We start from the raw sequence: 53,996 nt of genomic DNA, 5'->3' as shown, positions 1-53,996 counted from the left end.
GGCCGTGCTGCCGCTGCTCGATCTCGTCGGCCTCACCACGCACAAGGACAAGTATCCGGCGCAGATCAGCGGCGGGCAGAAGCAGCGCGTGGGCATCGCGCGGGCGCTCGCGAGCAATCCGAAAGTGCTGCTTTCCGACGAAGCCACGTCCGCGCTCGATCCCGAAACCACGCGCGCCATTCTCGACCTGCTGCGCAAGATCAATCGCGAGCTGGGGCTCACCATCGTGCTCATCACGCATCAGATGGAAGTCATCAAGCAGGTCTGCGACCGCGTGGCCGTGCTGGATGCGGGACGCGTAGTCGAGGAAGGCAAGGTCGTCGATGTCTTCATGCAGCCGCATCACGAAGTCACGCGCGCGCTCATTGGTGATGTCATCGCGCACGAGCTGCCGCCCGCGTTGAAGGCGCGCGTCGCCGAGCGCCTGAAGAGCGGCAGCGGCCATTTGCTGCGGCTCGCGTTCACGGGCTCGGGCGTCGATCAGCCGATTCTTTCCGAGACCATCCGCCGCTACGAACTGGACTTCAACATTCTGCACGGCCAGATCGACGAGATTCAAGGTCAGGCGTTCGGATCGCTCGCCGTTCTCGCGGGCGGTCAGCCGGTCAAGGTCGCGGAGGCGATCGCTTATTTGCGCACGCAAGGCGTGGTGGTGGAGGAGTTGTCCCATGTTGAGTGAAATGTTCGACATGTTCGTGCAGTCGTTCTGGGAAACGCTGATCATGGTCGGCATCTCGGGACTCGTCGGCGCGGCGGTGGGCCTGCCGCTCGGCGTGCTGCTCTATCTGACCGACCGCGACGGCGTGCTGCGCAACATGGCCGTGAACCGCGTGCTCGGCGGCATCGTCAATGCGGTGCGCTCGACGCCGTTCATCATCCTGCTCGTCGCGGTCATTCCGTTCACGCGGCTCATCGTCGGCTCGTCGATCGGCACGGCGGCGGCGGTCGTGCCGCTCACCATCGCGGCGGCGCCGTTCATCGCGCGGCTCGTCGAAACGGCGCTGCGCGAAGTGGATCGCGGTCTCATCGAAGCGGCGCAAGCCATGGGCGCGACCACGAGTCAGATCGTTTTCAAGGTGCTGCTGCCGGAGTCGCTGCCGGGCGTCGTCGCGGGACTCACCATCACGTTCGTCTCGCTGGTCGGCTATTCGGCGATGGCGGGCGCAATTGGCGGCGGCGGTCTCGGCGATCTCGGCATCCGCTACGGTTATCAGCGGTTCCTGCCGGAAGTGATGCTGGCGGTCGTCGTCATTCTCATCGTGTTCGTGCAGCTCGTGCAGTCGTTCGGCGACTGGCTCGTGCGCCGTCTGAGCCACAAATAATTCCACCGAAAAAAGGTCAGCACATGCAACGTCGATTCATTCTGAAGTTCGCCGCAGCGCTCGGCGCGGCATCGCTCATGAGCACGCTCGCGCACGCGGACGACAACGCCATCAAGGTCGGCGTGACGGGCGGCCCGCACGCGCAAGTCATGGAAGTCGTGAAGCAGGTCGCCGCGAAAAACGGGCTGAAGATCACGGTCGTCGAGTTCTCGGACTACGTGCAGCCGAACGCGGCGCTCGCGGCGGGCGATCTCGACGCCAACAGCTACCAGCATCAGCCGTATCTGGACGCGCAGGTGAAAGATCGCGGCTACAAGCTCATCAAGGTCGCCGATACGGTCACGTTTCCGATGGGCATCTATTCGAAGAAGGTGAAGTCGCTGAGCGAGCTGGGCAACGGCGCGCGCATCGCCGTCCCGAACGATCCGACCAACGGCGGCCGCGCGTTGCTGCTGCTGCAGAAACAGGGCTTGCTGAAGCTGCGCGCCGATGCGGGCCTCAAGGCGACGCCGCTCGATATCGTCGAGAATCCGAAGAAGCTGAAGATCGTCGAACTGGATGCCGCGCAGATTCCGCGCTCGCTCGCCGATGTCGACGCCGCCGCCATCAACACGAACTTCGCGATGGAAGCGGGCCTGAAGCCGAAGTCCGACGCCATCGCCATCGAAGATCCGCGCGGCCCGTACGCGAACGTCATCGCCATCCGCGCCGCCGACAAGGACAAGCCGTGGGTCGGCAAGCTCGTGGCCGCCTATCATTCGCCGGAAGTGAAGCAGTTTATCGAGGGCAAGTACGCGGGCGCGGTCATCGCGGCCTGGTGAGGTTTCCGAGCGCCTCCGGGTTTTTTGGGATGGAAAGCGAACGACCGTTCTTTTAAAGTAGCCTCAAATGTATTGCACGCTGACCCGGCTCGCTCGTCGATGGCCGAAGCGCAAACGGGCCGCTCGTATAATGAGACTGGGTTGACGTAATCGTAACTTTGGAGCGTGTGGATGAAAATTCTGGTGCCAGTCAAGCGCGTGGTCGACTACAACGTGAAGGTCCGGGTGAAATCGGACAACACGGGCGTCGAACTCGCCAACGTGAAGATGTCGATGAACCCGTTCGACGAGATCGCCGTGGAAGAGGCGGTGCGTCTGAAGGAAGCGGGCGTCGCAACGGAAGTGATCGCGGTGTCGTGTGGCGTCACGCAATGTCAGGAAACGCTGCGCACGGCGCTGGCGATTGGCGCGGATCGGGCGATTCTCGTTGAAACGTCAGAAGAGTTGCAGCCGCTCGCAGTGGCGAAGCTGCTCAAGGCTTTGGTCGATCAGGAAAAGCCGGAACTCGTGATTCTCGGCAAGCAGGCCATTGACGACGATTCGAACCAGACCGGTCAGATGCTCGCCGCTTTGGCAGGGCTGCCGCAGGCGACGTTCGCATCGAAAGTCGTGATCGCCGATGGCCGCGCGACTGTCGCGCGTGAAGTGGATGGCGGCGCGGAAACGCTGTCGCTCAAGCTGCCCGCAGTCGTGACGACGGACCTGCGCCTGAACGAGCCGCGCTACGTCACGCTGCCGAACATCATGAAGGCGAAGAAGAAGCCGCTGACGACCGTGACGCCCGCCGATCTCGGCGTCGATGTCGCGCCGCGTCTGAAGACGCTGAAGGTCACCGAGCCGCCGAAGCGCAGCGCGGGCGTCACGGTGCCGGACGTCAAGACGCTGGTCGAGAAACTGAAAACCGAAGCGAAGGTGATCTAACGTGACGACTCTCGTAATTGCGGAACACGACAACGCGTCGATCAAGGCGGCGACGTTGAACACGGTCGCGGCAGCGGCCAAGCTGGGCGGCGATATTCACATTCTCGTCGCGGGTTCGAACGCGCAGGGCGCGGCGGATCAGGCGGCAAAGATCGCGGGCGTTTCGAAGGTGCTGCTGGCCGATGCGCCGCAACTCGCGGAAGGACTCGCGGAGAACGTCGAAGGCACCGTGCTGAACATCGCGAAGGATTATTCGCACATCGTCGCGCCGGCGACGGCTTACGGCAAGAACATCGCGCCGCGTATCGCCGCGCATCTGGATGTCGCGCAGATCAGCGAGATCACGGCTGTCGTCAGCGCCGATACTTTCGAGCGTCCGATCTACGCGGGCAACGCGATAGCGACCGTCCAGTCGGCTGATGCGATCAAGGTCATCACCGTTCGCGCGACGGGCTTCGATCCGGTGGCGGCGGAAGGCGGCAGCGCATCGGTCCAAAAGATCGAAGCAGCGGCCGATGCGGGCGTCTCGCAGTTCGTCAATCGCGAAGTGACGAAGCTGGACCGCCCGGAACTGACGAGCGCGAACATCATCGTGTCGGGCGGGCGCGGCTTGGGCAGCGGCGAGAATTACACGCAAGTGCTGGAGCCGCTCGCGGACAAGCTCGGTGCGGCGCTCGGCGCATCGCGTGCAGCGGTCGATGCGGGCTATGTGCCGAACGATTATCAAGTGGGCCAGACGGGCAAGATCGTTGCGCCGCAGTTGTACGTGGCCGTCGGCATCTCGGGCGCGATTCAGCACTTGGCCGGCATGAAGGACAGCAAGGTGATCGTCGCGATCAACAAGGACGCCGAAGCACCCATCTTCAGCGTGGCGGATTACGGCCTCGTCGGCGATCTGTTCTCGGTGGTGCCGGAGCTGGTCAAAGAACTCGGCTGATCGCGTGCGTCGCGAGCGGCGCCTGCAATAGAAAAACAAAGGGGCGCGACAACCGTTGCGCCCTTTTTGCATCCGGAAACGATAGAGGAGACAAACGATGAGCTACCGCGCTCCGGTGAAGGACATGCTGTTCGTCATGAAGGAACTGGCCGATATCGACAGCATCGCGGCGCTGCCGGGCTTCGAGGACGGCAACCTCGACACCGCGCAGGCTGTCGTCGAAGAAGCCGCGCGCTTCTGCGGCGAAGTGCTTGCGCCGCTGAACGTCACGGGCGACCGGCAACCCAGCACGTGGGCGAACGGACAGGTGACGACGACGCCCGGCTTCAAGGACGCGTTTCGCCAGTTCGCGGAGGGCGGGTGGCAAGGCATCGTGCATCCGGCGGAGTTCGGCGGACAGAACCTGCCGAAGCTCATCGCGACCGCCTGCATCGAAATGCTCAACTCGGCCAATCTTTCGTTCGCGCTCTGTCCGCTGCTGACAGACGGCGCCATCGAAGCGTTGCTGACTGCGGGCAGCGAAGAGCAAAAGGCGCGCTATCTGCCGAAGTTCATTTCCGGCGAATGGACCGGCACGATGAACCTGACCGAGCCGCAAGCCGGCTCGGATCTCGCGCTCGTGCGCACGCGCGCCGAGCCGCAGGGCGATGGCACGTACAAGCTCTTCGGCACGAAAATCTTCATCACGTACGGCGAGCACGACATGACAGAGAACATCGTGCATCTGGTGCTCGCGCGCACGCCGGATGCGCCGGAGGGCGTGAAGGGCATCTCGCTCTTCATCGTGCCGAAGTTTCTCGTCAACGACGACGGCTCGCTCGGCGCGCGCAACGACGTGCAGTGCGTGTCCATCGAGCACAAGCTCGGCATCAAGGCGAGCCCGACCGCCGTGCTGCAATACGGCGACCACGGCGGCGCGATCGGCTATCTGATCGGCGAGGAGAATCGCGGCCTCGAATACATGTTCATCATGATGAACGCCGCGCGTTTCGCCGTCGGCATGCAGGGCATTGCCGTGTCGGAGCGGGCGTATCAGCAGGCCGTCGCGTATGCGAAGGAACGCGTGCAGAGCCGCCCGGTGGACGGCAGTGCGAAAGCCGCGGTGCCGATCATCCAGCATCCGGACGTGCGCCGCATGCTCGCCACGATGCGCGCCTACACCGAAGGCGCACGCGCGCTCGCGTATGTCGCCGCCGCGCATAGCGACCTGGCGCACGCGCATCCCGAGGAATCGGTGCGCAAGCGGCATCAGGCGGTGTATGAATTTCTCGTACCGATCGTCAAGGGCTTCAGCACTGAGATCTCGGTGGATGTCGCGAGCCTCGGCGTGCAGGTGCATGGCGGCATGGGCTTCATCGAGGAAACCGGCGCCGCGCAGCATTATCGCGATGCGCGCATTCTGCCGATCTACGAAGGCACGACTGCGATTCAGGCCAACGATCTGATCGGGCGCAAGACCGTGCGCGATGGCGGCGCGACCGCGCAGGCGCTGCTCGCACAGATCGACCAGACCATCGCGGCGCTCGCCGAGGTCGACGGGCAGGCCTTCAAGTCGATGCATCGTCATTTGAGCGCGGGCAGCCTGTCGCTTGCGCGCGTCATCGAGTTCGTCGTTGCGCGGTTCAAGAGCGATCCGAACGCGGTGTTCGCGGGCAGCGTGCCGTATCTGAAGCTCGCCGGCATCGTGCTTTCGGGCTGGCAAATGGCCCGCGCGATGCTCGTCGCGCAAGCGAAACGCGCCGAGGACGAACCGTTCTATTCGGCGAAGATCGCGACCGCCGAGTTCTTCGCGGAACACATCTTGTCGCACGCGCCTGGCTTCGAGGCGGCGATCGTGAGCGCCAACGGACACGAAGGCGTGCTCGCCCTGAGCGAAGATCAGTTCTGAAAACGACGACGGCGCCCTTGCAGGCGCCGTCGTTCAATCAGCCGGTCAGAACGTCAGACTTTGGCGTAGGCCGGTCGCCCGGTGACGCTGGCATCGCCGAAGTAGCGATGCACCGACAAGTCGTCCGCGCGGATAGCGGGCTGTCTGCCGGACATCAGGTCCGCGAGCAACTGGCCCGAACCGCACGACATCGTCCAGCCGAGCGTGCCGTGACCGGTGTTGAGGAACAGATTCGGCACGGGCGTGCGGCCGACGATCGGCGTCCCGTCCGGCGTCATCGGGCGCAGGCCGGTCCAGAAGCTCGCGCTCGCGGTATCGCCGCCGCCGGGGAAGAGGTCGTTCGCGCACATTTCGAGCGTCTCGCGGCGCGCCTGCTTCAGCGTCTTGTCATAGCCGACGATCTCCGCCATGCCACCGACCCGAATGCGGTCGTCGAAGCGCGTGATCGCGATCTTGTACGTTTCGTCGAGCACCGTGGAGACCGGGGCGCGGTTCGCATCGACGATCGGCGCGGTGATCGAATAGCCCTTCAGCGGATACACGGGAATCTTGACGAGATCGCCGAGCAGCTTCGGCGAATACGAGCCGAGCGCGACGACATATGAATCCGCCGTGATGAGCTCGCTGCCGCATTGCACTCCGGCGATGCGGCCGTTGCTCACGCGCAGCGCGTCGATCGGCGTGTTGTAGCGGAACTGGACGCCGAGCGCTTCGGCCATGGCGGCCAAGCGCGTGGTGAACATCTGGCAGTCGCCGGTTTCGTCGTTCGGCAGGCGCAGGCCGCCCGTCAGCTTGTGCGACACCGCAGCGAGCGCGGGCTCGGCCTTCGCCAGTTCCGCCGCCGACAGCAGTTCGAACGGCACGTTGGCGTCCTTCAACACCGCGATGTCTTTCGCCGCGCCGTCCAACTGCTGCTGCGTGCGGAACACTTGCAACGTGCCGCCGGTGCGGCCTTCATATTGGATGCCGGTGTCCGCGCGCAACGCCTGCAGGCAATCGCGGCTGTATTCGGCGAGGCGCACCATGCGGCCTTTGTTCACCGTATAGCGCTCTTGCGTGCAGTTGCGCAGCATCTGCCACATCCACTGAAGCTGGCTCATCGTGCCGTCGAGGCGGATGGCGAGCGGCGCGTGCTTTTCGAACATCCATTTGACGGCCTTGAGCGGCACGCCCGGCGCGGCCCACGGCGACGCGTAGCCCGGCGAAATCTGTCCCGCATTGGCGAAACTGGTTTCGAGCGCGGGGCCGGCTTCGCGGTCGATGACCGTGACTTCGTGCCCTGCGCGGGCGAGGTAATACGCGCTCGTGACGCCGACGACGCCGCTTCCCAGAATAACGATTCGCATGTGATCTCCGTTTCCGATCCGACTGGACAGTCGCGAATCGCACGAGGTCTGCGACGGATTGTCCGGCTAGTGTTATCGCCTATACTATTTGCAGTAAGGCAGTTTTAGTTATTGTATTTTGCGGATTTTCAGGAATTAGACGATGAGAACGCAGCGAAATCCGCTTCGGACGCTGGATAAACTCGATCACAAGATTTTGAGCATCCTGCAGCAGGACGGACGCATCGCGATGAAGGATTTGGCGGAGCGTGTCGGCCTGTCGGTGACGCCGTGCATCGAGCGCGTGCGGCGCATGGAACGCGACGGCGTCATCACCGGCTATTACGCGCGCGTGAACCCTGCGCAACTGGGCGCGGCGCTGCTCGTTTTCGTCGAAATCACGCTGGATCATAAAAGCGGCAACATGTTCGACCAGTTCCGGCGCGAGGTTCAGCGCATTCCCGAAGTGCTCGAATGTCATCTCGTTTCGGGCGATTTCGACTATCTGATCAAGGCGCGCATCGGCGAAATGGCCGACTACCGCAAGCTGCTCGGCGACATTCTTCTGCAACTGCCTGGCGCCGTGCAGTCGAAAAGCTACGTGGTGATGGAAGAGATCAAGGAGACGCTGACCATTCCGGTCGACGTCTAAAAAACCGCTTGCGGTCGCGGCGAGATACTGTATATTTGTACAGTACTTTACGACGCAATTCTGTGACCGCAATGCCCACGCCGCACGATGAATTTGCTGTCGCGCCGCCTTCGCCGCTGAAGGGGCGCGGCGCTGTGTCCAATCTTCAGGGGCGCTACGAGAAGGACGAGCGCGAGCGCGTCGACGACGGCTGGACGCACGAAACCGACGACGACGAAGGCTCGCCGCCGCTGCGCACGCAGGTTTTCGAGGAACGCGCGAAGAGCATTCTCACGCGCAACAACTCGCCGGACATCCCATTCACGGTTTCGCTGAACCCGTACCGCGGCTGTGAACACGGCTGCATCTACTGCTTCGCGCGCCCGACTCACAGCTATCTCGGCCTTTCGCCCGGGCTGGATTTCGAGAGCCGCATCTACGCGAAAATCAACGCAGGAGAATTGCTCGAGCGCGAACTGGCGAAGCCGAGCTACCAGCCGGATTCCATCGCGCTCGGCGTGAATACCGACGCGTATCAGCCGGTCGAGCGCGATCTGAAGCTGACGCGGCGGGTGATCGAGATTCTGCACGACTGCGGGCATCCGTTCGGGGCGATCACGAAGTCGTCGCTGATCGAACGCGATATCGACCTGCTCGCGCCCATGGCCGAGCGCAAGCAGTTCATGGCGGCGATCACCGTCACGACGCTCGATGCCGACATCGCGCGCACGCTGGAGCCGCGCGCCGCCACGCCGTCGCGCCGGCTAAGGACCATTCGCACGCTCGCCGACGCGGGCATTCCGGTCGGCGTCAGCATCGCGCCGGTGATCCCGTTCGTCACGGAACCCGACCTCGAGCGCGTGCTCGAAGCGTGCGCGGAGGCGGGCGCGACCACGGCGAGCTATATCGTGCTGCGCTTGCCGTGGGAAGTCGCGCCGCTTTTCAAGGACTGGCTCGCCGCGCATTTCCCGGATCGCGCGGACCGTGTGATGAGCCGCGTGCGCGACATGCGCGGCGGCAAGGACTACGACTCGGACTTCGCCACGCGCATGAAGGGCGAGGGCCTGTGGGCGGACATGCTGAAACAGCGCTTTAGTCAGGCGACGAAGCGGCTGGGTTTGAATCTGCGCAATCGCGGCATTCTGGATATGTCGGAGTTCCAGCGGCCAGCGAGCGGCAAGGTCCAGCGGGCGGCGCTGCCTGCCGCTGGCGGCCAGCTGGATCTATTCTGACCTTATTGCGACAACGTCTTGGCGGCTTCCACCTGGCCTTCGAAATACGTCTGGAACGTCAGGGCGAGGCCGGTCATCAACAGGAACGCGCCGATCAGCAGCGAGAAGATCACCACGAAGATCACCGTCCAGCCCGAGTGGCTTTGACGGCCGGTATGGGCGTTGAACTGCGCGTCCCACTTCGCGTCGGGCCGCAGTCCGTAGACGATTGCCGAGAGAAACGCCGCGAGCAGCGACACCGCGCCCGGCAGGGCGAGCGCCCAGCCGAGCACCGACGTACGCTCGGTCGCGGCGAGCAGCAGATAGCCGACCGCGCCCATCGCGATCCCGACGATATGCGCCCAGCCGTACTTGTCGCGCATGCCATATAGATAGAAGCGGTGCAGGCCGATGCTGCCGAACAGAAACGCGAGCGCGGCGGTCAGCGTTTTCGAACGGAAGTAGGGCGGAGCCGCCTTGCCGGCAGGCTTCGAGTCGGACGGCGCGGCAACGGACGAGGAAGTCATCTTGGAGAGCGGTAATCAGTGCAGATTCGCCATTTTACGATGCGGCGCGCGGCGTAGACAGAACGCGACATTTGGCTCGCGGCGGCTCCCGGCGCCGCCCGTTGCCAGCAAAAAATGCGTTAAGTGTTTGTTAGGGCTTCGGATTCCCGTTATAATCGCGTGTTCTGGTAGTTCCGAACCCCGGTTTTCAAGGATTTCAGCATGGTCATCATCCGCTTGGCTCGTGGCGGCTCGAAGAAGCGCCCGTTCTACAACATCGTCGCAACCGATTCGCGTAGCCGTCGTGACGGCCGCTTCATCGAGCGCGTGGGTTTCTACAACCCGGTCGCCACGAAGGGCGAATCGCTGCGTATCGCTCAAGATCGCCTGACCTACTGGCAAGGCGTCGGCGCGCAACTGTCGCCGACCGTCGAGCGTCTGGTCAAGCAGTCGAAGCAAGCTCAGCCGGCTGCTTAAGCTGTCTCGCTGCTTTTCGATTGGGGCGACGCGTCACGCTTTCAAGCGTAACCGGTCGCCCGAGTCGCACATATTTGCCCAAAGGTTCGCTGATGCCCGCGCGTGATCCCCAAAACGGCCACGAGTCCGGTTCCGCCAGTCAACCGAAGCCGGGGCAACAGGAAGGTGCCGCCACGTTCGGCGCGTTCGTCCGCAAGCCGGGCGCGCGCCGCGTGGCGGCCGGCGTTTCGGGCGCAGGCAAGTCTGAAGGCGGCATTGAAGGCATCGAACCGGCGGAGAGTCTGCCGGAAGATGCAGTCGAAGTCGGCTTCATTGTGGATGCCTACGGCCTGAAGGGCTGGGTCAAGGTCATGCCGCATGCGCACGGCAAGTCGGGCGGCGACGCGCTGCTCACGGCCAAGCGTTGGTGGCTCGTCAAGAATCGCGACCGCAAGTCCGCGCGCCGTTTGCAGTCGAAGGTGCACGGAGATTCGATCGTCGCGAGTTTGGCGGGTTGCGACGACCGCGACGCCGCGCTGACGCTGAAAGGCTGCGCGGTGCATATCGCGCGGAGCGACTTTCCGAAGCTCGACGACGAAGACGAGTTCTACTGGGTCGATCTGATCGGCCTCGATGTCGAAAACGAAGCGGGCGTGGCGCTTGGCCGCGTCGCCGACATGATCGACAACGGCGCGCACTCCATCCTGCGGGTCGAGTACCCGGCCACGAACAAGGATGGCGAGCCCGTCACCGGCGAGCGGCTCATTCCGTTCGTCGGCGTGTACGTGAAGACGGTGGATCGGGCGGCGAAGCGTATCGTCGTCGACTGGGACGCCGATTATTGAAAACCATCGGCAGAACACGGAGAGGGCGATGCAGTTCGATGTCGTGACGCTCTTTCCCGAGATGTTTCGCGCGCTGACCGACTGGGGCATTACCAGCCGGGCGGTGAAGCAGGGGCGGTTCGGTCTGCGCACGTGGAATCCGCGCGATTTCACCACGGACAACTACCGCACCATCGACGACCGTCCATACGGCGGCGGCCCCGGCATGGTCATGCTGGCGCGCCCGCTGGAAGACGCGATCAATGCGGCCAGGACAGCGCAGCGCGAGCAAGGCATCGAGAACACGCGCGTCGTGATGATGTCGCCGCAAGGCGCGAAGCTCGACCATGATCGCGTGATGCGTTTCTCGCAGGAACCCGGCCTCGTGCTGTTGTGCGGCCGGTACGAAGCGATCGACCAGCGTTTGATCGATCGCGTGGTGGACGAGGAAGTGAGCCTCGGCGACTTCGTGCTCTCGGGTGGGGAATTGCCCGCCATGGCGCTGATGGACGCCGTCGTGCGCCACTTGCCCGGCGTGCTGAACGACGCGCAATCGGCGGTGCAGGACAGTTTCGTCGACGTATTGCTCGACTGTCCGCACTACACGCGCCCGGAGGAATACGAAGGCGTGCGCGTGCCGGATGTGCTGCTCGGCGGCCACCACAAGGAAATCGACGCCTGGCGCAGGCGCGAAGCATTACGCAATACGTTCATCAAGCGGCCCGATCTGATCGAGCGGGCGCGCAGCAGCAAGTTGCTGAGCCGTGCCGACGAGGCGTGGCTCGCGAGTCTCGCGAAGGACGCGTCGAAGCCGCAATAAGGTTTCGGGCGACGAGCGGGACAAAAGGGGGCGCCGACCAACATCGGCGCCGGAAGTGAACCCATCCTCTACCGGGGCCTCATTACCAGAAGTCGAGGCACACAACTCCGGCAAGATGGCACAAGGAGTCAGTAATGAATCTGATTGAACAACTCGAGAAGGAAGAGATCGCACGCGTGCTCGGCGAGAAGGCCATCCCCGACTTCGGTCCGGGCGACACGGTCGTCGTCAACGTGAACGTCGTCGAAGGTACGCGCAAGCGCGTGCAGGCTTACGAAGGCGTCGTGATCGCAAAGCGCAATCGTGGCCTGAACTCGAACTTCATCGTCCGCAAGATTTCGTCGGGCGAAGGCGTCGAGCGTACGTTCCAGACCTACTCGCCGCTGCTCGCGAGCATCGTCGTGAAGCGTCGCGGTGACGTTCGTCGCGCGAAGCTGTACTACCTGCGCGAGCGTTCGGGCAAGTCGGCTCGAATCAAGGAAAAGCTGGTCTCGAAGGACCGTGCCGCTACCGCCGCCGAGTAAGTTCTCAGCAGCGCAGTCGCACCGAAAAAAGCACCCCTCGCGGGTGCTTTTTTCTTTGCTGTGTTCAAATCGTATCTTCCTCATTCAGGCTTGAGACCGTGTCCACTGGCAAGACATCGACTCCGCGCATTCTCGAACCCGAACAGATGCCCGTCGTCTCAACGGGCGAAGCCATGCCGTCCATTCCGCCGGAGCGCCTGACGCCCGACGGACTGCGCGAACGCTTCACGAAAGAACTGGAGTGGACGCAGGAGCCGCCCGAGCAGCGCATCAAGGCGATCGGCGGCGATCCGCGCGTCGCTTCGGTGCTCGTGCCGCTCGTCGTGCGCGAGGGCGGGCTCACTGTGCTGCTGACTCAGCGCGCCGATCATCTTTCCGACCATGCCGGCCAGATCAGCTTCCCCGGCGGACGCCGCGAACCTGAAGACGCCGATGCCGCCGCCACCGCGCTACGCGAAGCGCGCGAGGAAGTCGGCCTTGGCGCGGAGCATTGCGAAGTCATCGGCGCGATGCCCGACTATCTGACCGGCACGGGCTTTCGCGTGACGCCGGTCGTCGCGCTCGTCTATCCGCCGTTCACGTTGCAGGCCGACACGAGCGAAGTCGCCGATATCTTCGAAGTGCCGCTCGCGTGGCTCATGAATCCGGCGAACCACGAAGTGCGCGTATTCCGCTGGGAGGGCGGGGAGCGTCGGTTCTTCGCCATGCCGTACACGCCGAGCGAAGGCAAGGCGCCGTACTTCATCTGGGGCGCGACGGCGGGCATGCTGCGCAATTTTTATCGCTTCCTCGCTGCACGTTAGCCACGCTCGCAACGCGCGCAGCGACCGATCGTACAAAACGCGCAGGGCGCTGTGCTATCGTTACGCGAAACTCGAATCAACCGACTGTTTCGGCGCTTCGCATGACTTTTTTCTCCGTATTGCTGGCTCTCATCATCGAGCAAGTGCGTGCCCTGTCGCCGCACAATCCTGTGTCGTCGTTGCTTCACTATCATGCGGAATCCACCGCGCACGGCTTCGATGCCGGCAAGCCGAAGCATGGCGTCGTCGCGTGGCTGCTGGTCGTATTGCCGTGGACGCTCGCGGTCGGCCTCGTCTATTACGTGCTGTATCGCATCAACTTCATTCTGGCGTTCTTGTGGAACGTCGTGATCGTGTACTTCACGCTCGGCTTTCGCCAGTTCAGCCACTATTTCACCGACATCCATCTCGCGCTCAACAACGACGACGTGCCGCGCGCGCGCGAAGTGCTGACGGAGTGGACCGGGCTCGATACCGTCGACATGCCCGTGAGCGAAATCGTGCGGCACACGCTGGTTCATGCGGTAGTCGCGTCGCATCGGCACGTGTTCGGCGTGTTCTTCTGGTTCCTTATTCCGATCGGTCCGGCGGGCGCGGTGTTCTATCGCATCGCCGAATATCTGGCGCGTGCGTGGGCGATGCCGAGCCCCGAGCGCACGGCCGAGTTCTCGTCGTTCGCGCAGCGTGCGTTCTTCGTAATCGACTGGATTCCGACGCGCCTGACCGCAATGGGCTTCGCGATTGTCGGCAACTTCGAGGACGCGATCTACGCATGGCGCAATCACGCGCGCCAGTGGCCGGACTCGAACGACGGCGTGCTGCTTGCAGCGGGCAGCGGCGCGTTGGGCGCGCGTCTCGCGGGGCCGCTCGCCGAACCGTTGAGCGTGGAAGCCCTCGCTGTCGGCGATGCAAGTCCGCTTCCTGTCGGCGACGACTGCACGCCGCGCACGCTGCAATCCGCGGTCGGGCTCGTGTGGCGCGCCGTCATCTTGTGGATGCTGCTCTTGCTGATGCTCACCATCGCGGTGTGGCTAGCCTGAGCGTCAGCCGTCGAGCGGATCGCGCTCCGTCTGACATTGCCAGCACACGGTGAACTGCGGCTCCAGCCGTTCGCCGCAATGCTTGCAGAACCAGGGCCGGGCGTTCGCGTCCGGCCCTTTTTGCGCGCGATCCAGCAGACGGCGCGCCAACGCTTCGTCGCGATCGTCGACGATCCAGATCTCAGGCGCGCACTGATCGGCCGGGATCTCGCCTAACGCACCGTTGAGATAGCGGTTGTGCAGCTCGCACGGCACGCCCGCTGTCGCCAGCACGTTCACCCAGTGTTGTGCCGTGATCAGGTTGGGCGCCCAGGTGAGCCGTTTCATCGCACGATCTGGCTGGCTTCGTGGACGAGTTGCGCGTAGAGCGCGTGGCGCTCCGGCCGGATCTTGCCGGCTTCGACCGCTTCGAGCACCGCGCACCCCGGCTCTTGCAGATGATGGCAGTTGTAAAAGCGGCAGTGGCCCAGATACGGGCGGAAGTCGGCGAATGCGCGTTCCAGCTGCCCTTCCGACAGGTGATGCAGGCCGAACTCCTGAAAGCCGGGCGAATCGATCAGCGAGCCGCCGCCGGGCAGCGTGTAGAGTCGCGTGAACGTGGTCGTGTGACGGCCGCTGTTGAGCGCCGACGAGATCTCGCGCGTGGCGGCGTCCGCATCGGGCACGAGCAGATTCACGAGCGTCGACTTCCCCATGCCGGATTGCCCGAGCAGGATCGTCGCGCGGTTGTGCAGATGCGCATCCAGTTGCGAATGCACTTCGCCCGGACGCGCCTTCGCCGATAGTTCGATCACCGTGTAGCCGAGCTCGCGATACGGCGCGAGACGTTCTCGCGCGAGCGGCAGGGCGTCCGTCACGTCGGTCTTGTTGAGCACGATGAGCGCGTCGAGCTCGTGCGCTTCGGCTGCGATGAGCGCGCGCCCGAGCAGGTCTTCGCTGAAATGCGGCTCGGTGGCGAGCACGATCAGCAATTGATCGAGATTCGCCGCGAAGAGCTTCGACTTGAACTGGTCGGAGCGGTAGAGCAGATTGCGCCGCTCGCCGATCTCGACGATCACGCCCTGATCCGCCGACGACTGTTCGTACATCACATGGTCGCCGACCGCGACGTCGCTCTTCTTGCCGCGCGGGAAGCATTGAAGCATTGCGCCGCCGTCGTCCGGCAGCACCAGATAGTGCCGGCCGTGCGCGGCGATCACCGTGCCGCGCAGGCGCGCGGCGGACGACGCGCCGGTCTTGCGCGTGGCGCGCGTCGTCATGCGGCGTGTTGCATCAGACGGTCGATGCGCTGCGAGGCGGGTGGATGCGAATAATAGAACGCGGTATAGATCGGATCGGGCGTCAGCGTCGACGCATTGTCCTCGTAGAGCTTCACGAGCGCGTTGACGAGATCCTTGGGATCGGTCTGGCTCGCGGCGAAAGCGTCGGCTTCGAATTCGTTCTTGCGCGATGTGAGGCTGCCGAGCGGCGTCACGAAGAACATGAACACGGGCAGCACGAGCATGAACAGCACGAGCGCGAGCCCGTTGTTGCCGCCGATGAGCGACGGCCGCACGCCGAGGCCTTCGTAGAACCAGACCGTCTGCACGAGCCAGCCGAGCAGCGCGAGCATCGCGAGGCTGATGCCGAACATCACGATCATCAGCTTGAGCACGTGACGGCGCTTGAAGTGGCCGAGTTCGTGCGCGAGCACCGCTTCGATCTCGCTGCCGGACAGCCGCGCGAGCAGCGTATCGAAGAACACGATGCGCTTGGCCGCGCCGAAGCCCGTGAAATACGCGTTGCCGTGCGCCGACCGGCGGCTGCCGTCCATCACGAAGAGCCCCTTGGCCGCGAAGCCCGTGCGCGACATCAGGTTTTCGATGCGCGCGCGCAGCGCCTCGTCTTTCAGCGGTTCGAACTTGTTGAAGAGCGGCGCGATGAATGTCGGGTAGATGATCATGGCGAGCAACTGGAACGCGACCCACACCATCCACGTCCACAGCCACCAGTAAGCGCCCGCGCGATCCATGAGCCACAGCGTGAGCAGGAGCAGCGGCGCGCCGATCACGACGCCGAGCAGCGTGCCCTTCACCAGATCGACGAAGAAGAGCTTCTTCGACATGCGGTTGAAGCCGAACTTTTCTTCCACGACGAAGTGGCGGATGTAGTCGAACGGCAGGTCGATGAGGCTCGTGATCGCGACGACCGACGCCACCAGCGCGATCTGCCCGAGATAGCCGCGCCCGAGCCAGCCGGAGATGGCGTTGTCGAGCGCCTGCACGCCGCCGAGCAGCGTCAGCGCGACCAGCACGACGGCGCTCGTCACGACTTCGATCATCGTGAGGCGCGTGCGCTCGATCGTGTAATCCGCCGCCCGCTGATGCGCCGCGAGCGGAATGGTGCCAGTGAACTGCGGCGGCACGCCGTTGCGGTGCGCGGCGACGTGGCGAATCTGGCGCGACGCGAGCCAGAGCTTGGTCGAGACCATCGCGGCGAGCGCCACGACGAAGATGGTCGAGAAGGCGAGCGAGAGGTGGGTCATCCGGGCATTCCGATTGAACTATGCGAGAATTATAGGTTCTTGGCCGTGTCGCCGTTGTCACATCATGCCATCGCAGTGGCTTAGCAGATGCCTTCGGCCCGCGCCTCATTCTCTTCTCAGGCGGCATCCATGACCGACTCTTCCGACCGTCCCGCAAGCGCCGACCTCGCCGCCGAATCCGCACTCGCGCGCAGCGACATGAATCTCATCTGGCTCGACATGGAAATGACCGGGCTCGATCCGGACAACGACCGCATCATCGAAATTGCCGTGGTCGTGACGAACTCGACGCTCGACAAGATGGTGGAAGGTCCGGTGCTCGCCATCCACCAGACGGAAGAAGCGCTCGAACGCATGGACGAGTGGAACCGCAACACGCACGGCCGCTCGGGGCTGATCGAGCGCGTGAAGGCGTCCTCGGTGGATGAAGCCGAAGCCACGCGGCAGATTCGCGAGTTTCTCGGCCAGTACCTGCCGCCCGGCAAGTCGCCGATGTGCGGCAACTCCATCTGCCAGGACCGCCGTTTCATGGCGCGCTGGATGCCGGAACTGGAGACGTTCTTCCACTACCGCAATCTGGACGTCAGCACGCTCAAGGAACTGTGCCGCCGCTGGCAGCCGGCCATCTACAAGGGCTTTCAGAAGCGCGCGATGCACACGGCGCTCGCCGACATTCACGAGTCGATCGACGAACTGAAGTACTACCGCGAGCACTTCCTGATTCCGGCGGCGGCGAGCAGCGCGTCTTAAACCTTCGGCGGCCGGATCGCGCTCTTCGGACGAAACGCGGCGACGACTTCCGGCAGCGTGTCGATATACGGCCCGCCGATCAGGTCGATGCAATACGGCACCGCCGCGAAGATGCCGGGCACTGTCGTCTTGCCGTCGGCGTCCTTCACGCCTTCCAGCGTCTCGCGAATCGACTTCGGCTGGCCCGGCAGATTGATGATGAGCGCGGCGTGGTCGGCGGTTTCGCGAATGACTGCCACTTGTCGCGAAAGAATGGCGGTCGGCACGAAGTTCAGGCTGATCTGGCGCATCTGTTCGCCGAAGCCGGGCATTGGCTTCGTGGCGACGGCGAGCGTGGCTTCGGGCGTCACGTCGCGGCGCGCGGGGCCGGTGCCGCCGGTGGTCAGCACGAGATCGCAGCCGAGCGTATCGACGAGTTCGATCAGCGTCGCGGAGATGGTGGCCGCGTCGTCCTGAATCAAGCGCGTTTCGGCGCGCCAGGGCGATGCCATCGCGCCGCCGAGCCACGCCTGCAGCGACGGCAAGCCCTTGTCCTCATACACGCCTTGCGACGCGCGATCGCTGATGGACACGAGCCCGACGATCAACTCATCCGGATGACTGCGCTCAGGCTTCATCTTTGCCTTCCTCGTCGCCCTCGTTGCTCTCGTCGATGTTTTCGTCTTCCTCGTCTTCCACGCCCGCCGCGTTCTTGATCCACTGGAACAGCTCGCGGTAGTAGCGCGGCGGCTTCTGCTGCTGGCGCTCCTTGCGCGCGTTGCGAATGAGCGTGCGGCCTTCCTGCGGATCGACGCCCGGATGCTCGCGAATGAAGTCGGTGAGCGCGGCGTCATCGGCGAGCAACTGCTCGCGTGCGCGCTCGATCCAGTGCAGCCGCGCCGTTTCCGCCTTGTTCACGCCGCGATGCGTGTCGAGCGCGGTGCGCAGCGCAGCGACTTCCTCTTCCGAAAGCGAGCGCATCACGCGCCCGACATACTGCAACTGGCGGCGCTTGCCCTCGTGATCCGTGATGCGGCGCGCTTCGCGCACGGCGCTGTCGAGATCTTCGTTCATCGGCATGCGCTTGAGCGCGTCTTTCGGCAGCGCGATGAGCGCTTCGCCGAGCTCTTGCAGCGCGTGCATCTCGCGCTTCAGTTGCGATTTGCTCGGGCGGTCGTAGGCCTGATCGGGCGCGTCGTCGCGATCGGCTTCCATCGGTTGAATGCGGGTTTTACGGTTCATGGCGACATTGTAGCCTGCGCTCGCGCGCGAGCCGACGCGGTCGCGACGGGTGAACGCCCGCTGTCCTTGCTATGATCGCGTGGAGAGTCGGAGCGCGTCTTGAGCGACTAAAGGCCAACAACGGGGCCAACCACAGGCGCAACAACGGGCGCGACGACAGGCGCGACATTCATGACACGGAGCGCGACGGGCGCTTGCGCGGTCAACAAAACCGAAGGCAACGACACATGGCAGCAGACATCGACGTCAGGCAACGCTTTTTTCCGCACACGCAAGACGAGTTGAAGGAGATCGCGTCGGACATCCTGCGCTACGCGAAGGAACTCGGCGCGAGCGATGCCGCCACCGAAATCTCCGAGGGCGACGGCCTCTCGGTGAGCGTGCGGCGCGGCGAAGTGGACACGATCGAGCATAACCGCGACAAGATGGTCGGCGTCACGGTGTTCATCGGCAAGAAGCGCGGCAACGCGAGCACCGCCGACTTCACGCGCGAGGCGTTGCGCGACACGGTCGCGGCGGCGTACAACATCGCGCGGTTCACGGCGGAAGACAGCGCCGCCGGGCTCGCCGAGGAAGAACTGCTCGAGAAGTCGCCGCAGGACCTCGATCTCTATCACCCGTGGGAGATCGACGCCGAAGAGGCCGCCGACATCGCGCGCCGCGCCGAGGCCGCGGCGTTCGCGGTCGACAAACGCATCACGAATTCGGAAGGCGCGAGCGTCTCGGCACAGCATTCGCAATTCGTGCTCGCGACCTCGCGCGGCTTCATGGCAGGCTATCCGTACTCGCGGCACTACATCGCATGCGCGCCGATCGCGGCGAGCGGCCGCGACATGCAGCGCGACGACTGGTACACGTCGAAGCGCGACGCCTCCGAGCTTGCCGATCCCGAAGCGGTCGGCCGCTACGCCGCCGAGCGCGCGCTCGCGCGACTGAACGCGCGCAGCCTCGACACGCGCAAGTGCCGCGTGCTGTTCGAAGCGCCGCTCGCTGCGGGCATTCTCGGCGCGTTCGTGCAGGCCGTGAGCGGCGGGGCGCTGTATCGCAAGACGACGTTTCTGGTCGACAGTCTCGGCAAGCCGGTGTTCGCGCCGCACATTCAGATCGTCGAGGACCCGCACGTGCGCGGCGGCATGGGCAGCGCGCCGTTCGACGAAGAAGGCGTGCGCACGCAGCGGCGCAACGTCGTGGAAGACGGCGTGGTGCAGGGTTATTTCCTCTCGACGTATTCGGCGCGCAAGCTCGGCATGCAGACGACCGGCAACGCGGGCGGCTCGCACAATCTGTCGATGAAAAGCACGCACACGCAGCCCGGCGACGACTTCGAAGCCATGCTGAAGAAGCTCGGCACGGGCCTTCTGCTGACCGAACTGATGGGGCAGGGCGTGAACTACGTGACGGGCGACTATTCGCGCGGCGCGTCCGGCTTCTGGGTCGAGAACGGGCAGATCCAGCATGCCGTAGAGGAAATCACGGTCGCGAGTACGCTGCAGGAGATGTTCCGCCATATCGAAGCCGTGGGCGCGGATACGGTGGTGCGCGGCACCAAGGCAATCGGTTCGGTGCTGATCGAGCGGATGACGGTGGCGGGGCAGTAAGCGCTTCCCACGCTGCTGCTGGCTAAATGAAAGGCCCCGGACGATGAACGATCGTCCGGGGCCTTAGTCGTTGAGTCGCTGCGTCGTTGTTATGCGCGACGCTCGTAAGTGACGAACGCGAACTCGAAGTCGTTGGGCGCCGCCGCGCGATGCCGCTCGCGCGACACTTCGCGCCACTGCGACGCGTCGGGCGCGGGAAAATGCGTGTTGCCGTCGAAATCGGCGTCGATTTCCGTGACGATCAGCTTGTCCGCCCGGTCGATCGCATCGCCATACAGCTGCGCGCCGCCGATCAGGAACGCTTCGGCTGCGCCGTCGGCCGTTGCAAGAGCGAGGGCTTCGTCGATGCCCGTCACGGTGTCGCAGCCTTCGAAGCGGCGGCTGGCGTCGCGCGTCACGACGATATTGCGCCGCCCCGGCAACGGCCGCCCGATGGACTCGTGCGTCTTGCGTCCCATGATGATGGGCGCGCCCATCGTCGTGCGTTTGAAGAAGGCGAGGTCTTCGGGCAGGCGCCACGGCAGTTGGTTATCGCGTCCGATCACGCCGTTGCGTGCGCGGGCGACGATGAGAGTGAGCGTCGTCATGTGCAGTCAGGAGAGTGGCGGCGCGCGCCGCCGGGCCGGGCACGAATTCTAACCGACGCGCTCGCGGCGCGGCCCGCTGCCTTCGGCAAGCGCGGGCTTCAGCCTCCGGACGCATCCTCCGCGCTGTCGCGGTGGGCAAGCGGGAGTTCCGGCGCGATCTCGTCCCACAGCGTCACGCTCGGGGTCGATGCGGGTCCGCGCCAGAAAGAGGCGTCTGAATCATTGGCCGCGCTGTCGTTGATGCGAGACCAGTTGATCGCTTCCGTCTCGCTCGCGTCCGACCGTGCATTAGCCATTGATTCAAGGCGCGGTAAATTGTGATCGAGAGCCATTGTGGACAAAGAAAATTCGAGTAATTAGTTCCGCAAGTCGGTGCAGGGAATAAAAACGCTGGGCAACGAGTATCGAAGACATTCTCACCGCACCATAAGCGTAGTGCAGGTTATAGCTAAATGCATGCCATTCTCATCAACGCCTTGTCGGGCAATGCGTCGCGGGCGAGAAGTCTGCCTGAATCAGCTAAAACTTTCGGAAAACGTTTCATGCGCGAAACGTGGGGCAAGAAAAGCCGAAAGGGCGGGCAGAATCGGTATAAGCTCTCGTCGTATATAAAGCACGACTCGAACTTGCAATAAATCCGTGCGAAGCTGGTCGCAAGCCTTAGCCAGCAAGGTTTCGCGACCAGTCAAGCCGTTTGCGACGGTATTTGTTTGCGGTGATTCTGGGTTATAGTAGTCTCTTCAATGCGGTGCTGAATCAAACCAAAAGGGTTTCGCGGAAGGCTGCCGGCGCTGTGCGCGGCACGTTCCAGGGGGCGAGGTATCGAATTGCAAGTCCGGACGCATCACCTGCGAGGGCCAAGAATTCTGCTTGAAGCGAAAGCCTGAACTACGCGACCTTTTCAACGAACGTTGAACCAAGGATCTGAATAATGGACGTCGCTCGGCGGCAACTGATCTATGTGACTCGGGACCCCAGCGAAACGCTATGCGCGCGTTTCGAGGAACGCGGCTGGCAAATCGAGATCGTGGCAAGCGCGCGAGACACGCGCAAAGCGCTGCGCAGCGACCTCGCAATGGGCGGGCTGCTCGATTTATCGGGACATTTCGAATCACACGAACTGGCGGCGTTCGAATCGTCGCTGACCATGACCAACGTGGGCTGGGTGGCGGCAACCGTCGCCGGCCAGCTCGAAGACGCTGCAGTGCGCCGGTTGATCCGCGACTACTGTTTCGACTACGTCACGCTTCCCACTTCGAACGACCGCGTGGTCGATTCGGTCGGCCACGCCTACGGCATGGTCGCGCTGCACGACGCCGCCTCGAACGACGCGCGCAGCGAAGGCCGCGCCGAGGGCGAGATGGTCGGTTCGTGCGACGCCATGCTGGCGCTCTTCCGCTCGATCCGCAAAGTCGCGATGACGGATGCGCCCGTCTTCATCTCGGGCGAATCGGGCACCGGCAAGGAACTCACCGCCGTCGCCATTCACGAGCGCTCCGCGCGCCGCGATCAGCCGTTCGTCGCGATCAACTGCGGCGCGATTCCCGCGCATCTGCTGCAATCCGAACTTTTCGGCTACGAACGCGGCGCTTTCACGGGCGCGAACCAGCGCAAGATCGGTCGCGTGGAAGCGGCCAACGGCGGCACGCTGTTCCTCGACGAAATCGGCGATCTGCCGCTCGAAAGCCAGGCGAGCCTGTTGCGCTTCCTGCAGGAGCGCAAGGTCGAGCGTCTGGGCGGCCACGGTTCCACGCCGGTGGACGTGCGCATCATTTCGGCGACGCACGTCGACATGCAGACCGCGATGATCGAAGGGCGTTTCCGCGCCGACCTGTATCACCGTCTATGCGTGCTGCAGATCGACGAGCCGCCGCTGCGCGCGCGCGGCAAGGACATCGAACTGCTCGCGAAGCACATGCTCGACCGCTTCAAGAAAGACGCGAGCCGCCGCCTGCGCGGTTTTTCGCCGGATGCGATCGCCGCCATTCACAACTACGGCTGGCCGGGCAACGTGCGGGAACTGATCAACCGCGTGCGCCGGGCCATCGTGATGTCGGAAGGGCGGCAGATCACCGCGCGCGATCTCGAACTCGGCGAATATGTCGAAGTGGCGCCGGTCTCGCTCGCTCAGGCGCGCGAAGCGGCGGAGCGGCAGGCCATCGAACTCGCGCTTCTGCGGCATCGCGGGCGGCTCGGCGACGCGGCGCACGAACTCGGCATCTCGCGCGTCACGCTGTATCGGCTGCTGAGCGCGCACGGCATGCGTCACATCGAAGTGGAGGCGCCCCCGGAACACGCCACGCGCGGCTGACCGGCGCATTGTTTCTGCTCACCGCAACGGGCGCCGCATGGCGCCCGTTCTTCTTTTCGCGAACGCCAGCGCCGAGGCGGGCCGCTTGATAAAATCGGTGGTTTCCGCCTATCTTCGCGTGGCCCGTGCCCGCATTCAAGGAACATCGAATGAAACAGTATCTCGAGCTCGTCCAGACGATCCTCGATACCGGCACGTGGCAGGAAAACCGCACGGGCATCCGCACCATCAGCATTCCGGGCGCGATGCTGCGCTTCGATCTGCAGGAGGGCTTTCCCGCCGTCACGACGAAAAAGCTCGCATTCAAGTCGGCGATCGGCGAGATGATCGGTTTTCTGCGCGCGTCGAAAAGCGCGGCGGACTTCCGCGCGCTGGGCTGCAAGGTGTGGGACGCGAACGCGAACGAAAATCCGCAGTGGCTCGAAAATCCGTATCGCCGCGGCACCGACGATCTCGGCGACGTCTACGGCGTGCAGTGGCGCAACTGGCCGGCGTACAAGCTGATCGACGCCGGCGCGGGCGACCAGATCGCCGATGCGACCAATCGCGGCTACGAACTCGTGACGAGCTTCGTCGAAAACGGGCGCGAGCAGGTGCTGCTGTACAAGGCCATCGACCAGTTGCGCCAGTGTCTGGACACCATCATCGAACGGCCGACTGACCGGCGCATTCTCTTTCACGCGTGGAATCCTGCGAAGCTCGACGAAATCGCGTTGCCCGCGTGTCATCTGCTGTATCAGTTCATCCCGAACGTGACGAAGGGCGAGATTTCGCTGTGCCTCTACATCCGCAGCAACGATGTCGGCCTCGGCACGCCGTTCAATCTGACCGAGGGCGCGGCGCTGCTGCACCTCGTCGGGCGGCTCACGGGCTATAAGCCGCGCTGGTTCACCTACTTTATCGGCGACGCGCACATCTACGAGAATCAGCTCGACATGCTCAACGAACAGTTGAAGCGCGAGCCGTATCCGCTGCCGCAGTTGATCATTTCCGATCGCGTGCCGGATTACGCGGTGACGAAGCGCTATGAGCCGGAGTGGCTGGAGAAAGTCGAGCCGAAGGACTTCGCGCTGGAAGGCTATCGGCATCACGATCCGATCAGCGCGCCGATGGCGGTCTGATCGAATCGAGAACCTTTGCAACGCGCGGCCTCGGTCGCGCGTTTTTGTTTCTAGCGTCCCGATAGAAAGCCTTCGAAATGCCGCTGTCCGGCGGGCGTCACGCGCAACACGCGGCGTTTCGCCGTGTGCTCGATCCAGCCGTGCGTTTCGCAGGCTTGGAGGTACGCCGCGCCGAGCGCGCCGCCCAAGTGCGGACGCCGCTCGCTCCAGTCGATGCACGTGCACGCAAAGCGCCGCCGCCTCGCGCGCTGCGCGGTCACGTCGATGCCCAGTTCCGCGAACGCCTGCGCCCCGTCGGGCGTGGTATCGAGCGCGGACGATTCGCGCGTCGCCGGATCGTCTTGCGGCGCCGCGAGCCAGCGCCGGGCGAGCATGCCGTCGAAGAGCCGCACGGCCAGTTCGCCCGCGAGGTGGTCGTAGCAGGTGCGCGCATAGCGCATGTCGAGCGGCACGGCGCTCGCCGGACGCTGCGGCGCGGCTTGCGGCGCGCTCGCGCGCGCGAGATTCGCGAGCGCCTCGATGGCGGCGGCGATATCCGGCGTCGCGATGCGGTAGTAGCGATGCCGCCCGCTGACTTCGAGCGCGAGCAGCCCGCCCTCGGTCAGCCGCGCGAGATGCGCGCTCGCGGCGGACGGCGAGAGGCCCGCGATCATCGTCAGTTCGCCGGCGGGACGCGCGGTGCCGTCCATCAGCGACCAGAGCATCGCGGCGCGGCCCGGATCGGCCAGCAGCGCGCCGATGCGCGAGAGGCCGGGACAATGCCGCGAACGGACGTCATCGAGAGCGGAATTCATGGCAAGGGCACGCAACGGTCGATGCCGCTACTCTAGCGCGCCCGCGCACCCGACGTTTCACATCCGCGTGAAATGTCGATGCGGCGCTCGCGGCGCTAGAATGGTCGCTCGTATCACCACGCAGCAGGAACTCGTATGTCCAAGCTCATCATCGCCGCCGCGCTCGCCGTTCTCACCCTGTGCGCGGGCTGCGCGGGCGGGCCGTCGTCATCGTCGGCGGGCGGCGGCAGCATCACGATGTACGGCACCATCGATCAGGGCGTCACCGTCCACGACTAGCCGCCAATTTTCGCGGCCTATAATCGCGGCTTCTTTCTTCGCTGCGAGCCGCCATGACCACGCCGACCCCGCCCGCCGCCTTGCGCGCAGGCCGCGCCGAAACCACCTTCCGTTTCCTTGCCGAGCCGATTTCCGTCAACTTCGGCGGCAAGGTGCACGGCGGCGCGCTCATGAAATGGATCGACGAAACGGCCTACGCCTGCGCCGCGATGTGGAGCGGACGCTACGCGGTGACGGTGAGCGTCGGCAACATCCGTTTCAGGCGGCCGATTCTCGTCGGCAATCTCGTCGAGTTGCGCGCGCGCGTGGTGCTGACGGGCCGCACCAGCATGCACATTCACGTCTCGGTGCACGCGGGAGATCCGAAAGTCGGCGAACTGGAGCAGACCACCGACTGCCTGATGGTGTTCGTCGCCGTCGACGAAAAGGGGCAGCCCACGCCGGTGCCGGCGTTCGTGCCCGAATCGGAAGAAGAAAAACGTCTCGCGAAATACGCGATGGACGTGAAAGACGCGCTCGATGCAATCGTCGAACTGAAGCCGGAAGAAGTGGCGGCGGGCAAGGTCTGACGCCGCCGCGTTCCTTCACGTCGTACGCGCTTATTTGCTGCCCACCATCTCGTGCGGCTTCACCCACTCGTCGAACTGCTGCTCGGTCACGTGTCCGAGCGCGAGCGCCGCGGCCTTGAGCGTCGTGCCTTCCTTGTGCGCTTTCTTCGCGATCTGCGCGGCCTTGTCGTAGCCGATGTGCGGATTGAGCGCCGTCACCAGCATCAGCGATTCGTTGAGCAGGCTGTCGATGCGCTGCTGATTCGCCTCGATGCCCACCGCGCAGTTGTCGTTGAAGCTCTGCGCGCCGTCCGCGAGCAGGCGGATGGACTGCAGCACGTTATGCGCGATCATCGGCCGGAACACGTTCAGCTCGAAATTGCCGCTCGCGCCGCCGAAGTTCACCGCGACGTCGTTGCCGAACACCTGGCAGCAAAGCATGGTCACGGCTTCGGACTGCGTCGGGTTCACCTTGCCGGGCATGATGGAACTGCCCGGCTCGTTCTCCGGAATCGATAGTTCGCCGAGGCCGCAGCGCGGGCCGCTCGCGAGCCAGCGAATGTCATTGGCGATCTTCATCATGCTCGCCGCGACGGTCTTCAGCGCGCCGTGCGCGGCGACGAGCGCGTCGGCGGCGGCCATCACTTCGAATTTGTTCGGCGCGGTTTCGAACGGCAGGCCGGTCAGCTTGCCGATGGTCTGCGCCACTTTCACCGCGAACTCCGGATGCGCGTTCAGACCCGTGCCGACCGCCGTGCCGCCCTGCGCGAGTTGATAGAGATGCGGCAGCGTCGCTTCGACGTGGCGGATGCCCTGATCGAGCTGCGCGACGTAGCCGGAGAACTCCTGACCGAGCGTGAGCGGCGTCGCGTCCTGCAAGTGCGTGCGGCCGATCTTCACGATATCCGCGAACTGCTTCGCCTTCTTGTCGAGCGTCTCGCGCAGCGTCTTGAGCGACGGCACCAGATGCTTGACGATCGCATACGCGGCGGCGACGTGCATCGCGGTCGGGAACACGTCGTTGGACGACTGGCCGCGGTTCACGTCATCGTTCGGATGCACGAGGCGCTCTTCGCCGCGCGGCCCGCCGAGCAGCTCACTCGCGCGATTGGCGATCACCTCGTTCAAGTTCATGTTCGTCTGCGTGCCGGAACCCGTCTGCCACACGGCGAGCGGAAATTCGTCCGGATGCTTGCCGTCGATGATCTCGTCGGCGGCCTGCATGATCGCCTGCGCCTTCTTTGCGTCGAGCACCTTCAGGTCCTGATTCACCTCGGCGGCGGCGCGCTTGATGATCGCGAGCGCGGTGATGAGTTCGGGCGACTGCTTTTCCGTCGATATCTTGAAGTTCTGCAACGACCGCTGCGTCTGCGCGCCCCAGAGCTTGCCGTTGGGCACGGCGATCTCGCCGAACGTGTCCTTCTCCATGCGTACATCGCCCTGTGCGTTCTGTGTCATGGCCTGATGTTCCTTTGAAGTGGTCAAAGCTGTTCGTCGACGGGCAGCAGCTTGAAGAGGCCCGTCATCGCGTTACGGTAAAAGCCGGCGTCGGGATCGAAGTTATAGGTCACCGTGCCGATGTCTTCCTGGCTGGTCCACACGAGACCGGACTGCGGCGAGCCGGTGCGGCGCAGTTCCGCCATCACCGCCGCGCTCGCCAGTTGCACGCGCCAGCTCGCTTTCGGCGAGATGCCTCGGTCGAACAGCGCCGCGACCTGCTCCGCGATCGGTTTGCTGTGAATCACGAGCGCCAGTTCGGTGTTGAGCCGCGCCGAGCGGGGATCGAGATTCATCGATCCGATCACGAGGATACTCCGATCGATCACATACGCCTTGGCATGCAGACTCGCGCGCGACGAGGAGCCGAAGAGGCCGGGCGGCGGGCGGCTCTCGCCTTCGGGCTGAAGCGGCTTGAATTCGTACAGCTCGACGCCGTTTTGCAGAAGCGGAATGCGATACGGCGCATAGCCCGCCTGAACCGCGACGGCATCGGTGGCGGCGAGCGAGTTCGTCAGCACCGCGACGCGCACGTGGCGGCGCGTCAGGTCGGCCAGCGCCTGCACGCCCACGTCGTGCGGCACGAAGTACGGCGACAGAATGAGAAACTCGTTCTGCGCGTTCTTCATCAGCTCGGCGAGCCGCGTCATCGGCGGGCTTTGGTAGTCGTCGCTCGGATGCTCGATTTTCCCGGGCGAATCCGCTTCGAACTCCGTCGGCGCCCAGACGAGGCCCATCTCGCCGCGCGAAATCTGCTGGGCGAGCGGCGTCGCGTTGAGCGGCTTGGCGTTCAGCGGGTCCGCTTGCTCGCGCCAGTGCTTGCGCAGATCCTCGCGCGTCTTGTCGAGTTCGGACGGATCGAACTTCTGCTTGTTCAGCACGCGCAGCGGGTAGGAGAGCGTGCTGTTCCAGTAATCGTCGAAGCTCGCGGAGACTTTGTGCACGACGGGGCCGGCCGTGAACATGTCGAGGTCGCGGAATTGCAGCGTGGGACTCGCGTTGAAGTATTCGTCGCCGAGATTCCGGCCGCCGACGATCGCGATCTGGTTATCCGCGATCATCGCCTTGTTGTGCATGCGGCGCGTGAAGTGGTTCAGGTTCGTGAAGAAGTTCTGCGTGCGCTCATAGAAGCTGCGCTGCGCGCTGCCGTACGGATTGAACACGCGTATTTCGATGTTCTCGTGCGAGTTCAGCGCCGCCATGATGCGGTCGATGTCCTTGAAGTTCAGGTCGTCGACCAGCATGCGCACGCGCACGCCGCGGTCCGCCGCGTAGAGGGCCGCGCCCAGCAGCAGCTTGCCGGTGTTGTCCTCTTCGGCGATGTAGTACTGCATGTCGAGCGTCTTCGTCGCAGCGCGAGCCAGCGCGACGCGCGCCTGAAGCGCGTCCGACCCGGTCGGCAGAAGACGCACGGCGGATTCGTCCGGATGCTGCTTTTCGAGCGGCGCGAGCGCCGTTTGGAGCGGCGTCGGCTCCGTCGCCGACAGCGCGTGCGTCACCGGACGATCGAACGCGGTGGCGGGCGGGCGCGTCGCGCATCCGGCGCAGAGCGCGGCGATGACCGCCATGACCGCCATGCGGCGCGTGCGGCTCACCCATCTTGTTGTTTTCGTCGCGACCGATGTATTGTTCCGAACGCGCGCGACCTCCCGCCCAGCTTGGCGAATTCCCCGGATTTCCGACACTTCGCTTCCTCTTTTTTGTTTATCTCGATTCGGCTGCTTCCGTGCGACGCAGCAAGAAGCGTTCTCGCCGATACGGCATCTCGAAATCATTCTAGGGGAAATGGCGCGTGGGCCAGGCGAGCGAACGCACGGTGCGCGGGAATCGGAAGCCGAAAAAAAGCCCGCTCGGCAGAGCGGGCTATAACCCCTGTTACTGGAAGTCTCAAGGAGGAGACGGGTTCATCCTAACAACCCGCGCCACGAGCACCAACCAAGCATTCTTGCTTTGCATATGCGTGACGCCTTGAACTCGTCAGGCGACGCTTTTCGAAGCTGCATCGACGCTTTCGTCGGCACGCGCGACGCCCGTTTCCACCAGCCGCCTGCTGATTCGATGAAAGCGCAGCGTCATGAGCACGGCGACGCTCGCCAGTCCCGCAGCGAGCCCCCACCACAAGCCTTTTGCGCCCAGCTCGAAGTGAAACGCGAGCACATAGCCCGTCGGAAAGCCGACGCCCCAGTAGCCGAACGCGGCGGCCAGCATCGGCACGCGCGTGTCTTTCAGGCCGCGAAGGCAGCCCGAGCCGACCGTCTGCATGCCGTCGACGATCTGGAACACCGCCGCGACGCTCAAGAGCGATGCGGCAAGCGCGACGGTCCGCGCATTGGCGGGATCGTCGAGATGCAGATAGAGGCCGACGATCGCGCGCGGCGCGATAATGAGCACGAGCCCCGAACACATCATGAAGCCGACGCCGAGCGCCAGCGCGACGAAGCCGGCGTGACGCGCCGCGACCGGCACGCCCGCGCCGGCCCAGTAGCCGACGCGCACGTTCGCGGCCTGCCCGATGGCGAGCGGCACCATGAATGCCGCCGACGCCACGTTGAGCGCGATCTGATGCGCGGCGAGCGGCGCCTCGCCGAGCAGGCCGACCATCATGCCGGTCGCGAGAAAGAGCGTCGATTCGACGCCATACGTGATGGCGACCGGCCAGCCGATGCCGAAAAGTTCGCCCATGAGCGGCAGATGCGGCCGCGCGGCCGCGACGAAATGCCGGTAACGCGGGCGCAGATGCAGCAGACCGACGAGCGCGAAGGCCGTCAGCCAGACGGTGATCGCGGTGGCCGCCGCCGAGCCGAGAAAGCCTTCACGCGGCAGGCCGTATGCGCCGTGAATCAGCCCGTAGTTCAGAAAGCCGTTGACGAACACGCCGCCGATGGACACCCACAGCAAGCGCTTCGCCGCGCCGATGGCCGGCAGGAACGCGCGCATCATGCCGATGCCGATCAGGCTGCCCGGCGTGCTCCAGCGCAGCACCGCGCAGTATTCGCCGACGTTGTGCGCGAGCGTCGCGGGCTCGTGGAACGCGAGCAGAATCGGCTCGGCATACGACAGCAGCACGAACGCCGGCACCGCGAGCAGCACGGACAACACGAGCCCCGTCCAGTAGATGCCGGGCACGCGGTGTTCCGCGTCCGCGCCGCGCGCATGGGCGACGGCCACGCTCACCGACGTCAGTACGCCCTGAAGCAGCGTCACCACGACGAAGAACATGTTGGCGCCCAGACCGCCTGCCGCGAGCGCGTCCGGCCCGAGCGAGCCGAGCAGAATCGTGTCCGTGACGCCCATCGCCATTTGCGACAGTTGCGCGATGGCGAGCGGCGCGGCGAGGCGCGCGGTATCGACGGCATGGCGAGACAGACTCACGTGTCCCGAATGCGCGCGGGTCGCGCGGCTGGTGTGCGATTGCATGATCGAGAGAAAGAAGCGACAAGCGCGCGCGGACGCGTCCGTGTCGTGCGCTGAAACCGGAACGAAAGACGCCTAGCTTATTGCCTCGCGCGCGGCATGTCGATGACGCGCCCTGTTATGGCCGCCTTTTCGCAATCGGCCGGCGCATGGGCGCAAGCGGTTTCAGTCGGGCGCGCGCACTCGGATCTTCTGGCCGTCGAGCATCACGACCTGACCTGCGCGGATCTTGCAGGTCTTGCGCAGTTCCACTTTGCCGTCGACGGTGACATCGCCCATCGCGACGCGCGCCTTCGCCGAGCCGCCGCTATCGGCAAGACCCATCAGCTTGAGCAGGTTGTGGAGTTCGACGTAATCGCCCGTGAGGGTGAATTGAAGCTGCGGCATGGCGGGCGTTCGGATGCAAAAGACTTCGATGATAAACCAGCGCGGGACATCTTCCGGGCATAGCGCGTGCTCATACACGATCGACCGTTCTTTTCGCCGGATTAAGCAGATGTAGCGAAGTGAAACCGCCGGTAACAATGACTCGTTTCGCGAAACTCGCGCGTCGTCCGGCCGGTCTGTACGTTTGATCGATGCAGCTTCGGTCATCTTCTAAACGACAAGTCGCGTCATCGCGCTCGAAAGTCGTCGAACGCGTTTGGCGGACACACCCAGAGAGGACAAGCTCATGACTAAGGCTCGAATTCTGATGATTGGCGCCGCTTTTGCCGCGATGGCTGCCACCGGCGCGCAGGCGCAAACCGCCCAGCCGGCCGATTCCGCTGCTGGTCAGGCGCCGATGCAGGCCCAGCAGCAAGTGTCGCCGCCGCCGCAGAACGTGGTCGCGCCGGCATCGCCCGATCCGCTCGTGCAGAAGCGCAACGCCGACGCTGAGGCCAACGCCGAGTATCGCGCGTCCAAGAAGGCGTCGAAGGCGGAGATGAAGGCTGCCGACAAGCAGGCCAAACAGCAGTACAAGGAGCAGGTCCGCAACGCGAAAATCAACCGCAAGGCCGACAAGGCCGCCGCGAAAGACGACCTGAATGCCGCGACCGACCGCACGCCGAAGGATGAAGGCGAGCAGCACTGATCGCGCAGCACGCCGCGAAGCCTTGAAGTCTGCGGCTTTGCGGCGGGACACAAAGGCCAATCTAACGACCACACGGAGGACGCCATGAATCGACGCACCCATACCTTGCTGGCTGCGCTCATCGCGGGCGCACTGACGAGCGTGAGCGCGGCGCCGGCTTTCGCGCAAACGACGAGCGACGCGCCGACCCACGCCGACAAGAAGGCCGCGAAGAAGCAGGCCGAAGCGGACAAGGAATCCGCCGTCGCGCAGGCGAAGGCGGACAAGAAGAAGACCGAAGCGCAGTCGGAGGCGAACGAAGCCGCCGCCAAAGCGAACCTGAAGGACGCCAAGAAGGCCGACTGAGCGGTCGACTGAGCCGTTTCTGGCAAGCCGCGGCCCGTCGAAGGAAAGACGTGCCGCGGCAAAGACTTGCGTGCGCGGGTTGTATGGATATACAGTGTGCGTCACTTCTTTCGACGCCCGTTTTTCTCTGTGCTGACCCTTCCGGACGACACCGCCACCGCCGACGCCTCCTCGGAGAATGTCGCCGCCTATCTCGCCAAGCTCAACGATGCGCAGCGCCGGGCGGTCGAATTCGGCGTGGATGCGCCGGGGCGCTGCGGCGGTCCGTTGCTCGTCATCGCGGGCGCGGGCTCGGGCAAGACCAACACGCTCGCGCATCGCGTCGCGCATCTGCTGGTGAAGGGCGCGGATCCGCATCGCATTTTGCTGCTGACGTTTTCGCGCCGCGCGGCGCTCGAAATGACGCGGCGCGTGACGCGCATCGCGACGAGCGCGCTCGGCACGAACAGCGCCATCGCGCAGGGGCTCACGTGGTCCGGCACGTTTCACGGCATCGGCGCGCGGCTGCTGCGCGATTACGCCGATCTCGTCGGCCTCGCGCCGTCGTTCACCATCAACGACCGCGAAGACTCCGCCGACCTGATGAACCTCGTGCGCCATGAGCTCGGGCTCTCGTCGAAAGAGAAGCGGTTTCCCGCCAAATCGACGTGCTTCGCCATCTACTCGCGCGTCGTCAACACGGGCGCGTCGCTCGCGACCGTGCTGGACCAGGCGTATCCGTGGTGCCGCGAGTGGGAAGCGGACCTGAAGCGCCTCTTCGCCGCGTACGTGAGCGCCAAGCAGGCGCAAAGCGTCCTCGACTACGACGACCTGCTGCTCTACTGGTCGCACCTCGCCGCCGAGCCGAGCATCGCGGCCGACTTGTCGAGCCGCTTCGACCACGTGCTCGTCGACGAATATCAGGACACCAACCGCCTGCAAGCCACCATCCTGCTCGCGATGAAACCGGACGGACGCGGCCTCACCGTCGTGGGCGACGACGCGCAGTCCATCTATTCGTTTCGCGGCGCGACGGTGCGCAATATCCTCGACTTCCCGCAGCACTTCGATCCGCCCGCCGCGACCGTCACGCTCGACCGCAACTATCGGTCGACGCAGCCGATTCTCGAAGCGTCGAACGCCGTGATCGGGCTTGCCACCGAGCGCTACACGAAGGATCTGTGGACCGACAAGGCATCGGCGCAAAGGCCGCGCGTCGTCTCCGTCGCGGACGAGGCCGACCAGGCGCGCTACGTCGTCGAAAAGGTGCTGGAGGCGCGCGAGGCGGGCATGAAGCTCAAGTCGCAGGCGGTGCTGTTCCGCGCGGCGCATCACAGCGCGACGCTCGAAATCGAACTCACGCGGCGCAACATTCCGTTCGTGAAGTTTGGCGGCCTCAAGTTTCTGGATTCCGTGCACGTGAAAGACGTGCTCGCGGTGCTGCGCTGGGCCGAGAATCCGCGCGATCGCGTCGCGGGCTTTCGCGTCGCGCAACTGCTGCCGGGCATCGGGCCGGCGATTGCGGGGCGCCTGCTGGATAGCGTCGCGCAGGCCGAGCGCGCGCCGACTGCGATCGCGGCGTTCGGCGCGCCCGCGCGGGCGAGCGAAGACTGGCCGCGCTTCGTCGCGCTCATGGGCAAGCTGTGCGGCCGCGAATCGCCGTGGCCCGCCGAATTCGAGATGGTCCGCCGCTGGTACGAGCCGCATCTCGAACGCAATCACGAAGACGCGGCCATCCGCATCGGCGACGTATTGCAGATGGAAAGCATCGCGTCCACGTACCCGACGCGCGAGCGTTTCTTGACCGAACTCACGCTCGATCCGCCCGACGCGACGAGCGACGAGTCCGGCGTGCCGCTCATCGACGAGGACTATCTGATTCTCTCGACCATCCACTCGGCGAAAGGGCAGGAGTGGCGCAACGTGTTCGTGCTGAACGGCGTGGACGGCTGCATTCCGTCCGATATGGGCACGGGCAGCGACGAGGAAATCGACGAAGAGCGCCGCCTGCTGTATGTCGCGATGACGCGGGCGAAGGAAGACCTGCACATCGTCACGCCGCAGCGTTTTTACGTGCACAACCAGACGAATCTGGGCGATCGCCACGTCTGGGCGCAGCGCACGCGTTTCATCCCGGCGCATCTGATGCAGCACTTCGAGGCAGGCGCATGGCCGCCGGTGCCGGTCGCGGCCGCGCCGACGGCGGCGGGGCTCGCCGCAGCGGCGAAAGCGAAGATCGATATCGCCGCGCGGCTGAAGGGAATGTGGGAGTAGGGCGTCGCTCGTTCAGCGCGGGGCGCGTGAAGCGCTCGGCACGCGCGGCGCGCTTCCGAAAATGCTGCGCAGCCACGCCGCGAAGCGCGTGAAGCCGTCGTAGGGTTCGTCGACGAAAAGCTCCGGCCGCATCGAGCGCAGATACTCCAACAGTTGCTGCGCTTCCTGTTTCTGGATCGATCCGTAGAAGATGCCGAGCCGCAGCAGCGCGCGCAGCTCGCCGAGCTTCTCGCGCGCAGTGGAGCCGACGTTCGTTTCGACCGCGATCTTCGCATCGAACACGCGCTGGCGCAGCGAATCGGCGAGCCGCCAGGCGGGCGTCTGCATCTTCTGTTCGACTTCGCGGATATCCACCGCCGCCGACTTGATCTGCGAGGCGAGTACGTCCACCTGCGAGGCGTCGCCCTTCGCTTCGGTGACGATGGCCGTCGCCCATTCGCGCGACGCTTTCACCAGATCCTCGGCGCTCCAGTCCGAGCGGATCGCAAACGCAAAGCCGTGCTCGGCCGCCTGCCGGATCAGGATTTCGACGACATCCGGGAACTCCTTGTCGAGCGCGCGCTTCGCCCACGCATACTGGCCGTGCGTGAGCATGCGCTGCACGGCCTGCTCGGTGAGCGGCGTGTCGTTGTCGAGCAGCTTCGCGCGCAGAAAGTCCTCGAACGACGGCGTGACGAACTGCGGGTCGAGCTTGAGCGACAGACGCAGGAACGCCTCGAAGTCGCGGTTCAGCGACGCGATCGTTTCATCGCGCAACGAAAGAGTGATTTGACGCATGTCGGTTTCCGGGTTCCGCGCTCGGCTGGCCCGATGGCGGGAAGTGCTGTCGGCCTGCCGCGCGGGCGGAGTCCGTTCGTTTCAGATAACGGCGGGCCGGCCGGAAACTTGAGGGCTTTAGGAGGACGCCTCGCTTCGGTATTCAGCGCAGCACGACGAGCTGCCAGATGAAGAACACGCCGAGCGATACGGCGATCGTCAGCAGCGCGCGGCGTGTCAGCGCGCAAACGACGACTGCCGCCAGCGCCGCGATCAGTTGCGGATTGCGCCACGTCAGCTCGGCGCCGTTGCCGTGCGGCGAGACCGTCATCGGCACGATGATCGCGGTGAGCACCGTCACCGGCACGAAGCCGAGCGCGGTGCGCACGACCGGCGCAAACGACAGCCGCTCGCCGAGCACGAACACGGCGGCGCGGATCAGATACGTGACGAGCGCCATGCCGACAATCAGGACGACGTAGTTCATTGCGCGCGCTCCTTGGCGTCTTTGACGCGGGGCCTTTGTTCGACGAGCGTGAGCAGCAGGCCCACGGCGACGCCCGCGAGCACGGCTGCGAGCAGCCCGAGCTTGTACGGCCAGCCTTGCCACGCGAACGACAGCACGCCCGAAGCCAGCGCCGCCGCGACGAAGCGCAGCGCCACCAGTTGCGGCACGATGATCGCGATGAACGTGGCGACCATCGCGAAGTCGAGCCCGAGCGACTTGAGCCCCGGAAACGCCGCGCCGAAGAAGAGCCCGATGAGCGTCCACGCTTGCCAGTTCACATACATCGCGAGGCCGGAGCCGAGGAAGTAGTGCGGCCCGGTCTCGCCCGGCGGGCGCGCTCGATAGTGCGCGTAGGCGACGGCGAACACTTCGTCGGTCAAGAGGCCGGCCAGCGCCCAGCGCCAGCGCGCGGGCAGATGAGCGACGTAGGGCGCGAGCGTCGCCGAATAGAGCACGTGGCGCAGATTGACGACGAAGGTCGTCGCCCAGATGACGGCGAAGCTCGCGTGTCCCGCGATCATGCCGACCGCGATGAACTGCGCCGAGCCCGCGAAGACCGCGAGCGACATCAACTGGCCGTGCCAGAGCGTGAGCGGACTCGCCGTGACGAGCGTGCCGAAGATCACGCCGAAGGGCGCGGCGCCGATCATCATCGGAATGGTGTCGCGTGCGCCGGCGGCGAGTTCCCGCATGGCGTTGCCGGATGGTGCGGATGGTGCGTTCAAGATTGTCCTCCTGATTCGCGGAGGATAGGCCCGTTACGGTGCGCGGGCTTGTACGTTCTTGCGGTGCCGGCCCGCACTCACCGCCAGCGCCCCGGCGCGACGCCGAACGCGCGCTTGAAATGCCGCGTGAAGTGGCTCTGATCGGTGAAGCCGCTCGCCGCCGCGACCTGCGCGATCGACGCCCCCGCGCGCAACGCCGGCAGCGCCCGCGCGATGCGCAACTGATTGCGCCACGCAAGCGGCGCGAGACCCGTTTCGCGCGTGAAAAGCCGCGCCGCGTGAAAGGTCGAAAGCCCGACGACGCGCGCCAGTTCGGCAAGCGTGATCGGTTCGAGCAAATCGTCGGCGAGGCGTGATTTCATCGTGGCGACGCGGGCCGCATCGGCGGCGGGCGGCCCGCACGACGGGCGTTGCAGCGCGTGCCGGGCGAGCAGCGTCGTCACGGCATCGACGAGCGCGGTTTCGGCGGCGAGGGGATCGGCGCGGGTGGTGTCGTTTGTGGCATCGCTCGTCAGGCTTTCCAGCGCCCGGTGCGCGCGCAAAAGCCGGCGCGCGAGATCGTCGTCGTGGATGATCTCGGTCGAGAACCACGGCGAGGCCGCGCGCGGCGACAGTTCACGCGCGAGCGCTTCCACGAACGGCACCGGCAGATAGAACACGCGATAACGCCATCCCGTATCGACGGCCCGCGCGCCGGTATGCACCTCGCCCGGATTGATGACCGGTACCGATCCCGCTTCCGCCACGTGACGCGAGCCGCGATAGTCGTAACACTCCGCGCCCGCTTCGATGACCGGCACCGTGTACGCGTCGTGCCAGTGCGGCGTGAACGTGTGGTCGTAGTACTCGGCCGTGACCATGTCCGCGTCCGGCACGAGCGGCGAGCGCCAGTAACGCGCGGCGTTGCGAAAGCGTGGGGCGCTCATCGGTGGATGCGAAGGTGCGAACGGTGCGAAAGCGAGTCGCTCAGTCTACCGCTTCCGTGCCCGGCAGGCGTCCGGCGCTCACTTGACCGGGATCGTCGTGCCTTCGGGCACCGGCACCGCCGTGACGCTGTTCTTCGCGCTGCCGCTCGCGACGCGGTCGCTGTACGTCAGATACACGAGCGTGTTGCGCTTGGTATCGACGATACGCACGACATGCAGCGTCTTGAAGATGAACGACATCCGATCCGTGAAGACATCGGTCTTCTGCTTGAGCGGCTGCGCGATCTTGATCGGCGCGACCTGACGGCAGGCGATGGACGCTTCCGTCGGGTCTTCCGCGATGCCTAGCGTGCCCTTCACGCCGCCCGTGCGCGCCCGCGACACGTAGCACGTCACGCCGGAGACGAGCGGATCGTCGTACGCCTCGACGCTCACGCGGTCGGAGCCGGTGAAGCGGAAGTTGGTATTGACGCTCGCGATCTCCTCGGCGTGCGCGAAGCCCGCGCCGAAAAGAGACAGGAGCGATGCGCTCAGAACGAACGGTGCGGTGCGCTTCATCGAGATCCCACGCATAAAGGAAAAGGGCGTCGTATTGTAGCGACGCCCTTCGGTCTCTTCGATTCTTCTGCTGCGTGCGGCGCCGGCATCAATGGAAGATCAGATAAAGAATCACCAGCACCACGACCGGCACACCGAGCAGCCATCCGAGTAGGTAAGGCATATCGTCCTCCTTGCGCATGTTTGTTTTCGACGGTTCCAGTATCGCTGACCGTGAAGGCCCGCGTTAGCGGTGCGCGTCCGAAATGCGTGTAGGCGCCCTCCTATCGGGTCTTACGGCAGCGTTACGGATTGGTCATGCCATCATGAGATACGCCGTCGCGCGATTTCTTCGCTGGCCGGTCGCGATACAGCGCGCGCACATAGTCGAGATGCGCGCCCGCGCAGTCGCGCGCGCGGGCCGGATCGCGCGCCACGATGGCATCGAGCATCGCGCGGTGCTGCGCAAGCAGGTCGGCTTCCACGGCGTCGTCGTAATCGACCAGGCGATGCGACGTGAGCATCGACTCGCGCATCACTTCGTTCAGCCCGTGCATCACGTGCGTCAGCGCGATGTTGTGCGTCGCATCGGCAATGGCGAGATGGAAGGCGGCGTCTTTCTCTGCGATGCGCGTGCTTCTCTGCGCGACTGCGGCCTGCAGCGCGTCGAACGCGGCGGCGATGCGCGCGAGATCGGCATCGGTGGCGCGCTCGGCGGCGTAGGCCGTCGCGAGCGTTTCCAGGCCGTGACGCAGTTCGAGCACGTCGGCGCTCGCGTCGGGCTGCTGTTCGAGCAGTGCGGCAAGCGGATGCGACACGAGCGGCGCCGTCACGTCCGACACGACGAAGCCGCCGCGCCCCGCCGCGCGGATGAATCCGTCCGATTCCAGACGAATGAGCGCCTCCCGCAGCGACGGCCGCGACACGTTCAACTGCTCGGCGAGATCGCGCTCGGCGGGCAGGCGCTGGCCGGGCAGCAGGGTGCCGTTCGAGATCAGTTGACGAATCTGGCCGGACACGACATCGGAGAGACGCACGCGGGCGTAGGCGTGCGAGTGGACGGGCTGGAAGGTCATCGGTCGGGGCAACGCGGCGAAAGGCTTTGGATTACCCTAGTTTGACACGAAAGCGCCGCTTCCCTAAAGTCTTGGTCAGACCAAGCTGACCAACGCGGACTGTCCGCCAAGCGATCACCATGAAAGTTGCCCTTTTCGTCCCCTGTTTCATCGACGCGTTCTATCCGCAGATCGGCATCGCCACGCTGGAATTGCTGGAGCGGCTGGGCCTCGACGTCGACTATCCGCAGGATCAGACATGCTGCGGCCAGCCGATGGCCAATAGCGGCGCACACGCGGACGCGGCCGGCGCGGAACGCGTGTTCGCCCGCAACTTCGCGGATTACGACTATGTGATCGGGCCGTCGGCAAGTTGCACGCATCACGTGCGCGAGCATTTCACAGCCATCGAGCAGACGAGCGCGGTGCAGAAGGTGCGCAAAAGCACCTATGAACTGGTCGAATTCCTGCACGACGTCTTGCAGGTGCGCGACTTTCCGTGGGCCGAGTTTCCGCATCGCGTCGGCCTGCACAACAGTTGCAGCGCGGTGCGGCATCTGCGCGAGACGTCGAATTCGGAAGTCGCGGGCACGCCGTATTCGAAGCCGCGCGCATTGCTCGAACGCGTGAGGGGCATCGAGTTCGTCTCGCCCGCGCGGCCCGATGAATGCTGCGGCTTCGGCGGCACGTTTTCCGTCACCGAAGAAGCCGTTTCCGTGCGCATGGGGCAGGACAAGGTGCGCGACCACATCGGCGCGGGCGCGGAGTACATCGTCTCGGGCGACATGTCGTGTCTCATGCATCAGCAGGGCTGCGCCGAGCGCATGAAGCTCGACGCCAAGTTCATCCACATTGCGCAGGTTCTGAACGGAGCGCGGGCATGACGAAGACCGTTCGCATCGATCACGCGAAGGCTGCGGGCGCGTTCCTGCAGAAAGCCGACCACGTGGCGTTTCACGACAAGCGTCTCTGGGACTTGCGTTCGAAGCGCGATGCACAGGCGCACGGCATTCCCGAGTGGGAAACGCTGCGCAATCTGGCATCGGGCATCAAGGAACACACGCTGTCCCATCTCGCGGATTACATCGCGCAGTTCGCGGATCAGGCCGGGAAAAACGGCGTCGTCGTGCATTTCGCGGCGGACGCCGAAGAGCACAACGCGCTCGTCTACAAGCTGATGAGCGAGCGCGGCATGACCACGCTCGTCAAAAGCAAGTCGATGCTGACCGACGAATGCTACATGCGCGACTATCTGGAGCCGCGCGGCATCACGGTGATGGAAACCGATCTGGGCGAGCGCATCCAGCAGCTCGACCATCAGGACCCGAGCCATATGGTCGTGCCGGCGGTTCACAAGCTGCGCGCCGACGTAGCGGAACTGTTCGGCAAGACCATCGGCACCGATCCGAAGAACAGCGACATCCACTATCTCGCCGAAAGCCAGCGCATGAACACGCGGCCGTACTTCGTGCGAGAAAAGACGGCGGGCATGACGGGCTGCAACTTCGCGGTGGCGGAGACGGGCACGGTCGTCGTCTGCACGAACGAGGGCAACGCCGATCTCTCGGCGAACGTGCCGCCGCTGCATATCGCGTCCATCGGCATCGAGAAGCTGATTCCGACCATCGCCGATCTCGGCGTGTTCGTGCGCATGCTCTCGCGCAGCGCACTCGGCTCGCCGATCACGCAGTACACGTCGCACTTTCGCGCGCCGCGGCCGGGCACCGAGATGCACTTCATCCTCGTCGACAACGGGCGCTCGGAGCGGCTCGCGCTCGAAGACTTCTGGTATTCGCTCAAGTGCATCCGCTGCGGCGCGTGCATGAACACGTGTCCGGTGTATCGGCGAAGCGGCGGGCTGTCGTATGGCGGCACGTATTCCGGGCCGATCGGCGCGATCATCAACCCGACCTACGACCTCAAGCGCTACAGCAGCCTGCCGTTCGCCTCGACGCTCAACGGCAGTTGCACGAACGTCTGCCCGACGAAGGTCAACATTCACGAGCAGATCTACAAGTGGCGCGCGGTGATCGCGGAGCGTCACGAAGTGCCGTTCGTGAAGCAGGAAGTGCTGAAGATGGCGGGGCGTCTGCTCGCGAGCCCGACGCTTTACCGCGCGACGGTCGCGTCGCTCGGCGGGGCGTTGAAGCGGCTGCCGAACTTCGTGCTGTACAACCCGCTGAACATCTGGGGCCGCGGGCGCGACTTGCCCGAAGCGCCGGCCGAGACCTTTCACGAGTGGTACAAGAAAAACCGGAAGCCCGCCAAATGACGACCCGCGATGCCTTTCTCGCAAAGATTCGCGCCGCGCAGCCCGAAGCGCGTCCGCGCCCCGAACTGCCGATTTTTCCGTCGCCCGAAGGCGATTTGCAGACGCGCTTCATCGCCGCGCTGACCGCGATGGGCGGCACGACGGCGCACGCGCACAGCCTCGACGAAGTCAAAGAAATGATCGCCGCGCGTTTCGGCGCGGATGCGGTCGTGGCGTCCGCCGTGCCGGGTATCGAAGGCACGCGTGTGCTCACGCCGGATACGGCGCCTGCGTCGCTGCAAGATGTCGATGTGGGCGTCGTGCGCGGGCGCTTCGGCGTCGCGGAGACGGGGTCCGTCTGGTTCAGCGAAGACGAGTACGTCGTCAATTCGATCGGCTATCTCGTGCAGCATCTCGTCGTGCTGCTCGATCCCGCGCAACTCGTCGACGGCTTGCAGCAGGTCTATCGACGGCCCGACTTCCAGTCGGCGCGCTATGCCGTGCTGGTGACGGGTCCGTCCGCGACGGCGGATATCGAAGGCGTGCTGATTCGCGGCGCGCAAGGCGTGCGTTCGCTGACCGTCGTGTGGATTCAGTAGCGCCAGAAGATGGCCACCGCGATGCCGCCGAACAGCAGCCACTTCACGATGTAATACACGGTCCGGTTCCACGCCTTCAGTCGCTTGCCGACGAGCCGGATCGAATAGAGATACTTGAACGCGCGATTCAGGCCGCCGGTGCGGTCGCCGGTTTCGTTCGGCGAGGCCGCCGCGCGCATCAGAAAGCCGCCGACTGCGTTGTTGACCGCCTGCGCCCAGCGGTACTTCATCGGCCGCTCGATGTCGCAGAACAGAATGATGCGGTCTTTGTCCGTCGTGTTCTCGGCCCAGTGCAGATAAGTTTCGTCGAAGACGACTTCCTCGCCGTCGCGCCACGAGTACCGCTCGCCGTCCACGACGATCGCGCAGCCATCGTCGTTCGGCGTCACGAGCCCGAGGTGATAACGCAGCGACCCGGCATACGGATCGCGATGCAGCGTGAGCGTGCCGCCGGGCGGCAACATGGCGAACATCGCGGCTTTGACGCTCGGGATGTTCTGCAGAATCGAGAGCGTCTTCGGGCAGACCGCGACCGCAGACGGATGCGGCCGGTCGTACCACTTCAGATAGAAGCGCCGCCAGCCGCGCCGGAAAAAGGAGTTGAAGCCGATGTCGTTGTAGGCGCCGGCCGCCTGAATCTTGCTCGCTTCGTGCAGGGCGAGGGCTTCGGCGCGAATCGTCTGCCAGTGCGCCTTGAGCGGCGCCAAGTCCGGAAACAGGGAAGGGTGAAGGTACGGCGTGGACGGCACGCGCGAAAAGAGATAGACGAAGCCGTTCACCGGCGACATGAACGTGGAGTGGTCGGATAGCTGCCGGAAGAAACCGTGGCGGACCTTGCCCCGCCAGTGCGTGTACGCGGCACACGCGATAAACAGCATGAGAATCAGCCACCGCATCTGCGTTTCCCCTTGCGTCACTGTCGCCGTTAGCGTCAACAAAACGTGAGGGAATTATCAAACGGAAACGCAGTGTCTGCATAAACCGCCGGGCGAAGGGCAGAGCGCGCCCAGAAAGCAAAAAGCCCAGTCACGCGACTGGGCTGACTGGGCTTTTTTGCTTGGAGCTTTTGGCTCCCCGACCTGGGCTCGAACCAGGGACCTACGGATTAACAGTCCGGCGCTCTACCGACTGAGCTATCGGGGAACATCTACAACAGTGCAACTGACTAAAAAGCCCAGTGAACTGACTGGGCTTTGCTGAATTCTTGGCTCCCCGACCTGGGCTCGAACCAGGGACCTACGGATTAACAGTCCGGCGCTCTACCGACTGAGCTATCGGGGAACATCTACAGCAGAGAAGCGGAATTATAGGGAGCGTCTCTTACCCTGTCAACGCCGATTCTTCACTCGAAACACCTTTTTGCACCGACGCGAACTCGTCCTAGAGCTGACCGCAGAAGCCGACCGTAGAAGGACGGCCGTACGCCTCAACGCTCGAGCAGATTCAGTTTGTCCTTCACGTCCTTGAATTCGTCGGCTTCGGGCAGCGGCGCCTTCGTCTTCGTGATGCTCGGCCAGTTGCGCGCGAGGTCCGCGTTCAGTTCGATGAACTGCTGCTGGTCGCCGGGCACGTCTTCTTCGGCGTAAATGGCATTCACCGGGCATTCGGCCACGCACACGGCGCAGTCGATGCACTCGTCAGGATCGATCGCGAGAAAGTTGGGACCTTCACGGAAGCAATCCACCGGGCACACATCCACACAGTCGGTGTAGCGGCACTTGATGCAGCTTTCGGTCACAACGTGAGTCATTCAGGCTCCTGCATGCGGAATTCGTGGGGGCGGCGTCCGGCAGCCTGCGTGGGCCATTGCGGGTACGCGCGCCGAAACGCGTATTGTAGCGTAACGGTCAAAACGGGCGCGACCGCCGCGGGACGTGCCTTATATCGTTTTGGAATGTATGTATGCGCGGTTGCCAAAAAGGGTCGGCGAGCGTCTTGCCGGTCCGCGCATTCGGGTAACATGGCCCCAAGGCACGCCGCAGCAAGACGGCGCGCGGTCTCATCGCTCGATGTTCCAGCCAAACCATGATCATCAATTCGCTGCTCGATACCGACCTCTACAAGTTCACGATGATGCAGGTCGTGCTGCATCACTTCCCGGCTGCGCACGTGGAATATCGCTTCCGTTGCCGCACGCCGAATGTCGATCTCGTGCCGTACATCGACGAGATCCGCGACGAAGTGCGCCAGCTCTGCAATCTGCGCTTCCGTGAAGAAGAGCTCGACTATCTGCGGCGCATGCGCTTCATGAAGAGCGATTTCATCGACTTTCTCGCGCTCTTTCATCTCAACGAGAAGTCCATCCGGATTTCGCCATCGCCGAAGAACAACGGCGAGATCGACATCCTGATCGAAGGGCCGTGGCTGCATACGATCCTGTTCGAGATTCCGGTGCTCGCGATCGTCAACGAGGTCTACTTCCGCAACACGCAGCGCCGGCCGGAGTACGAAACCGGGCGCGAGCGCCTGCGCGACAAGATCAAGCTGCTCGCCACGCCGCCGGAGTACTCGGACTGCAAGATCGCCGATTACGGCACGCGCCGCCGTTTCTCGAAGCAGTGGCACGAGGAAGTGGTGCTGACGCTCAAGGAGCGGCTCGGCGAACAGTTCGCGGGCACGAGCAACGTGTTCTACGCGATGAAGCACGGCCTGCGGCCGCTCGGCACGATGGCCCACGAATATTTGCAGGCGTGTCAGGCGCTGGGACCGCGCCTGCGCGATTCGCAGATTTTCGGCTTCGAGATGTGGGCGAAGGAATATCGCGGCGACCTCGGTATCGCGCTGTCGGACGTGTACGGCATGAAGGCGTTCCTGCGCGACTTCGACATGTACTTCTGCAAGCTCTTCGACGGCGCGCGCCACGATTCCGGCGATCCGTTCGACTGGGGCGAGCGCCTCATCCGGCATTACGAGGAAAATCGCTGCGATCCGCGCACGAAGGTGCTCGTGTTTTCGGACGCGCTCGACATTCCCAAGGTGCTGCAACTCTACGAGCGCTTCCGTGGCCGCTGTCAGCTTGCGTTCGGCGTCGGCACGAATCTCACGAACGATCTCGGCTATCAGCCGCTGCAGATCGTCATCAAGATGGTCCGCTGCAACGGCCAGCCGGTGGCGAAGCTCTCCGATTCGCCCGGCAAGAACATGTGCGACGACAAGGCGTATCTCGCTTACTTGCGTCAGGTGTTCGGCATCGAGCAGCCGGTCGAGGAAAGCTGACACTGCACGCGGCCTATGCCGTTCGGCCGAGATCCGTTACGCGCGGACCGGTCGATATAATCAGCTCCAGTTCTACGTCGCGCAGACACCGCCGCGACGTTCCCACGCACGCATCCACGAGGACGGCACCATGGACACATCGGCCGCGCGCCGCAACATTCTCGCGCGCATTCGCAGCGCGCAGGGCAGGAAAGGCGCGCCGACCGAGGCCGAGCGTGCCGCCGTCGAAGAGTATCTCGCGCGTCATCCCGCCGGTCCGCGTCCGCCGCTTCCCGCCGAACGCGACGAACTGATCGCGCGATTCCGTCTGGAGGCCGAGCGACTTTCGACGAGCGTCGCCGAAGTCGACGCGCTCGCCGACGCTCCCGCCGAAGCGGCGCGCTATCTCGACGCGCTCGGCCTTTCGCGCGATGTCGTCGCGTGGCCCGCGCTCGCTGATCTGCCGTGGATGCAAGCGGGCATCGCCGCGTCGCTGCGCAAGCCCGTCGATGCGGACCTCGTCGGCATCACTGGCTGCTTTTGCGCGGCTGCGGAGACCGGCTCCATCGTGCTGCTGTCGGGACCGGAGACGCCCGCGTCCGGCGCGCTTCTGCCGCAGACGCATATCGCCATCGTGCCGGCGTCGCGCATCGTCGCCGCGCACGAAGACGCCTTCGCGCTGATGCGCGCGGAGCGGGGCGAGTTGCCGCGCGCCGTCAACTTCGTGTCGGGGCCGTCCCGCACCGGCGATATCGAACAGACCATCGTGCTCGGCGCGCATGGCCCGTATCGTGTCCACGCCATCATCGTGCGGGGAGCGTGAGGACAGTGCCGCGTTTCGTTTTGGGCTTTATGCTGTCGCTCTGCGCGATCTCCGACGCTTCGGCCGCCGCGCTCGACGGCGCGTCGCTGTCGGCGGCGTGGGGCATTCCGTTCATCGGCATCCTGCTGTCCATCGCGGTGTTTCCGCTCGTCGCAGGCAAAGTGTGGCATCACCATTTCGGCAAGATCGCGGCGGCGTGGGCGCTGGCGTTCCTCGTGCCGTTCGCGTTCGCGTTCGGCATCGGGACGGCGTTCGGCGTGCTCGTTCACGCGATGCTAGAAGAGTACGTGCCGTTCATCATCTTGCTCGCGGCGCTCTATACGGTGGCGGGCGGCATCTGCGTGCGCGGCAATCTGCACGGCTCGCCGCGCGTGAACACCGCGTTGCTCGCGCTCGGCACCGCGCTCGCCAGCATCATGGGGACGACGGGCGCGGCCATGCTGCTGATCCGTCCGCTCTTGCGGGCCAACGACAATCGCAAGCATGTCGCGCATGTCGTGGTGTTCTTCATCTTTTTGGTGGCGAATGCGGGCGGTTCTTTGTCGCCGCTCGGCGATCCGCCGCTCTTTCTCGGCTTTCTGAACGGCGTCGATTTCTTCTGGACGACGCTGCATCTCGCGCTGCCGACTCTGTTCGTCTGCGGCGTGCTGCTCGCGCTCTTCTACGCGCTCGACAGCTACTTCTGGCATAGCAAAGGCGAGTCGCGGCGGCCGTTTCTCGATCCGACGCCGGACACGCCCACGCTCGGCGTCGACGGCACCATCAACTTCGTACTGCTCGCGGTCATCATCGGGCTCGTGCTGATGAGCGGTTTGTGGAAGCCGGGCGTCGCTTTCGAGGTATTCGGCACGCACGTCGCGTTGCAGAACATCGTGCGCGATACCGCGCTGGTGCTCGTGCTCCTTGCCTCCCTCGCGCTCACGCCGAAGCGCGCTCGCGCGGGCAACGCGTTTAACTGGGCGCCGATGATCGAAGTCGCCAAGCTCTTCGCGGCGATCTTCGTCACCATCGCGCCGGTCATCACTATCCTGCGCGCCGGCGAGGCGGGCGCGTTCGCCGCAGTTGTGCGCGCGGTATCGGATGCGAACGGCGAGCCTGCTCATCTCGCCTATTTCTGGGCGACGGGGCTGCTCTCGTCGTTCCTCGACAATGCGCCGACCTACCTCGTGTTCTTCAACCTCGCGGGCGGCGACGCAGACACGCTGATGACCACGGGCGCCACGACGCTCGCCGCCATCTCGGCGGGCGCAGTTTTCATGGGCGCCAATTCGTATATCGGCAATGCGCCGAATTTCATGGTGAAGGCCATCGCGGAATCGCGCGGCGTGCGCATGCCGGGTTTCTTCGGCTACCTCGGCTGGTCATGCGTCGTGCTGCTGCCGCTTTTCGCCGTCACCGGCTGGCTATTTTTCTAGGAGCATGAGATGAAGAAAGTGCTTGTGGCTCGCCCTACGTTTCCCGATGTGATCGAGCGCCTGAAACAGTATTTCGAAGTCGACGTGAACCTGGGCGACGTGCTGCCGCAAGATGAATTCGCGCGGCGGCTCGCCGATAAGGACGGCGCGTTCACGGCCGGCGAGATGGTCGGCGAGAAGGAACTGGCGGGCGCCCCGAACCTGAAAGTCGTGGCCAACATGGCGGTCGGCTACAACAACTTCGACATGCAGGCGTTCGACGCGCACAAGGTGCTCGGCACGAACACGCCGCATGTGCTCAACGAAAGCACCGCCGATTTCGGCTGGGCGCTGATGATGGCGGCGGCGCGCCGCGTTACCGAGTCGGAGCATTTTCTGCGCGCGGGCAAGTGGCAGAAGTGGTCGTTCGATTCGTTTCTCGGCGTCGACGTGTACGGCTCGACGCTCGGCGTGATCGGCATGGGACGCATCGGGCAGGCGCTCGCGCGGCGTGCGAGCGGCTTCAACATGCGCGTGATCTATCACAACCGCTCGCGCGTCGCGCCCGAGATCGAGGCGCAGCTCAACGCGGAATATGCGTCGAAGGAAGATCTGCTCAGGCGCGCGGATCACGTCGTGCTCGTGCTGCCGTATTCGAAGGAAAGCCACCACACGATCGGCGCGGCCGAGCTTGCGCTGATGAAGCCGACGGCCACGTTGACGAACATCGCGCGCGGCGGAATCGTCGATGACGCGGCGTTGATCGAAGCGCTGCGCGAGAAGCGCATCGCGGCAGCGGGCATCGACGTGTTCGAAGGCGAGCCGAATCTGAATCCCGGTTTCCTCGCGCTGGAGAACGTCGTGCTCACGCCGCACATCGCGAGCGCGACGGAGACCACGCGTCGCGCCATGGCGAATCTCGCCGCGGACAATCTGATCGCCGCGCTGGGCGAAGGCCCGCGCGCAGGCAATCCGCCGAATCCGATCAACCCTGGCGTGCTCGGCTCATGATCGAATTGCTGTACGGCGCGCTCGCGTTGCTCGCGGTCGCGCTGGTCATCGCGTTGATCGCGCTCGTCGCTGTCATGCGGCGCACTGCGAACGTCGATATCGACGAGGAATTCGCCGCGCTCACCGATCGCGTGAACGACATGGGCGAAGCGCATGCACGCGCGCAGGAGCGGCTCGAACGCGGACTGCGCGGCGATATCGCGGAACATGCGCGGGTCTCGCGCATGGAATCGCAGGGCGGCTTCGCGCAGTTTCATCAGACGCTCGCGACGCAACTGGCGAGCACGTCGAGCGTGCAGAACGCGCAGTTCGACGCGCTTGCCCAGCAACTCGCGCAGCAGAGCCAACAGGCGCGCGAGGATCAGAGCAATGCGCTCAAGCGTTTCGCCGATTCCATGACGCTGCATCTCGCGCAACTTTCGGAAGCAAACGACCGGCGTCTGGCGGAAGTGCGCGCGACACTGGAGGCGCGCCTTAAGGACATCGAAGCGAACAATGCCGCGAAGCTCGAAGAAATGCGCCGCACGGTCGACGAGAAACTGCACGCGACGCTGGAGCAGCGGCTCGGCGAATCGTTTCGGCTGGTGTCGGAAAGGCTGGAGCAGGTGCATCGCGGGCTCGGCGAAATGCAGTCGCTGGCGGCGGGCGTCGGCGATCTGAAAAAGGTGCTCACCAACGTCAAGACGCGCGGCATCTGGGGCGAAGTGCAGCTCGAATCGTTGCTGGAGCAGTTGCTCACGCCCGATCAGTACGCAAAAAACGTCGCGACCGTGCCGAACAGCAACGAACGCGTCGAGTTCGCGATCAAGCTGCCGGGCCGGCATGACGCGCCGGGTATCGCGGGTTCATCGGGCGATGTCGCGACGCCGGTGTGGCTGCCCATCGACGCGAAGTTTCCCCGCGAGGACTACGAGCGTCTCATCGACGCGCAAGAGCGCGCCGATCCCGTCGCGGTGGAAGAAGCGTCGCGCGCGCTCGAAGGACGTTTGCGCGCCGAGGCGCGGGCGATCGCGCAGAAGTACGTCGCCCCGCCTTATACGACGGACTTCGCGTTGCTCTTCCTGCCGACCGAAGGCTTGTACGCAGAAGTGCTGCGCCGTCCAGGCCTGAGCGACTTCTTGCAACGCGAATACCGCGTGAGCGTGGCCGGCCCGACGACGCTCACCGCGCTGCTCAACAGTTTGCAAATGGGATTCCGGACGCTCGCCATCGAGAAGCGGTCGAGCGAAGTGTGGCAAGTGCTCGGCGCGGTGAAGACGGAGTTCGGCAAGTTCGGCGACGTGCTCGCGCGCACCAAGGCGCAGCTGGAAACCGTCACGCGGTCGATCGAGGCGGCGCAGACGCGCACGCGTCAGATGGGCAAGCGCCTGCGCGACGTGGAGGCGCTGCCGCACGAAAAGGCGGCGGGGCTGCTCGGCGATCTGTCGTCGCCGGAAAGCGACGACGAGCCATGAATCGCGCTCAGGCCGCGCCGTCCGCCAGGCGATCCAGCGAATCGCCTGTAATGCGCACGACGCGCCAGTCCGGCAGCACCGTCGCACCCATCTTCTCGTAGAAGTCGATGGCGTTCTGATTCCAGTCCAGCACCGACCATTCGAAGCGCCCGCACTGACGCTCGACGGCGAGCGCGGCCAGTTTCCTGAGCATCATCGTGCCGACGCCGCTGCCGCGCAGCGCAGGGCGCACGTAGAGGTCTTCGAGATAGAGACCGCGCTTGCCGAGGAAAGTCGAGAAGTTGTGGAAGAAGAGGGCATAGGCGACGACCTCGCCCGCCTGCTCCGCGACGAGCGCCTCCGCTGCCGGGCGCGCGCCGAAGAGCGCGTCGCGCAAGCCGTCCTGCGTCACGACAAAGAGATGCGTGAGCTTCTCGAACTCCGCGAGTTCGAGCATCAGGCCGTAGATGGCGGCGATATCGGCGGGCGCGGCCGGGCGAATGGACGCGGCGCTCATGCTTCTTCCGGTGCGTCGGACAGCACGATTTCGATGCCGCCGAAACGCGACGCCACCCAGTTATAGGCGTGGCAGGCAATCCACAGCAGCACGAAGCCGAGGATCGCGTTGAGCAGCAGCGCGCTCGTGACCGTGCTCACCTCGACCGAGCCGTAGCGCACGAATGCGACCACGACGCCGAGCAGCACGATCGGCACGCTGAAGGTCAGATACACGAGGATCAGCGCCTTGGCCGTCTGTCCCGGTGCGATGGATGAGATCTGCTTTTTCATGGGAGGAGAACCCCGTCTATCGATAGTTGGAATGTGGGCCGCCGCGGCTTCGCGCATGATGAGTTCGCTATTAACTGTTAGCTGTCAGATGAGGCCGTCGAACGGCACGATGTTCACTTCGTCGCCCGCGTCGATATCGGCGCGGTCGTGTTCCAGCACGATGAAACAGTTCGCCTCGCTCATCGAACTCAGCACGCCCGAGCCTTGCGGGCCTGTCGTGGCGACGCGCCACAGTCCGGCGGCGTCGCGCGTGGCGATGCCGCGCTGAAACTCGGTGCGGCCCGCGCGCTTGCGGATCGGCTCGCTGCAACGCGCCCGGATCACGATCGGCGCTTGCCGCGCGGCACCCGACATCGAAATCAGCGCCTCGCGCACGATGAAGTAGAAGGTCGCCATGACCGCGACCGGATTGCCGGGCAAGCCGAAAAAGAGCGCCGACTTGCCGGTGCCCGCACGCGGACCGGACCACAGACGGCCGAACGCGAGAGGCCGTCCGGGGCGCATCGCGATTTTCCAGAACGCCACGTCGCCGAGCGAGTTCATCAGTTCGCGCGTGAAGTCGGCATCGCCCACGGACACGCCGCCCGAGCTGATGACCACGTCCGCCGCTTCCGTCGCCTCGCGCAGCGCTTTTTCCAGCGACGCGCGATCGTCGCGAACAATGCCCAGATCGACGGTTTCGACATTCAGCCGGCGCAGCATCGCAAAAAGCGTGTAGCGATTGCTGTCGTAAAGCGTGCCGGGCGTCAGCGGTTCGCCGACGGAGCGCAGTTCGTCGCCCGTCGAGAAGAACGCGACGACGAGGCGCTTGTGCACGTCGACCTCCGCGATGCCGAGCGACGCGAGCAAGCCGAGATCCGACGCGCGCACGACGCGGCCCGCGCGCAACGCGGGCTTGCCGCGCGCGAGGTCTTCGCCCGAGAGCCGCCGGTTCTGGCCCGCGCGGACGGCGTCGGCGGGAAAGCGAATCGCGTCGCCTTCGCGCGTGACGAGTTCTTGCGGCACGACGGTGTCGCAGCCCTCGGGCATCAGCGCGCCTGTCATGATGCGCACGCATTCGCTCGCCGCCGGGCGACCCGCGAACGGCTGTCCGGCGAGCGCGGCGCCAGCGACTGCGAGCGTCAAGGACTGCGCTGCCGCCGACGAGAGCGCCGCGCCGGAGAACGCATAGCCGTCCATCGCGGAGTTGTCGAACGCCGGCACGTCGATGGGCGAGACGACGTCTTCGGCGAGCACGCGGTTCAGCGCATCGAAGAGGGCGACGCGCTCCACCTGCTGCGCCTGCCCGCGCGGCATCGCCCATTGACGCACGATTTCCTGCGCCGCCTCGACGGGCAACGCATTCGGATCGTAGTGAGCGACGCAACCGGACAGTGGCTTCAACGTGGTCATGAACTGGCGTGAGGCGCGACGTGCGCGAGAAGCGGCAGACGCCGCGTGACGAAAGGCCGCCGGTAGGCTGGCGCAATGCTGTGCGAGCGCCGGCGTCTCTTTACCGGCGCTCCAGCTCGGCTAGCTGGCGTAAATCATTGATATTGTAAAACGCACGATCCTCGTGAAATGGCACTTGCACCGCCTTGTGGCGCGCGTACCACGCGCGTACTTTGCGCTCGCCGGCCGCGAGCCAGGCGTCGAGATCGTCGGCGAGCGAGGCGCGCTGAATCGCGAAAACCGGATGCGCGATGTGTTCGCCGCCAGGCTCGATCGTCGCGGCATAGGCGATGTCGGCGTTTTCGGCGTCGAGCGCTTCGCCGAGCAGCAGGCCGAGCCGTTCATCGACGAACGGCGCGTCGCACGGCGCGATCAGCACGAACTCGGTGTGCGCCGCGCGCAAAGCCGCCGCGATGCCCGCGAGCGGGCCGGGGTAGTCGCCGAGCGTGTCCGCGATCACCCGGGCGCCGAACGGCGCGGCAAGTTGCGAATAGGCCTCGATGTTGCGGTTGGCGCTGATCAGCATGGCGTTCGCTTGCGGCGCGAGGCGGCGCAGCACGTGCAGCGCGAGCGGTTCGCCGAGAAACGGCTGCATGCCCTTGTCGACGCCGCCCATGCGCGAGCCGCGCCCGCCCGCGAGCACGAGCCCGGTGACGTTCGAAGCCGAAGCGGCGCGCGCAGTCGCGATCACGTGAAAAAACTCAGCCGCCGATGTACGACATTTCCACGCGCGGGCCGTCTTCGCGCGAGGCCGCCGACGCGCTGCCGCGCAACTGCGAGTAGCGGTCGCCGCGCGCTTCCCAGATGCGGGCGATGGCCGTGGCCACGTCTTCATCGCTCGCGCCGCCGCGGATCAGCGCGCGCAGGTCGTGGCCCGCGGACGCGAAGAGGCACAGATAGAGCTTGCCTTCGGTGGAAAGCCGGGCGCGCGTGCACGAGCCGCAGAAGGCGCGCGTGACGCTCGAAATCACGCCGATTTCGCCGCTTCCATCGCGATAGCCCCAGCGTTGTGCGGTCTCGGCGGCGGTGTGCGCTTCGAGCGGTGCAAGCGGAAAGTGAGCTGCGATGCGCTCGACCACCTGCGCCGACGGCAGCACTTCGCTCATGTTCCAGCCGTTGGACGCGCCGACGCCCATGTATTCGATGAAGCGCAGAACGACGCCGCTGCCTCGGAAATGGCGCGCCATCGGCACGACTTCCTGGTCGTTCGTGCCGCGCTTCACGACCATGTTGACCTTGATCGGCGCAAGACCGACCGCTTGCGCCGCCGCGATGCCGTCGAGCACGTCGGCGACGGCGAAGTCGGCGTCATTCATGCGGCGAAAGAGGGCGTCGTCGAGCGCATCGAGGCTGACCGTGACGCGCGAAAGACCCGCGTCCTTCAGCGACCGAGCCTTGCGCGCCAGCAGCGAACCGTTGGTCGTGAGCGTGATGTCGAGCGGCCGGCCCTCGGGCGTGCGCAGTTGCGCGAGCCGGTCGATCAGAAATTCGATGTTCTTGCGCAGCAGTGGCTCGCCGCCCGTCAGGCGAATTTTCTCGACGCCGTGCGCGACGAACACGCGTGCGAGCCGCTCGATTTCCTCGAACGACAGCAGCGCGGAATGGGGGAGAAACGGATAGTCCTTGTCGAAGACATCGCGCGGCATGCAGTAGACGCAGCGGAAGTTGCAGCGATCCGTGACCGAAATGCGCAAGTCGCGCAGGGGACGCGCGAGCGTGTCCGTCAGCAAGCCGGATGGCGCTGCGGCGGCCCCGGCGAAATCCGGAATCGCGCTGACATCGGCTAACGGGATGATGCGTCGGGACATGGCTGCTCGGGACTTCGGTCGAAAAGGCGATCAGCCCATTTTAGCGGAAGCGGGCAAGTCCGGCCGGGCACGGCCAGGCTCGGCGGACCGGGCTTTCCACTAGTGCGGAAAGAAAAAACGCCATCGACTTGAGGTCGATGGCGTTCTGCGTGCTGCATCGCGCGACCCGGGAGACGCCCGCGCGACCCGGTCAGTGGGCGCTCTTGCCGGTTTCCACCTGCTGCATCGGGGCGGTGTCGAGCGGCGGAAGCGGCTTGCGCTCGCGCGGCACGCGCACCGGCGCCGGTTCCTGCGCGGCGGCGGCACTGGCCGCGCGCAGCTTGTCGGCGTCCGTGTTCACCCAGACGAGGCCGGCGGTGTCGAGCATCGGCTTCAACGCGTCCGTTCCCGTCGACGATGCGGCGGGCGT

59 protein-coding genes and 2 tRNA genes (2 of these 61 cut by a window edge) are annotated in these 53,996 nt (G+C 64.8%); 31 read left to right on the top strand and 30 right to left on the bottom strand.

Annotated elements, in window-relative coordinates:
- The 6 genes from NCR35_RS11515 to NCR35_RS11490 all read left to right on the top strand — a co-directional run.
- Positions 1-679: the 3' portion of a methionine ABC transporter ATP-binding protein gene (locus tag NCR35_RS11515; RefSeq protein WP_248320294.1), read on the top strand. The gene continues 356 nt to the left of window position 1, outside the view; only the last 679 of its 1,035 coding nucleotides appear in the window; the start codon falls outside the window, past its left edge; the stop codon is at positions 677-679.
- Entirely contained in the window at positions 669-1,322 is a 654-nt protein-coding gene (locus NCR35_RS11510) for a methionine ABC transporter permease (protein ID WP_175944601.1), read from the top strand. The genes NCR35_RS11515 and NCR35_RS11510 overlap by 11 nt, the downstream gene beginning before the upstream one ends.
- A gap of 23 nt (positions 1,323-1,345) precedes the next feature.
- Positions 1,346-2,143, top strand: a complete 798-nt coding sequence (locus tag NCR35_RS11505) for a MetQ/NlpA family ABC transporter substrate-binding protein (RefSeq protein ID WP_250534441.1) — start codon at positions 1,346-1,348, stop codon at positions 2,141-2,143.
- Positions 2,144-2,314: 171 nt separating this feature from the next.
- The gene (locus tag NCR35_RS11500; protein WP_244846971.1) at positions 2,315-3,064 is read left to right on the top strand and encodes an electron transfer flavoprotein subunit beta/FixA family protein; all 750 of its coding nucleotides are present in this window, start codon (positions 2,315-2,317) and stop codon (positions 3,062-3,064) included.
- A gap of 1 nt (position 3,065) precedes the next feature.
- The gene (locus NCR35_RS11495; RefSeq protein ID WP_250534440.1) at positions 3,066-4,001 is read left to right on the top strand and encodes an electron transfer flavoprotein subunit alpha/FixB family protein; all 936 of its coding nucleotides are present in this window, start codon (positions 3,066-3,068) and stop codon (positions 3,999-4,001) included.
- A 97-nt stretch (positions 4,002-4,098) separates the two neighbouring features.
- A complete protein-coding gene (locus NCR35_RS11490) occupies positions 4,099-5,889 on the top strand; it encodes an acyl-CoA dehydrogenase (RefSeq protein ID WP_250534439.1) in 1,791 nt (596 codons plus the stop codon).
- Positions 5,890-5,942: 53 nt separating this feature from the next.
- Here NCR35_RS11490 and NCR35_RS11485 read toward each other — a convergent pair whose 3' ends face one another.
- Positions 5,943-7,235, bottom strand: coding sequence for a D-amino acid dehydrogenase (locus tag NCR35_RS11485; RefSeq protein WP_250534438.1), 1,293 nt, complete (start codon positions 7,233-7,235; stop codon positions 5,943-5,945).
- Between the two features lie 142 nt (positions 7,236-7,377).
- Here NCR35_RS11485 and NCR35_RS11480 point away from each other — a divergent pair, with 142 nt between their 5' ends.
- Both NCR35_RS11480 and NCR35_RS11475 read left to right on the top strand, forming a co-directional pair.
- Positions 7,378-7,866: an Lrp/AsnC ligand binding domain-containing protein gene (locus tag NCR35_RS11480; RefSeq protein ID WP_175944590.1), complete on the top strand. Its 489-nt coding sequence runs from the start codon at positions 7,378-7,380 to the stop codon at positions 7,864-7,866.
- A 71-nt stretch (positions 7,867-7,937) separates the two neighbouring features.
- Complete coding sequence (locus tag NCR35_RS11475) at positions 7,938-9,077, top strand: PA0069 family radical SAM protein (RefSeq protein WP_250534716.1); 1,140 nt, start codon at positions 7,938-7,940, stop codon at positions 9,075-9,077.
- 2 nt (positions 9,078-9,079) lie between these two features.
- Here the strand turns inward: NCR35_RS11475 and NCR35_RS11470 are convergent, their stop codons facing one another.
- Positions 9,080-9,583, bottom strand: coding sequence for a TM2 domain-containing protein (locus NCR35_RS11470; protein ID WP_250534437.1), 504 nt, complete (start codon positions 9,581-9,583; stop codon positions 9,080-9,082).
- Between the two features lie 201 nt (positions 9,584-9,784).
- Between NCR35_RS11470 and rpsP the strand changes: the two genes are divergently transcribed.
- The 6 genes from rpsP to NCR35_RS11440 all read left to right on the top strand — a co-directional run bounded on the left by rpsP (position 9,785) and on the right by NCR35_RS11440 (position 14,029).
- Positions 9,785-10,039, top strand: a complete 255-nt coding sequence (gene rpsP, locus NCR35_RS11465; protein ID WP_175944588.1) for a 30S ribosomal protein S16 — start codon at positions 9,785-9,787, stop codon at positions 10,037-10,039.
- A 92-nt stretch (positions 10,040-10,131) separates the two neighbouring features.
- Positions 10,132-10,863 (top strand): ribosome maturation factor RimM, encoded by a 732-nt coding sequence (rimM, locus tag NCR35_RS11460; protein WP_250534715.1) that lies wholly within the window; start codon positions 10,132-10,134, stop codon positions 10,861-10,863.
- A gap of 28 nt (positions 10,864-10,891) precedes the next feature.
- Entirely contained in the window at positions 10,892-11,662 is a 771-nt protein-coding gene (gene trmD, locus NCR35_RS11455; RefSeq protein ID WP_250534436.1) for a tRNA (guanosine(37)-N1)-methyltransferase TrmD, read from the top strand.
- A 134-nt stretch (positions 11,663-11,796) separates the two neighbouring features.
- Positions 11,797-12,186, top strand: a complete 390-nt coding sequence (gene rplS / locus NCR35_RS11450; protein WP_159836713.1) for a 50S ribosomal protein L19 — start codon at positions 11,797-11,799, stop codon at positions 12,184-12,186.
- Positions 12,187-12,332: 146 nt separating this feature from the next.
- Positions 12,333-12,989, top strand: coding sequence for a CoA pyrophosphatase (locus NCR35_RS11445; protein ID WP_250534714.1), 657 nt, complete (start codon positions 12,333-12,335; stop codon positions 12,987-12,989).
- A 101-nt stretch (positions 12,990-13,090) separates the two neighbouring features.
- Positions 13,091-14,029: a CobD/CbiB family protein gene (locus tag NCR35_RS11440; protein ID WP_250534435.1), complete on the top strand. Its 939-nt coding sequence runs from the start codon at positions 13,091-13,093 to the stop codon at positions 14,027-14,029.
- A gap of 3 nt (positions 14,030-14,032) precedes the next feature.
- Here the strand turns inward: NCR35_RS11440 and NCR35_RS11435 are convergent, their stop codons facing one another.
- From NCR35_RS11435 to NCR35_RS11425, 3 genes are read right to left on the bottom strand one after another with little or no spacing between them, the layout of a single operon-like run.
- Positions 14,033-14,356, bottom strand: a complete 324-nt coding sequence (locus tag NCR35_RS11435) for a putative signal transducing protein (protein ID WP_244846964.1) — start codon at positions 14,354-14,356, stop codon at positions 14,033-14,035.
- A complete protein-coding gene (rsgA, locus tag NCR35_RS11430; protein ID WP_250534434.1) occupies positions 14,353-15,288 on the bottom strand; it encodes a ribosome small subunit-dependent GTPase A in 936 nt (311 codons plus the stop codon). Before rsgA ends, NCR35_RS11435 begins: the two co-directional genes overlap by 4 nt.
- Positions 15,285-16,553 (bottom strand): M48 family metallopeptidase, encoded by a 1,269-nt coding sequence (locus tag NCR35_RS11425; protein WP_250534433.1) that lies wholly within the window; start codon positions 16,551-16,553, stop codon positions 15,285-15,287. Before NCR35_RS11425 ends, rsgA begins: the two co-directional genes overlap by 4 nt.
- A 129-nt stretch (positions 16,554-16,682) precedes the next feature.
- Here NCR35_RS11425 and orn point away from each other — a divergent pair, with 129 nt between their 5' ends.
- A complete protein-coding gene (orn, locus tag NCR35_RS11420) occupies positions 16,683-17,303 on the top strand; it encodes an oligoribonuclease (protein ID WP_250534432.1) in 621 nt (206 codons plus the stop codon).
- On the opposite strand, the gene mog is transcribed toward orn, so the two are convergent.
- Both mog and yjgA read right to left on the bottom strand, forming a co-directional pair.
- On the bottom strand, positions 17,300-17,920 hold the full coding sequence (mog, locus tag NCR35_RS11415) for a molybdopterin adenylyltransferase (protein ID WP_244846960.1): 621 nt from the start codon (positions 17,918-17,920) through the stop codon (positions 17,300-17,302). The two genes, orn and mog, sit on opposite strands and share 4 nt — an antisense overlap.
- Complete coding sequence (gene yjgA, locus NCR35_RS11410; RefSeq protein WP_250534431.1) at positions 17,910-18,524, bottom strand: ribosome biogenesis factor YjgA; 615 nt, start codon at positions 18,522-18,524, stop codon at positions 17,910-17,912. Before yjgA ends, mog begins: the two co-directional genes overlap by 11 nt.
- A gap of 227 nt (positions 18,525-18,751) precedes the next feature.
- Here yjgA and pmbA point away from each other — a divergent pair, with 227 nt between their 5' ends.
- Positions 18,752-20,122: a metalloprotease PmbA gene (gene pmbA / locus NCR35_RS11405; RefSeq protein WP_250534430.1), complete on the top strand. Its 1,371-nt coding sequence runs from the start codon at positions 18,752-18,754 to the stop codon at positions 20,120-20,122.
- A gap of 89 nt (positions 20,123-20,211) precedes the next feature.
- Here pmbA and NCR35_RS11400 read toward each other — a convergent pair whose 3' ends face one another.
- Together NCR35_RS11400 and NCR35_RS11395 are read right to left on the bottom strand one after the other, a co-directional pair.
- Complete coding sequence (locus NCR35_RS11400) at positions 20,212-20,709, bottom strand: dihydrofolate reductase (RefSeq protein ID WP_250534429.1); 498 nt, start codon at positions 20,707-20,709, stop codon at positions 20,212-20,214.
- Positions 20,710-20,807: 98 nt separating this feature from the next.
- On the bottom strand, positions 20,808-21,005 hold the full coding sequence (locus NCR35_RS11395) for a hypothetical protein (RefSeq protein WP_250534428.1): 198 nt from the start codon (positions 21,003-21,005) through the stop codon (positions 20,808-20,810).
- Between the two features lie 635 nt (positions 21,006-21,640).
- On the opposite strand from NCR35_RS11395, the gene NCR35_RS11390 reads away from it, so the two are divergent.
- Both NCR35_RS11390 and NCR35_RS11385 read left to right on the top strand, forming a co-directional pair.
- Positions 21,641-23,020: a sigma-54 dependent transcriptional regulator gene (locus NCR35_RS11390; protein WP_250534427.1), complete on the top strand. Its 1,380-nt coding sequence runs from the start codon at positions 21,641-21,643 to the stop codon at positions 23,018-23,020.
- Between the two features lie 149 nt (positions 23,021-23,169).
- On the top strand, positions 23,170-24,141 hold the full coding sequence (locus tag NCR35_RS11385) for a thymidylate synthase (RefSeq protein WP_250534426.1): 972 nt from the start codon (positions 23,170-23,172) through the stop codon (positions 24,139-24,141).
- A gap of 50 nt (positions 24,142-24,191) precedes the next feature.
- Here the strand turns inward: NCR35_RS11385 and NCR35_RS11380 are convergent, their stop codons facing one another.
- Positions 24,192-24,935 (bottom strand): ArsR/SmtB family transcription factor, encoded by a 744-nt coding sequence (locus tag NCR35_RS11380; RefSeq protein ID WP_250534425.1) that lies wholly within the window; start codon positions 24,933-24,935, stop codon positions 24,192-24,194.
- 135 nt (positions 24,936-25,070) lie between these two features.
- On the opposite strand from NCR35_RS11380, the gene NCR35_RS11375 reads away from it, so the two are divergent.
- Together NCR35_RS11375 and NCR35_RS11370 are read left to right on the top strand one after the other, a co-directional pair.
- The gene (locus tag NCR35_RS11375; protein WP_250534424.1) at positions 25,071-25,214 is read left to right on the top strand and encodes a hypothetical protein; all 144 of its coding nucleotides are present in this window, start codon (positions 25,071-25,073) and stop codon (positions 25,212-25,214) included.
- 53 nt (positions 25,215-25,267) lie between these two features.
- Positions 25,268-25,783, top strand: a complete 516-nt coding sequence (locus NCR35_RS11370) for an acyl-CoA thioesterase (RefSeq protein WP_175944551.1) — start codon at positions 25,268-25,270, stop codon at positions 25,781-25,783.
- A gap of 30 nt (positions 25,784-25,813) precedes the next feature.
- Here the strand turns inward: NCR35_RS11370 and fumC are convergent, their stop codons facing one another.
- The 4 genes from fumC to NCR35_RS11350 all read right to left on the bottom strand — a co-directional run bounded on the left by fumC (position 25,814) and on the right by NCR35_RS11350 (position 31,060).
- Complete coding sequence (gene fumC / locus NCR35_RS11365; protein ID WP_250534423.1) at positions 25,814-27,220, bottom strand: class II fumarate hydratase; 1,407 nt, start codon at positions 27,218-27,220, stop codon at positions 25,814-25,816.
- Positions 27,221-27,243: 23 nt separating this feature from the next.
- A complete protein-coding gene (locus NCR35_RS11360) occupies positions 27,244-28,836 on the bottom strand; it encodes a phospholipase D family protein (protein ID WP_250534713.1) in 1,593 nt (530 codons plus the stop codon).
- 400 nt (positions 28,837-29,236) lie between these two features.
- On the bottom strand, positions 29,237-30,676 hold the full coding sequence (locus NCR35_RS11355) for an MATE family efflux transporter (RefSeq protein WP_250534422.1): 1,440 nt from the start codon (positions 30,674-30,676) through the stop codon (positions 29,237-29,239).
- A 162-nt stretch (positions 30,677-30,838) separates the two neighbouring features.
- Positions 30,839-31,060, bottom strand: coding sequence for an RNA-binding S4 domain-containing protein (locus NCR35_RS11350; RefSeq protein ID WP_175944540.1), 222 nt, complete (start codon positions 31,058-31,060; stop codon positions 30,839-30,841).
- A 286-nt stretch (positions 31,061-31,346) separates the two neighbouring features.
- Between NCR35_RS11350 and NCR35_RS11345 the strand changes: the two genes are divergently transcribed.
- The 3 genes from NCR35_RS11345 to NCR35_RS11335 all read left to right on the top strand — a co-directional run bounded on the left by NCR35_RS11345 (position 31,347) and on the right by NCR35_RS11335 (position 34,346).
- Complete coding sequence (locus NCR35_RS11345) at positions 31,347-31,748, top strand: hypothetical protein (RefSeq protein WP_244846947.1); 402 nt, start codon at positions 31,347-31,349, stop codon at positions 31,746-31,748.
- An 84-nt stretch (positions 31,749-31,832) separates the two neighbouring features.
- Complete coding sequence (locus tag NCR35_RS11340; RefSeq protein WP_244846946.1) at positions 31,833-32,093, top strand: hypothetical protein; 261 nt, start codon at positions 31,833-31,835, stop codon at positions 32,091-32,093.
- Between the two features lie 129 nt (positions 32,094-32,222).
- Positions 32,223-34,346 (top strand): ATP-dependent helicase, encoded by a 2,124-nt coding sequence (locus NCR35_RS11335; protein WP_250534421.1) that lies wholly within the window; start codon positions 32,223-32,225, stop codon positions 34,344-34,346.
- Between the two features lie 12 nt (positions 34,347-34,358).
- Here NCR35_RS11335 and NCR35_RS11330 read toward each other — a convergent pair whose 3' ends face one another.
- The 6 genes from NCR35_RS11330 to NCR35_RS11305 all read right to left on the bottom strand — a co-directional run bounded on the left by NCR35_RS11330 (position 34,359) and on the right by NCR35_RS11305 (position 38,874).
- Positions 34,359-35,123, bottom strand: coding sequence for a DUF4088 family protein (locus tag NCR35_RS11330; RefSeq protein WP_244846944.1), 765 nt, complete (start codon positions 35,121-35,123; stop codon positions 34,359-34,361).
- A 142-nt stretch (positions 35,124-35,265) separates the two neighbouring features.
- On the bottom strand, positions 35,266-35,589 hold the full coding sequence (locus tag NCR35_RS11325) for an AzlD domain-containing protein (RefSeq protein WP_250534420.1): 324 nt from the start codon (positions 35,587-35,589) through the stop codon (positions 35,266-35,268).
- Positions 35,586-36,302 (bottom strand): AzlC family ABC transporter permease, encoded by a 717-nt coding sequence (locus NCR35_RS11320; protein ID WP_250534712.1) that lies wholly within the window; start codon positions 36,300-36,302, stop codon positions 35,586-35,588. Before NCR35_RS11320 ends, NCR35_RS11325 begins: the two co-directional genes overlap by 4 nt.
- Positions 36,303-36,412: 110 nt before the next feature.
- Complete coding sequence (locus NCR35_RS11315; RefSeq protein ID WP_250534419.1) at positions 36,413-37,261, bottom strand: helix-turn-helix transcriptional regulator; 849 nt, start codon at positions 37,259-37,261, stop codon at positions 36,413-36,415.
- Between the two features lie 78 nt (positions 37,262-37,339).
- Positions 37,340-37,819, bottom strand: coding sequence for a CreA family protein (locus NCR35_RS11310; protein ID WP_250499772.1), 480 nt, complete (start codon positions 37,817-37,819; stop codon positions 37,340-37,342).
- A 284-nt stretch (positions 37,820-38,103) separates the two neighbouring features.
- Positions 38,104-38,874 (bottom strand): FadR/GntR family transcriptional regulator, encoded by a 771-nt coding sequence (locus NCR35_RS11305; RefSeq protein ID WP_244846940.1) that lies wholly within the window; start codon positions 38,872-38,874, stop codon positions 38,104-38,106.
- Between the two features lie 119 nt (positions 38,875-38,993).
- Here NCR35_RS11305 and NCR35_RS11300 point away from each other — a divergent pair, with 119 nt between their 5' ends.
- The 3 genes from NCR35_RS11300 to NCR35_RS11290 are packed head-to-tail and all read left to right on the top strand — an operon-like array spanning position 38,994 to position 41,703.
- Positions 38,994-39,737 carry a (Fe-S)-binding protein gene (locus NCR35_RS11300; protein ID WP_250534418.1) on the top strand — a complete coding sequence of 248 codons (744 nt, stop codon included), beginning with the start codon at positions 38,994-38,996 and terminating at the stop codon, positions 39,735-39,737.
- Complete coding sequence (locus NCR35_RS11295; RefSeq protein WP_250534417.1) at positions 39,734-41,125, top strand: lactate utilization protein B; 1,392 nt, start codon at positions 39,734-39,736, stop codon at positions 41,123-41,125. The genes NCR35_RS11300 and NCR35_RS11295 overlap by 4 nt, the downstream gene beginning before the upstream one ends.
- On the top strand, positions 41,122-41,703 hold the full coding sequence (locus NCR35_RS11290) for a LutC/YkgG family protein (RefSeq protein ID WP_250534416.1): 582 nt from the start codon (positions 41,122-41,124) through the stop codon (positions 41,701-41,703). The genes NCR35_RS11295 and NCR35_RS11290 overlap by 4 nt, the downstream gene beginning before the upstream one ends.
- Here NCR35_RS11290 and lpxO read toward each other — a convergent pair.
- From lpxO to fdxA, 4 genes are all read right to left on the bottom strand, one after another.
- Positions 41,697-42,599 (bottom strand): lipid A hydroxylase LpxO, encoded by a 903-nt coding sequence (gene lpxO, locus NCR35_RS11285; RefSeq protein ID WP_244849133.1) that lies wholly within the window; start codon positions 42,597-42,599, stop codon positions 41,697-41,699. The genes NCR35_RS11290 and lpxO overlap by 7 nt on opposite strands.
- Before the next feature lie 171 nt (positions 42,600-42,770).
- Positions 42,771-42,846, bottom strand: a tRNA-Asn gene (locus NCR35_RS11280).
- Between the two features lie 62 nt (positions 42,847-42,908).
- A tRNA-Asn gene (locus NCR35_RS11275) sits at positions 42,909-42,984 on the bottom strand.
- Between the two features lie 145 nt (positions 42,985-43,129).
- The gene (fdxA, locus tag NCR35_RS11270; protein WP_175944513.1) at positions 43,130-43,453 is read right to left on the bottom strand and encodes a ferredoxin FdxA; all 324 of its coding nucleotides are present in this window, start codon (positions 43,451-43,453) and stop codon (positions 43,130-43,132) included.
- 275 nt (positions 43,454-43,728) lie between these two features.
- On the opposite strand from fdxA, the gene pncB reads away from it, so the two are divergent.
- From pncB to NCR35_RS11245, 5 genes are all read left to right on the top strand, one after another.
- Entirely contained in the window at positions 43,729-44,919 is a 1,191-nt protein-coding gene (gene pncB, locus NCR35_RS11265; RefSeq protein WP_244846936.1) for a nicotinate phosphoribosyltransferase, read from the top strand.
- Between the two features lie 130 nt (positions 44,920-45,049).
- On the top strand, positions 45,050-45,721 hold the full coding sequence (locus tag NCR35_RS11260; RefSeq protein WP_250534415.1) for a LutC/YkgG family protein: 672 nt from the start codon (positions 45,050-45,052) through the stop codon (positions 45,719-45,721).
- Between the two features lie 29 nt (positions 45,722-45,750).
- On the top strand, positions 45,751-47,136 hold the full coding sequence (locus NCR35_RS11255; RefSeq protein ID WP_250534711.1) for a sodium:proton antiporter: 1,386 nt from the start codon (positions 45,751-45,753) through the stop codon (positions 47,134-47,136).
- A 9-nt stretch (positions 47,137-47,145) separates the two neighbouring features.
- Positions 47,146-48,126, top strand: a complete 981-nt coding sequence (locus tag NCR35_RS11250; RefSeq protein ID WP_250534414.1) for a 2-hydroxyacid dehydrogenase — start codon at positions 47,146-47,148, stop codon at positions 48,124-48,126.
- The gene (locus NCR35_RS11245) at positions 48,123-49,580 is read left to right on the top strand and encodes a DNA recombination protein RmuC (protein WP_250534413.1); all 1,458 of its coding nucleotides are present in this window, start codon (positions 48,123-48,125) and stop codon (positions 49,578-49,580) included. The genes NCR35_RS11250 and NCR35_RS11245 overlap by 4 nt, the downstream gene beginning before the upstream one ends.
- 7 nt (positions 49,581-49,587) lie before the next feature.
- On the opposite strand, the gene NCR35_RS11240 is transcribed toward NCR35_RS11245, so the two are convergent.
- The 6 genes from NCR35_RS11240 to NCR35_RS11215 form a co-directional block, all read right to left on the bottom strand.
- Complete coding sequence (locus tag NCR35_RS11240; RefSeq protein ID WP_250534412.1) at positions 49,588-50,076, bottom strand: GNAT family N-acetyltransferase; 489 nt, start codon at positions 50,074-50,076, stop codon at positions 49,588-49,590.
- The gene (locus NCR35_RS11235; RefSeq protein ID WP_049655276.1) at positions 50,073-50,348 is read right to left on the bottom strand and encodes a hypothetical protein; all 276 of its coding nucleotides are present in this window, start codon (positions 50,346-50,348) and stop codon (positions 50,073-50,075) included. The genes NCR35_RS11240 and NCR35_RS11235 overlap by 4 nt, the downstream gene beginning before the upstream one ends.
- A gap of 84 nt (positions 50,349-50,432) precedes the next feature.
- Positions 50,433-51,740, bottom strand: coding sequence for a molybdopterin molybdotransferase MoeA (gene moeA, locus NCR35_RS11230; RefSeq protein ID WP_250534411.1), 1,308 nt, complete (start codon positions 51,738-51,740; stop codon positions 50,433-50,435).
- 100 nt (positions 51,741-51,840) lie between these two features.
- Positions 51,841-52,395, bottom strand: coding sequence for a molybdenum cofactor guanylyltransferase MobA (gene mobA, locus NCR35_RS11225; RefSeq protein ID WP_250534710.1), 555 nt, complete (start codon positions 52,393-52,395; stop codon positions 51,841-51,843).
- 85 nt (positions 52,396-52,480) lie between these two features.
- Positions 52,481-53,587 carry a GTP 3',8-cyclase MoaA gene (gene moaA / locus NCR35_RS11220; protein WP_250534410.1) on the bottom strand — a complete coding sequence of 369 codons (1,107 nt, stop codon included), beginning with the start codon at positions 53,585-53,587 and terminating at the stop codon, positions 52,481-52,483.
- Positions 53,588-53,777: 190 nt separating this feature from the next.
- Positions 53,778-53,996, bottom strand: partial view of an Rne/Rng family ribonuclease gene (locus NCR35_RS11215; RefSeq protein ID WP_250534409.1) — the 3' end only. It continues 3,168 nt past the right edge of the window; only the last 219 of its 3,387 coding nucleotides appear in the window; the start codon falls outside the window, past its right edge; it ends in the stop codon at positions 53,778-53,780.

It is taken from the genome of Caballeronia sp. AZ10_KS36, assembly GCF_023631105.1.
GTDB lineage: Bacteria > Pseudomonadota > Gammaproteobacteria > Burkholderiales > Burkholderiaceae > Caballeronia.
Note: the sequence above shows the minus strand (reverse complement) of the source record. Positions and strands in the feature narration are given on the sequence as shown.

What these genes read in the sequence shown, in the direction of transcription:
- NCR35_RS11510 (WP_175944601.1), top strand. Translation starts at nt 669, where the DNA reads ATGTTGAGTGAAATGTTCGACATGTTCGTGCAGTCGTTCTGGGAAACG.
- NCR35_RS11505 (WP_250534441.1), top strand. Translation starts at nt 1,346, where the DNA reads ATGCAACGTCGATTCATTCTGAAGTTCGCCGCAGCGCTCGGCGCGGCA.
- NCR35_RS11500 (WP_244846971.1), top strand. Translation starts at nt 2,315, where the DNA reads ATGAAAATTCTGGTGCCAGTCAAGCGCGTGGTCGACTACAACGTGAAG.
- NCR35_RS11490 (WP_250534439.1), top strand. Translation starts at nt 4,099, where the DNA reads ATGAGCTACCGCGCTCCGGTGAAGGACATGCTGTTCGTCATGAAGGAA.
- NCR35_RS11485 (WP_250534438.1), bottom strand. Translation starts at nt 7,235, where the DNA reads ATGCGAATCGTTATTCTGGGAAGCGGCGTCGTCGGCGTCACGAGCGCG.
- NCR35_RS11480 (WP_175944590.1), top strand. Translation starts at nt 7,378, where the DNA reads ATGAGAACGCAGCGAAATCCGCTTCGGACGCTGGATAAACTCGATCAC.
- NCR35_RS11475 (WP_250534716.1), top strand. Translation starts at nt 7,938, where the DNA reads ATGCCCACGCCGCACGATGAATTTGCTGTCGCGCCGCCTTCGCCGCTG.
- NCR35_RS11470 (WP_250534437.1), bottom strand. Translation starts at nt 9,583, where the DNA reads ATGACTTCCTCGTCCGTTGCCGCGCCGTCCGACTCGAAGCCTGCCGGC.
- rpsP (WP_175944588.1), top strand. Translation starts at nt 9,785, where the DNA reads ATGGTCATCATCCGCTTGGCTCGTGGCGGCTCGAAGAAGCGCCCGTTC.
- rimM (WP_250534715.1), top strand. Translation starts at nt 10,132, where the DNA reads ATGCCCGCGCGTGATCCCCAAAACGGCCACGAGTCCGGTTCCGCCAGT.
- trmD (WP_250534436.1), top strand. Translation starts at nt 10,892, where the DNA reads ATGCAGTTCGATGTCGTGACGCTCTTTCCCGAGATGTTTCGCGCGCTG.
- rplS (WP_159836713.1), top strand. Translation starts at nt 11,797, where the DNA reads ATGAATCTGATTGAACAACTCGAGAAGGAAGAGATCGCACGCGTGCTC.
- NCR35_RS11445 (WP_250534714.1), top strand. Translation starts at nt 12,333, where the DNA reads ATGCCCGTCGTCTCAACGGGCGAAGCCATGCCGTCCATTCCGCCGGAG.
- NCR35_RS11440 (WP_250534435.1), top strand. Translation starts at nt 13,091, where the DNA reads ATGACTTTTTTCTCCGTATTGCTGGCTCTCATCATCGAGCAAGTGCGT.
- NCR35_RS11435 (WP_244846964.1), bottom strand. Translation starts at nt 14,356, where the DNA reads ATGAAACGGCTCACCTGGGCGCCCAACCTGATCACGGCACAACACTGG.
- rsgA (WP_250534434.1), bottom strand. Translation starts at nt 15,288, where the DNA reads ATGACGACGCGCGCCACGCGCAAGACCGGCGCGTCGTCCGCCGCGCGC.
- NCR35_RS11425 (WP_250534433.1), bottom strand. Translation starts at nt 16,553, where the DNA reads ATGACCCACCTCTCGCTCGCCTTCTCGACCATCTTCGTCGTGGCGCTC.
- orn (WP_250534432.1), top strand. Translation starts at nt 16,683, where the DNA reads ATGACCGACTCTTCCGACCGTCCCGCAAGCGCCGACCTCGCCGCCGAA.
- mog (WP_244846960.1), bottom strand. Translation starts at nt 17,920, where the DNA reads ATGAAGCCTGAGCGCAGTCATCCGGATGAGTTGATCGTCGGGCTCGTG.
- yjgA (WP_250534431.1), bottom strand. Translation starts at nt 18,524, where the DNA reads ATGAACCGTAAAACCCGCATTCAACCGATGGAAGCCGATCGCGACGAC.
- pmbA (WP_250534430.1), top strand. Translation starts at nt 18,752, where the DNA reads ATGGCAGCAGACATCGACGTCAGGCAACGCTTTTTTCCGCACACGCAA.
- NCR35_RS11400 (WP_250534429.1), bottom strand. Translation starts at nt 20,709, where the DNA reads ATGACGACGCTCACTCTCATCGTCGCCCGCGCACGCAACGGCGTGATC.
- NCR35_RS11395 (WP_250534428.1), bottom strand. Translation starts at nt 21,005, where the DNA reads ATGGCTAATGCACGGTCGGACGCGAGCGAGACGGAAGCGATCAACTGG.
- NCR35_RS11390 (WP_250534427.1), top strand. Translation starts at nt 21,641, where the DNA reads ATGGACGTCGCTCGGCGGCAACTGATCTATGTGACTCGGGACCCCAGC.
- NCR35_RS11385 (WP_250534426.1), top strand. Translation starts at nt 23,170, where the DNA reads ATGAAACAGTATCTCGAGCTCGTCCAGACGATCCTCGATACCGGCACG.
- NCR35_RS11380 (WP_250534425.1), bottom strand. Translation starts at nt 24,935, where the DNA reads ATGAATTCCGCTCTCGATGACGTCCGTTCGCGGCATTGTCCCGGCCTC.
- NCR35_RS11375 (WP_250534424.1), top strand. Translation starts at nt 25,071, where the DNA reads ATGTCCAAGCTCATCATCGCCGCCGCGCTCGCCGTTCTCACCCTGTGC.
- NCR35_RS11370 (WP_175944551.1), top strand. Translation starts at nt 25,268, where the DNA reads ATGACCACGCCGACCCCGCCCGCCGCCTTGCGCGCAGGCCGCGCCGAA.
- fumC (WP_250534423.1), bottom strand. Translation starts at nt 27,220, where the DNA reads ATGACACAGAACGCACAGGGCGATGTACGCATGGAGAAGGACACGTTC.
- NCR35_RS11360 (WP_250534713.1), bottom strand. Translation starts at nt 28,836, where the DNA reads ATGGCGGTCATGGCGGTCATCGCCGCGCTCTGCGCCGGATGCGCGACG.
- NCR35_RS11355 (WP_250534422.1), bottom strand. Translation starts at nt 30,676, where the DNA reads ATGCAATCGCACACCAGCCGCGCGACCCGCGCGCATTCGGGACACGTG.
- NCR35_RS11350 (WP_175944540.1), bottom strand. Translation starts at nt 31,060, where the DNA reads ATGCCGCAGCTTCAATTCACCCTCACGGGCGATTACGTCGAACTCCAC.
- NCR35_RS11345 (WP_244846947.1), top strand. Translation starts at nt 31,347, where the DNA reads ATGACTAAGGCTCGAATTCTGATGATTGGCGCCGCTTTTGCCGCGATG.
- NCR35_RS11340 (WP_244846946.1), top strand. Translation starts at nt 31,833, where the DNA reads ATGAATCGACGCACCCATACCTTGCTGGCTGCGCTCATCGCGGGCGCA.
- NCR35_RS11330 (WP_244846944.1), bottom strand. Translation starts at nt 35,123, where the DNA reads ATGCGTCAAATCACTCTTTCGTTGCGCGATGAAACGATCGCGTCGCTG.
- NCR35_RS11325 (WP_250534420.1), bottom strand. Translation starts at nt 35,589, where the DNA reads ATGAACTACGTCGTCCTGATTGTCGGCATGGCGCTCGTCACGTATCTG.
- NCR35_RS11320 (WP_250534712.1), bottom strand. Translation starts at nt 36,302, where the DNA reads ATGCGGGAACTCGCCGCCGGCGCACGCGACACCATTCCGATGATGATC.
- NCR35_RS11315 (WP_250534419.1), bottom strand. Translation starts at nt 37,261, where the DNA reads ATGAGCGCCCCACGCTTTCGCAACGCCGCGCGTTACTGGCGCTCGCCG.
- NCR35_RS11310 (WP_250499772.1), bottom strand. Translation starts at nt 37,819, where the DNA reads ATGAAGCGCACCGCACCGTTCGTTCTGAGCGCATCGCTCCTGTCTCTT.
- NCR35_RS11305 (WP_244846940.1), bottom strand. Translation starts at nt 38,874, where the DNA reads ATGACCTTCCAGCCCGTCCACTCGCACGCCTACGCCCGCGTGCGTCTC.
- NCR35_RS11300 (WP_250534418.1), top strand. Translation starts at nt 38,994, where the DNA reads ATGAAAGTTGCCCTTTTCGTCCCCTGTTTCATCGACGCGTTCTATCCG.
- NCR35_RS11295 (WP_250534417.1), top strand. Translation starts at nt 39,734, where the DNA reads ATGACGAAGACCGTTCGCATCGATCACGCGAAGGCTGCGGGCGCGTTC.
- NCR35_RS11290 (WP_250534416.1), top strand. Translation starts at nt 41,122, where the DNA reads ATGACGACCCGCGATGCCTTTCTCGCAAAGATTCGCGCCGCGCAGCCC.
- lpxO (WP_244849133.1), bottom strand. Translation starts at nt 42,599, where the DNA reads ATGCGGTGGCTGATTCTCATGCTGTTTATCGCGTGTGCCGCGTACACG.
- fdxA (WP_175944513.1), bottom strand. Translation starts at nt 43,453, where the DNA reads ATGACTCACGTTGTGACCGAAAGCTGCATCAAGTGCCGCTACACCGAC.
- pncB (WP_244846936.1), top strand. Translation starts at nt 43,729, where the DNA reads ATGATCATCAATTCGCTGCTCGATACCGACCTCTACAAGTTCACGATG.
- NCR35_RS11260 (WP_250534415.1), top strand. Translation starts at nt 45,050, where the DNA reads ATGGACACATCGGCCGCGCGCCGCAACATTCTCGCGCGCATTCGCAGC.
- NCR35_RS11255 (WP_250534711.1), top strand. Translation starts at nt 45,751, where the DNA reads ATGCTGTCGCTCTGCGCGATCTCCGACGCTTCGGCCGCCGCGCTCGAC.
- NCR35_RS11250 (WP_250534414.1), top strand. Translation starts at nt 47,146, where the DNA reads ATGAAGAAAGTGCTTGTGGCTCGCCCTACGTTTCCCGATGTGATCGAG.
- NCR35_RS11245 (WP_250534413.1), top strand. Translation starts at nt 48,123, where the DNA reads ATGATCGAATTGCTGTACGGCGCGCTCGCGTTGCTCGCGGTCGCGCTG.
- NCR35_RS11240 (WP_250534412.1), bottom strand. Translation starts at nt 50,076, where the DNA reads ATGAGCGCCGCGTCCATTCGCCCGGCCGCGCCCGCCGATATCGCCGCC.
- NCR35_RS11235 (WP_049655276.1), bottom strand. Translation starts at nt 50,348, where the DNA reads ATGAAAAAGCAGATCTCATCCATCGCACCGGGACAGACGGCCAAGGCG.
- moeA (WP_250534411.1), bottom strand. Translation starts at nt 51,740, where the DNA reads ATGACCACGTTGAAGCCACTGTCCGGTTGCGTCGCTCACTACGATCCG.
- mobA (WP_250534710.1), bottom strand. Translation starts at nt 52,395, where the DNA reads ATGGGCGGCGTCGACAAGGGCATGCAGCCGTTTCTCGGCGAACCGCTC.
- moaA (WP_250534410.1), bottom strand. Translation starts at nt 53,587, where the DNA reads ATGTCCCGACGCATCATCCCGTTAGCCGATGTCAGCGCGATTCCGGAT.